Here is a 55,601-nt window from a genome sequence, read left to right as displayed (position 1 = left end):
CCCGGGAGCTGTCACTCCAGGCGAAGGTCGACATCCGCTTCCCCATCGGCACCGTCCCGCCCCGCGGCTGGACCCCGCCGACCCCGGAGGAGGGCGACGAGCACGGCGGCGAGTGGCAGCAGGGCGACAGCTTCCGGCTGCGTACGACCCTGGGCCGCGCGCTCTTCAACGAGCTGCTGCCCGAGGACTACCCGTTCGTCGACTACTCGGTGGGCAAGAAGCAGCTCTCCGAGATCGTCAACGACCTGGCCGAGCGCTACCCCAAGGTCATCGTGGCGGCGACGCTCGACAACCTGAAGGCGGCCGGCTTCCACTGGGCGACCCGGTCCGGCGTCACCGTCGCCGTCTCGGACATCGTCGTCCCGGAGGCCAAGAAGGCCATCGTCAAGGGCTACGAGGCCCAGGACGAGAAGGTCCAGAAGCAGTACGAGCGCGGTCTGATCACCAAGGACGAGCGCACGCAGGAGCTCATCGCGATCTGGACCAAGGCGACCAACGAGGTCGCCGAGGCGATGAACGCGAACTTCCCCAAGACGAACCCCATCTTCATGATGGTTGACTCGGGCGCCCGAGGAAACATGATGCAGATGCGTCAGATCGCCGGTATGCGTGGTCTGGTGTCCAACGCGAAGAACGAGACCATCCCGCGACCCATCAAGGCGTCGTTCCGTGAGGGTCTCACCGTGCTGGAGTACTTCATCTCCACGCACGGCGCCCGTAAGGGTCTCGCGGACACCGCCCTGCGTACCGCCGACTCGGGTTACCTGACCCGTCGTCTGGTGGACGTCTCGCAGGACGTGATCATCCGCGAGGAGGACTGCGGCACCGAGCGCGGCCTCAAGCTGGACATCGCGACCAAGGGCGCCGACGGCGTGCTCCGCAAGACCGACGACGTCGAGACCAGCGTGTACGCGCGCATGCTCGCCGAGGACGTGGTCGTCGACGGCAAGGTCATCGCGCCCGCCAACGTCGACCTCGGCGATGTGCTCATCGAGCAGCTCGTCGCGCACGGCGTGCAGACGGTCAAGACCCGCTCGGTCCTCACCTGCGAGTCCGCGGTCGGCACCTGTGCCTTCTGCTACGGCCGCTCGCTGGCGACCGGCAAGCTGGTGGACATCGGCGAGGCGGTCGGCATCATCGCCGCCCAGTCGATCGGTGAGCCCGGCACCCAGCTCACGATGCGTACCTTCCACACCGGTGGTGTGGCCGGTGACGACATCACCCAGGGTCTGCCGCGTGTCGTCGAGCTCTTCGAGGCCCGTACGCCCAAGGGCGTCGCCCCGATCTCGGAGGCGGCCGGCCGGGTCCGGGTCGAGGAGACCGAGAAGACCAAGAAGATCGTCGTCACCCCCGACGACGGCAGCGACGAGACGGCCTACCCGATCTCGAAGCGCGCCCGTCTGCTGGTGGGCGAGGGCGACCACGTCGAGGTGGGCCAGAAGCTCACCGTCGGTGCCACCAACCCGCACGACGTGCTGCGCATCCTCGGCCAGCGCGCCGTCCAGGTGCACCTGGTCGGCGAGGTCCAGAAGGTCTACAACTCGCAGGGCGTGTCGATCCACGACAAGCACATCGAGATCATCATCCGGCAGATGCTGCGCCGCGTGACGATCATCGAGTCCGGCGACGCGGAGCTGCTGCCGGGCGAGCTCGTGGAGCGCACCCGCTTCGAGGGCGAGAACCGTCGCGTCGTGACGGAAGGCGGCCACCCGGCCTCCGGCCGTCCGCAGCTCATGGGCATCACCAAGGCCTCGCTGGCGACGGAGTCCTGGCTGTCGGCGGCGTCCTTCCAGGAGACGACCCGAGTCCTGACGGACGCGGCGATCAACGCCAAGTCCGACAGCCTCATCGGCCTCAAGGAGAACGTCATCATCGGTAAGCTCATCCCGGCCGGTACGGGCCTGTCCCGCTACCGCAACATCCGGGTGGAGCCCACCGAGGAGGCCAAGGCCGCCATGTACTCGGCCGTCGGTTACGACGACATCGACTACTCGCCCTTCGGGACGGGGTCGGGCCAGGCCGTGCCGCTGGAGGACTACGACTACGGGCCGTACAACCAGTAAGCGGTTGAGTTGAACCGAAGGGCGGCCACCCCGGTTGGGGGGCCGCCCTTCGGCGTGCCCGGGGCACCTCAGCCGCGCGGCTGGAGGTACGGCTGAAGGTGGTGCAGCCGGGTGTGGTAGTCCGGGTGCGAGGCGAGCAGCCGGGACAGGGACTCCTGCCGGGGCGGCCCCGCGGCACCGGTGGGCTGGGCGGTCGGCGTCGCCTGCGCGGCGGCGGTCTCCGCCTGGTGCAACTGGCCCAGCACCTCCACCAGCATCGGCGCGAAGCCGAGGGCGGCGGCCTGCTGGTCCGCCCGCAGCTCCGCGCGGCGGCCGACGGCGGCCAGCGCGTACGGCATGACGAGGATCAGCAGTGGGAGCCCGTAGAGCGTTTGGACGGTGGCCATGGCGAGTCCGCCGAAGGCGATGAGCAGAATGCCGACGCCGAAGCAGGCCAGGCAGCCGGAGGCCCGGCGGACGGCCGAGGCGGCACCGCGCAGCAGCCGCCAGGCGACGCGGCCGGGCAGCGCGTACCAGTAGCCGAGCAGCGAGGACCAGGAGTGGCCGCCGATGTGGTGGCCCAGTTCGTGCGCGAGTACGGCCGCGAGCTGGCCGTTGGGCAGCCGCTGCACGGCGAAGCGGGTGACCCCGACGATATGGCCGGCGGCGGCGACCGCGTTGAGGTGGTCGCTGTCCTCGATCCACAGCTCGTAATTGCGGCTCACGACGCCGGCGCGGGTGCTGACCTCGTGCCATACGGGCTCCAGCCGCGCCCGTTCGTCGGGGGTGGGGTAGCGCAGCCGCAGGAAGTGCCGGGCGATCACGCTCTCGGTGGGGCGGTGGAACACCAGCGCGCCGCTGACCAGCCAGAGGATCACGAGGATCAGCCCGATGCCGCCGAGGAAGAGGGCGAGGAGGGTGACGACCAGCAGGCTGCACAGGAAGTTCGGCACGTACAGGAGCAGCCGGCTCAGAGCGGTGGCGTCCGCGCCGCGCTGGTGATCGGCGAGCACGACGCGGCGCTGCTGGAAGGGCAGCTCGTGGGGGTGGGGCGGGGGCTGCGACGGAGGCTCGGACTGGGGAGGGGGAGGCGGTGGTTGCTGTGGCGGCGGCTGGTGTGTGCCGGGGGCGGGGGGTGCCTGGGGCGGTACGTGGGGTGGCGGGGTGGGGTGCTGGGGGTACTGGGGCGGCGGAGACTGCGGGTACTCCGGCGGGGCCTGTGGGTAGTGCGGGGGCTCCTGCGGGTAGTGCGGGGCCTGTGGGTAGTGCGGGGGCTCCTGCGGGTACTGCGGAGTCTGCGGGTAGTGGGGCGGCTCCTGCGGGTACTGCGGATATTGCGGTGGGTCCTGGGGGTACTGCGGTGGTGGTGGCGCGCCTGGGTACTGCGGTTCTTCCGGAGGTGTCATGGGGAGTTCCTTCGATCGGCCCGGCCCGGTGCGGGGGGCGCGGACGAGAGCGGTAGGTGCGTGCGGAGTCAGCCGATGAGCAGCGCGGCGGGCAGCAGCAGCGTGCCGCCGCAGAAGGCGACGAGCCCGGCTCGAATCCACTGGTGCTTGCGGGTGGCGATGCGGCTGTTCTCGGTGAGCGCGACCACCAGCCCCGTGAGCGGGTCGCGTTCGGTGTCGGCGAGTGCGTCGGCCAGTCGGCCCAGGGCCGCGGCGCGCTGGATGTCGCCGAAGTAGCTGAGCCGCCGGCCGGGCTGCCACTGGCTGGCGCGGTAGCGCGGGAGCACCGCCATCAGCAGGGCGAAGAGCGATGCGGTGAGCGCCGCGATCCCGGCCCACCACACGAACGCGCCGGCCGCCGACAGGGCGTCCGGGCGCCAGGACCGGCCGGCCAGCAGTGCGCTGAACACCCCGGCCGTCATGCCCAGCGCCGCGATGAGGACGGACGCCTTGCTGTCGGCGCGCTCGATCTCGGCGTGCAGCCCGTCGAGCAGCCGAGCGCCGGCCTCCCGTCCTTCCGCTGGCTCCGGGTCGGGGACGGGCGCGGGAACGGGTGCGGTGGCCATGGCGTACGGGCTCCTCTCGGGCAGCGGCTCAGTGGTCGGGGTGCGGTTTCGAGAGCGGGATGCCGTCGGTCGGCGTTCGCTGCTGTGCGTCCTGCTGGGCGCCGGCCTGCGGCGGCACGGGCGGAACAGGCGGAACGGGCGGTACGGGCGGAGGGGTGGCCCCGGCCGTCGTAGGCGCGTACGGGCCCGGAGGCGCGTACGGCTTCGGGGGCTCGTACGGCCCCGGCTGCTGCTGCCCCGGCTGCTCAGGCTGTCCTGCCCCCAGCGCCTCCTGCGCGCCCGGCGCGGGCGCCGGCGGCGAGGCCTGCACGCCCGGGAGCCGCTGGTTGAGGATGTCGTTGACGACCTTGAGCGCGAGCTTCTTCGGCTCCTCCATCTGGTACTCCTCCAGTCCGTTGCCCTTCATCACCTCCGTCGCCAAGTGCATCTGGTTGCGGATCATCTCCAACTGGTCCGCGCGCATGCTCTCCATCACCAGCCGGGAGTCCTCGGGGTGCTGCGCCAGGTGCAAGGCCCACGCGGCGACCCCGCCCTGCTCCAGGTGGTACTGGTAGAAAGCGATCTTCTGGGCGTTCAGCTCCTGCTCCTGCTGCGCGCGCAGCACCTCGAACTCGTGCTGCTGCCGCTGCTCCCGCATGCGCAGCGCGTGGCCCGGGTCCAGGGTCTCGTCGGCATACCGGATGGTGCGCAGTTCCCGCTGGTGCGCGATGGCGTCGTCGTCGAGGCGCAGCCGCACGGCGCAGCCCACCCGCAGCCCGGCGTCGGCCCCGAACGGTCCCCCGGAGTCGACCGCGTCCTGCACGGCCCGTTCCGCCTCGGCGCTCCGCTCGACGGGGTGGCGGCGGCTGACCGAGCGCAGCAACTGCTGGAGCCGGCGGGTGAGGAGGGCGGGCACGTCGCGCTCGCCGCTCGCGACGAACCGCACCGGGTCCTCGACCTGCCAGCTGAGATCGACGTCCGCGCCGAACTCGAAGGCGTCGATGTCGCTGGGCAGCGCCAGCTCCAGATGGACGGCGTGGACGCCCATGTCCACCTCGTACATGGCGGTGTAGCGGCGGCTCATGACCTCCGAGCGCGATGGCCGGTGCGGCGGGAGGTATGCCTCGTACGAGCCGTCGGGGGTGGCGAAGACCAGAGCGTGGTCGATGCGGCTGATGCGCTTGCGGGTCGAGTACTCGAAGCGGGAGAGCTGCCGGACGGTGATGACGGGATCGGTCAACTGCGTGTGCCGGTCGGCGGGTTGCTGCCATTCCGGTGGGCGGTGGAAATCCGCCATGGTTCATCTCCTTGCGGGTGGGGCGGTCTTCAGTGAGCTGTGGTGAGCGCGGCGAGCAGCCGGGCCGCGACGGGCGGGGGCGGGCCGCCGTCGGCGCCGGGCAGGGTGCGCAGCAGATGGCCGAGACGCTGCTGGTCGGCTGAGGTGACGGCGAGGGCGGGGAGCAGGGCGGCGAGAGCCCGTTCCGCGTCGGGGTCGGTGTCCGCGCCGCGCACCCAGCCGCGGAGCGTTTCGAGGGCGGCCGCGGTGTGCGTACGGTCGGTGAGGGCGGCGCGCCACAGGGCGGTCAGGTGCCGGTCGTCCTCGGTGTGCTCGCCGGTGGCCCGCTCGTACCAGGCCAGGAGCAGGGGGCGGCCGTCGTCGTCCTCGGTGCGGCCGGCGGCGCGCAGAAACGAACGGAGCGCGAATCCGCGGGCCGGGCCGGCGTCCGTGAGGTCTCCCGCCAGTTCGGCGAGGACCGTGCCGTCGGCGCCGGAGCCGCTGGCGTCGGGGAGGAGCAGCAGTTCGGCGGCGTCGGCGAGGTGGTCGGTCTCGTACTCCTCGATGTCCGGGCGGCGCGCGGCCGTGCGCAGGGCGTCCAGCGCCTCGGCCGGGAACTCCGGTCCGAGCAGCGCGTACCCGCGGATGGCGGTCCAGCGGCGCCGGTCGTCGTGGCCGGTGCACCAGGAGTGGAGGATGCGCGGGATGGCGGGGGTGCCCAGGTAGTGGGCGAGGGTGAGGGCGTTGGCGGCGGTGAGGCGGTCGCGGTAGCGCGTCGCACCGGCCCAGCCCTGGATGACCAGCGCCATGGTGGACGGCAGGTCGGACGCGGCGAGGGTGGCCGCGAGCGCCGCCGCGCGGGTGCGGACCAAGGGGCGGCCGTCTGCGGCCAGTCGGCGGATCCAGCGCACGACGGCGGGGCGGGCGGAAGGGTGGCCGGTCCACACCTCGCGGAGCAGCAGCAGCGCCGTGCGCGGGTCCTGGAAGGCGGCCATGCGCTGCGGTACGGGCCCCCATTCGGTGGCCTCGTCCTTCCGGTAGACGCGGCCACGGGCGAGCTGGAGGCGGTCGGCGGCGGAGGTGCCGAAGACGGGGATCTCGGGCCCCGCGTCCGGTTGCTGAGTCTCCTGGAGGAAGACGTAGAGCAGATCGCCCAGTTCGGCCGTCAGGGCGTAGGGGGCCTCGTCGAAGACCGCGAGGGAGATGAGGAACGCCTTGTCGAGCAAGCGCAGTTCGGGGTCGCCGAGCCACTCCTGCACTTGGCTCTCCACGGCCGATTGGCTGTAAGCGGCCAGCTCGTCGAGGCCGGTTCCCTCACGGCCGTACCGGGCGGCCTCGGCGGCGAACCCGGCGACCTCGCGTAGCTGGTGCCGGTGGCCGAGGAAGTCCTGTACGGGCGCCAGCTCCAGCAGCTTCTCGGCCTCCGCGGCGCCGACCAGGCCGTGCAGATGGGCGCGGAGCACGTCGGCCGGGGGCGGCGGCTCCCAGGGGACGGGGCCGACGCCGTCGACGAAGGCGCCCGGCGCGACGGTGATCACGAGATGGCCGCCCGCGCCGAGCTTCTCGACAGCCGCCAGCAGATGGTTGCGGCGCAGCGGCCGGGTGCGGCTGGTGACCAGGTCGCACAGGACGTACCCGGGCGCGCCGGTCAATTGGTCGCGCAGGTCGGTGGGGGAGGTGTCGGGGTCGAGGGCGCGGACGGCGCCGGCGCCGAGGCGGTGCAGCAGCATCAGGGCGGCGGCGCGGCGGCCGGTGAAGTGGCCGCCGGACAGGACGAGGACGCGCTCGTCGCGCAGCCGCTCCAGCGCGGCGGCGAAACCGGGGCCCTCGGCGTAGAGGGCGTCGAGCTGCTCCAGCTCGGCGCGGGGGATCTCGCCGGAGGCGTGCGCGGGGCCGGCCGGGGCCATGTGGAAGATCTCGGTCTTGCCGCCCATGACGACGTCGCCGGTGACGCGGCCGCCGCTGACGCCGTGCTGGTCGCCGCCGACCAGGCCGCCGCCGAAGGAGGCGGCGGAGCCGAGGATGATGCCGGGGCTGTGGTCGAACAGTTCGCGACGGGCGGCCCATGCCTCCTGGGGCTCGTCCGCCTCCTCCACGGGCTCCTGCTCGTCCGCGCCGGGCGCCGGCGGCGGTCCGGCGGGGTCCGGCGCCGCGCCTGGCCGGGGGTGTGCGGCTTCGGGCTCGTACGGGCTCACGGGCTCTCACGCCGTTCTGTGGTCTTGCCGCCCATGACGACGTCGCCGGTGACCTGGCCGCCGCTGACGCCGTGCTGGTCGCCGCCGACCAGGCCGCCGCCGAAGGAGGGGGAGCCGCCGTTGAAGGCGAAGGTCGCACCGCTGCCGGGGCCGGGCGTTCCCGCCGCGGCCGCTCCCGTCATGGCGGCTTCCGTCGCGGCCGCTCGCGGAGGCTCCTGCTGCGGCCGCGCGTGCTCCGGCGGTACGGGCCCGCACAGCCAGCCCGTGAGCGATCCCTCCTTGGTCCGTACGGAGATCTCGTGGAACTCTTCGGGCCTCAGTCCGGGGTGCCCGTGGCGGACAACGCCCTGGTAGACGGAGTCGGACACGCACAGCACGCTCTGCTCGGACCGCTCGCGCAGCGCTGCCCGCAGCGGGTCCGCGTCCAGCAGCCGGAACGCCTGGTTGAGGTCGTGGCCGACGGCCCCGCCGAGCGTGCCGGGCTGCGGGTGCAGAGCGACCTCCCCGGAGGCCACGACGATCCGCAGCCGGACCTGGGCGCTGGCGGCGGCGAGCCGGTTGTTGGCGTGCAGCAGGGTGGGGGTCTGCGTCAGCAGCGCCCGCAGCAGCCGCGGCTTGGCGATCTCGGGGCTGATCAGCGCCATGACGCAGTCGCCGCGGTCCTCGCGGTGCTGCGCGGTCGGCTCGACGCCCGCGGCGGTCAGGGTGTCCTCGACGACGGTGTGCAGCATGCGGCGCATGAAGGTCTGCTCGACGTCGTCCCGCTGGCCGAATTTCTCGATGTCGAAGAGCAGGATGGTGCGGTTGACGGGTTCGGTCATGGTTCCCTCTCGCTGTCCGGTGCGGGGCCTCTGTCGCGGCCGGTGGTCAGCACAGTGCCGGGCGGCGCTCCGGCGCGGGAGGGCGGATGACGCGGACGGACTGTGACCGTGTGCACAGAGCGGTGGCCCAGGCGTGCGCGGGGCCGGGCGGCGGTGTTCAGAGCGCGCGCCCCGTCCGCCGCAGCAGCTCGGGCCGGACGATGACGAGGGTGCGGCGGCGGGTGATGACGGCCTGCCGCTCCCGGTACTCCTTGAGCAGCCGGGCGACCGCCTCGCGTGAGGCGCCGAGGGAGCCCGCGATCTCCTGCTGGCTGAGCGGGACGGTCAGCTCGATGCCCTCGGAGGTCCGTCTGCCGTGCGTACGGGCCAGGTCCAGCAGGAGGACGGCGAGGCGCTCGCGCACGGTGAGCGCGGCGAACTCCAGGCGGCGGCGGTCGCCGTGGTGGAGCCGGTCGAAGGTGAGGCGCAGCAACTGCAGAGCGGCGCGCGGGGTGTCTTCCAGGTAGGCGGTGAACCGCTCCCGGTCGAGGGCGACGGCCTCGACGTCCTCCAGGGCGGTCACGGTGGCCGAGCGGGGCCGTTCGCTGATGGCGGCGGTCTCGCCGAGGATGTCACCGGGGCCGCGCAGGGCGAGCAGCGCCTCGTAGCCGTTGGCGGCGGAGGCGGTGACCTTGGTCCAGCCGCGCAGGAGGAGCAGGACGTGCGTGGAGGGCTCGCCTTGGTGGATGACGACGGCGCGGGAGGCGTAGCGCAGCGGGCGGCCGAGCGCGATGAGAGCGGCGCGGTCGTCGTGTTCGAGACGGGCCAGATAGGGCACCCGGTCGTCGAGGGCGCCGTCGCCGCCCCACGTGTCACCCATGGCTCCGTGCCCCCGCAACGTTCACCGATGTCCCTCCGCAACGCGTCAACGTAGTGCAGGAAAACGACTGGGGAAGGGGAAACGGCCGACTTCACAACCGTGTGCGACGCTGGAAGCAAGCCGATGGCCCGGCGTGTCCCGGCGGGCGGCATTTGTTTTGACCGGAGTGGATGCGGTAGGTACGCTCAGACCTTGTGCCTGGGGTGTGCCCGGGTCCTTGTGCGTGCGTTCGTCCGTACGGGACATCGAGGGCAAGCCGCCGATCCATGAAGCACTTTCCGTCGTTCTCGCGACGTGAGGCGCGGCGTGGGGTGTGCGACACACCCGACCGCGTGGGTCGGAGGAGCGCCGCAGGTTAGTTTTATCGAGATCGGCACACAGAAACCGGAGAAACGGTGCCTACGATCCAGCAGCTGGTCCGCAAGGGCCGGCAGGACAAGGTCGAGAAGAACAAGACGCCCGCGCTCGAGGGCTCGTCCCAGCGCCGCGGCGTCTGCACGCGTGTCTTCACGACCACCCCGAAGAAGCCGAACTCGGCCCTGCGCAAGGTCGCCCGTGTGCGCCTGACCAGCGGTATCGAGGTTACGGCCTACATTCCGGGTGAGGGACACAACCTGCAGGAGCACTCGATCGTGCTCGTGCGCGGTGGCCGTGTGAAGGACCTGCCGGGTGTTCGTTACAAGATCATCCGCGGTTCGCTTGACACCCAGGGCGTCAAGAACCGCAAGCAGGCTCGCAGCAAGTACGGCGCCAAGAAGGAGAAGTAAGAATGCCTCGTAAGGGCCCCGCCCCGAAGCGCCCGGTCATCATTGACCCGGTCTACAGCTCTCCTCTGGTGACCTCCCTCATCAACAAGGTCCTGCTGAACGGCAAGCGCTCCACCGCCGAGCGCATCGTCTACGGCGCCATGGAGGGACTGCGCGAGAAGACCGGCAACGACCCGGTCATCACGCTCAAGCGCGCGCTCGAAAACATCAAGCCCGCCCTGGAGGTCAAGTCCCGCCGTGTCGGTGGCGCGACCTACCAGGTGCCGGTCGAGGTCCGTCCGGGCCGCGCCTCCACCCTCGCGCTGCGCTGGCTCGTCGGGTACTCCCGCGCCCGCCGCGAGAAGACCATGACCGAACGCCTCATGAACGAGCTGCTGGACGCCTCGAACGGCCTCGGCGCCTCCGTCAAGAAGCGTGAGGACACTCACAAGATGGCCGAGTCCAACAAGGCCTTCGCGCACTACCGCTGGTAGTCGCTACCCACATCGAACCGAGAGAAGACTGAGCCATATGGCCACCACTTCGCTTGACCTGGCCAAGGTCCGCAATATCGGGATCATGGCCCACATCGACGCGGGCAAGACGACCACCACCGAGCGGATTCTGTTCTACACCGGTGTCTCTTACAAGATCGGTGAGGTCCACGACGGCGCTGCCACGATGGACTGGATGGAGCAGGAGCAGGAGCGCGGCATCACGATCACGTCTGCCGCGACGACCTGCCACTGGCCGCTGAACGACGTCGACCACACCATCAACATCATCGACACCCCGGGCCACGTCGACTTCACCGTCGAGGTGGAGCGTTCGCTGCGCGTGCTCGACGGTGCCGTGACGGTGTTCGACGGCGTCGCCGGTGTTGAGCCGCAGTCCGAGACGGTGTGGCGGCAGGCCGACCGCTACGGCGTGCCGCGCATCTGCTTCGTCAACAAGCTCGACCGCACCGGCGCCGAGTTCCACCGCTGCGTCGACATGATCGTCGACCGCCTCGGTGCGGTGCCGCTGGTCATGCAGCTCCCGATCGGCACCGAGGCCGACTTCAAGGGCGTCGTCGACCTCGTCGCCATGAAGGCGCTGGTCTGGAACGCCGAGGCCGCCAAGGGCGAGATGTACGACACCGTCGACATCCCGGAGACGCACGCCGAGGCCGCCGAGGAGTGGCGCGGCAAGCTGCTCGAAGCCGTCGCCGAGAACGACGAGGCCATGATGGAGCTGTACCTGGAGGGCCAGGAGCCCACCCAGGACCAGCTCATCGAGGCGATCCGCCGCATCACCATCGCCTCCACGGGCGCCGAGGGCACCGTCACGGTCACCCCGGTGTTCTGCGGTACGGCGTTCAAGAACAAGGGCGTGCAGCCGCTGCTGGACGCCGTCGTGCGCTACCTGCCGTCGCCGCTGGACGTCGACGCGGTCGAGGGCCACTCCGTCAAGGACGAGGACGAGGTCATCAAGCGTCGTCCGTCCGAGGACGAGCCGTTCGCCGGCCTGGCCTTCAAGATCGCGAGCGACCCGCACCTCGGCAAGCTCACCTTCGTCCGGGTGTACTCGGGCCGCATGGAGACCGGCGCCCAGGTGCTGAACTCCGTGAAGGGCAAGAAGGAGCGCATCGGCAAGATCTACCGGATGCACGCGAACAAGCGTGAGGAGATCGAGGGCGTGGGCGCCGGCGACATCGTCGCCGTCATGGGTCTCAAGCAGACCACCACGGGCGAGACCCTCTGCGACGCGGGCCAGCCGGTGATCCTGGAGTCCATGAACTTCCCCGCTCCGGTGATCGAGGTCGCCATCGAGCCGAAGTCCAAGGGCGACCAGGAGAAGCTGGGTGTCGCCATCCAGCGCCTCGCCGAGGAGGACCCGTCCTTCCAGGTCGTCACCGACGAGGAGACCGGCCAGACCATCATCAAGGGGATGGGCGAGCTCCACCTCGACGTGCTGGTCGACCGGATGCGCCGCGAGTTCCGGGTCGAGGCGAACGTCGGCAAGCCGCAGGTCGCGTACCGCGAGACGCTGCGCAAGGCCGTCGAGCGCATCGACTACACGCACAAGAAGCAGACTGGTGGTTCCGGCCAGTTCGCCAAGGTGCAGATGGCGATCGAGCCCCTTGAGGGCGACGGGTACGAGTTCGAGAACAAGGTCACCGGTGGCCGCATCCCGCGGGAGTACATCCCGTCCGTGGACCAGGGCTGCCAGGAGGCCATGCAGTTCGGTGTTCTCGCCGGCTACCCGCTGACCGGCGTCAAGGTGACACTGCTCGACGGTGCCTTCCACGACGTCGACTCCTCCGAGATGGCGTTCAAGATCGCCGGTTCCATGGCGTTCAAGGAGGGTGCCCGCAAGGCGTCGCCGGCTCTGCTGGAGCCGATGATGGCCGTCGAGGTCACCACCCCCGAGGACTACATGGGCGATGTCATCGGCGACATCAACTCCCGCCGTGGGCAGATCCAGTCCATGGAGGACCGCAGCGGCGCCAAGCTCGTCAAGGGTCTGGTTCCGCTGTCGGAGATGTTCGGCTACGTCGGAGACCTCCGCAGCAAGACCTCGGGTCGCGCAAGCTACTCGATGCAGTTCGACTCCTACGCCGAGGTTCCGCGGAACGTCGCCGAGGAGATCATCGCCAAGGCCAAGGGCGAGTGACTCCGTCCACGCGGACGAGTCGCACACCTTAGGCTAGAAACCGAATGCCGGGGCATTCCTCAGCAGACCAGAGGGAATGCGGCGGAAGCCCCGGCGGACGGCACCCCAGCAAAGATCACCTGGCGCCGATGAAGTAAGGCGTACCAGAACCACTCCACAGGAGGACCCCAGTGGCGAAGGCGAAGTTCGAGCGGACTAAGCCGCACGTCAACATCGGCACCATCGGTCACATTGACCACGGTAAGACGACGCTGACCGCGGCGATTACCAAGGTGCTGCACGACGCGTACCCGGACCTGAACGAGGCCTCGGCCTTCGACCAGATCGACAAGGCTCCTGAGGAGCGCCAGCGCGGTATCACGATCTCCATCGCGCACGTCGAGTACCAGACGGAGAACCGTCACTACGCGCACGTCGACTGCCCCGGTCACGCGGACTACATCAAGAACATGATCACGGGTGCCGCGCAGATGGACGGCGCCATCCTCGTGGTCGCCGCCACCGACGGCCCGATGCCGCAGACCAAGGAGCACGTGCTCCTGGCCCGCCAGGTCGGCGTTCCGTACATCGTCGTCGCCCTGAACAAGGCCGACATGGTGGACGACGAGGAGATCCTGGAGCTCGTCGAGCTCGAGGTCCGTGAGCTCCTCTCCGAGTACGAGTTCCCGGGCGACGAGCTCCCGGTCGTCAAGGTCTCCGCGCTGAAGGCGCTGGAGGGCGACAAGGAGTGGGGCCAGTCGGTCCTCAACCTCATGCAGGCCGTCGACGACTCCATCCCCTCCCCGGAGCGCGACACCGACAAGCCGTTCCTGATGCCGATCGAGGACGTCTTCACCATCACCGGTCGCGGTACGGTCGTCACCGGCCGCATCGAGCGTGGTGTCCTCAAGGTCAACGAGACCGTCGACATCATCGGCATCAAGCAGGACAAGACCACGACCACGGTCACCGGCATCGAGATGTTCCGGAAGCTGCTGGACGAGGGTCAGGCCGGTGAGAACGTCGGTCTGCTGCTCCGCGGCATCAAGCGCGAGGACGTCGAGCGCGGCCAGGTCATCATCAAGCCCGGCTCGGTCACCCCGCACACGGAGTTCGAGGCGCAGGCGTACATCCTGTCGAAGGACGAGGGTGGCCGCCACACCCCGTTCTTCAACAACTACCGCCCGCAGTTCTACTTCCGTACCACGGACGTGACCGGCGTCGTGACCCTCCCCGAGGGCACCGAGATGGTCATGCCGGGCGACAACACCGCCATGTCGGTCCAGCTCATCCAGCCGGTCGCCATGGAGGAGGGCCTGAAGTTCGCCATCCGTGAGGGTGGCCGGACCGTGGGTGCCGGCCAGGTCACCAAGATCGTCAAGTGACGATCCGGTCGGTCTGACGCTCCTCGGAGCCGTACGCCAGAGGCCCTGTCCACTTCGGTGGGCAGGGTCTCTGGCTTTTGTGCGTCCGCACATCTCCTGACGGGGGCGCGCGGGTGGGCGCGAGGGGCGTACGTACGCTCGTACGCCCCTCGCACGGCGAAGGCCCGTACGCGCCGGGGGGAGGGCGTACGGGCCTTGAGCCTTTACGGGGCCGGAGCCGGCCTGCTAGGGCGCGGCGTCGGGCTCACGTGTGCGAGGCCGGCTTCGGGCGCCAGATCCACGGCACCGCGTCCGGGCCCATGCCCACCACGCACAGCTTCTGATCGGCGTCCGCGAGCAGCGAGACCGTGCCCACCGCCACGAACTTGTCGGGCGCGCGCAGCGGCGTGGCGCTGGGGGAGGTGCTGTCCTGGAGCTGCACCCCGCCGTTGGTGGCGCGGCCCAGCATCATGACGGAGTCCTTGCTGCCGCGCACGGGCAGCGTGTGGGTGCCGATGGGCCCGTAGCCGTCGAAGTGCTGGAGCGTGCTGCTCTTCATCGACCTCGCGGCGACGTCGGCGGCCGTCTGCTGGGCGTCGCCCCCCAGCTCCGGCGGCGTGAAGGTGTGCACGACGGGCTGTACGGCGGCCGGCGTGCGGTAGACGACGGTGATCGAGCCGTCCGGGGCGAGGGTGGCGCCGGCCTGCCCGCCGGGCTGCGGCAGGCCGTCCAGCGGCTGGAAGTACACCTCCTTGCCGGGGGCGTCCTGCGTCCAGTGGTGGACGGAGTCGCGGCCGGGAGCGAAGACGTGGACGCGCTGCTGTTTGTCCAGCATCACGGTGATGCCTTCCTGGATCTCGCTGCCGTCGATGTCCTTCCAGCCGCTCCAGTGGCCGTTCGGCTCGCGGACGCGGGTGGCGAGGCCCTTGTCGGCCGTACGGACGTACAGGTACACCCGGCCGTCGGGGGTGGCGATCGCGGCGGGGCAGCCGACTCGTCTGCCGCGCCACTCCTTGCGCACGGGGTTGCCGAGGCTGGTCCAGGGCTTGAACGGGCCGTCGGGGGAGCGCTGCTCCAGCATGACGATCTCGCGGGTGTTCGGGCGGCCCTGGCCCTCCAGGGCGGAGAAGCGCAGCGCGAAGATGAGCCGGCGGCCCTTGGAGTCCTTGACGGAGGACAGGGTGGGGGCGAGCGGGCCGCCGCCGAGGTTCTGCGGGGAGGCCCAGCGGCCGCTGCCGGGGCTGGTCTCGATCCAGCGGACGGCCTGGGTGCCCAGCACGCCGTACGCCTCCAGGCGGCCTGCCTTGTCGGTGGAGGTGGCGGGCAGGGCGCCGGGGTAGCGGTAGTGGGTGGAGCGGATCCACGCCTTGCGGTTGCGCATCGAGCGGTCGCCGCCCTGGCCGTAGTCGCCGCAGCCGCCGGGGTTGCCGCACTCCCAGTGCGGGTCGCCGCCGTAGGCGTTGACGAGCTTGCGCTTCTGGTCGACGACGTCGAGTGGCAGATTGTGCGGCCAGCGCTGGTTGTAGTAGCCGCGGAAGGAGGTCGTGGTGAACGGCGGGGCCTTGCGGTCGCGCTTGGTGGCGTCGGCCACCCACTGCGACATCGCCTTCCAGGTGAAGAGCGCCGTCGGGGTGTGGTCCCGGTGGTCGGAGCACGAGCCGTAGTCGTTGTCCTTGGGGTGCGTGGCGTCGTGCACCTGGAACTCGGGGTCCGGGTCCATCGTGTGGATCACGGTGGGCTTGAACCGGTCCATGATGCCGGCCAGCACGTCGACGAGGGTGTCGTGGGTGTACTTGCTGACCGTCTGGCACGGGGAGTCGGCCGCGATCATCGAGCGCATCTCCAGGCCCGGCTTCTCCCACAGGAACGGTATTCGGACGTCGCCGGGGGAGAGCATCGCGATGTTGAGGAAGATCAACTGGGCGTGCAGGTTGCCGTGCGACAACACGTTGGCCTCGGCCTTGACGCCGCCCGGCAGGTCGATGACCGACTTCTGCCAGGGCGTGAACTTGTCCACGCCGAGCATGGTCGCGTACGCCTGGCGCAGCCCCTGGTGGCGCGAGGAGGAGTAGGCGGCCTTGTCCGGCTTGGTCTTCGGCATCCCCTTGATCCAGTTCTGGCCGACCGCCTCGCCGGCCGTCACGTACACGGAGACGACCGGGACGCCGGAGCGCACGATGTGCTCGGCGTCCGGGTTCATGAAGTAGAGGTCGTCGTCGGGGTGTGCCATGACCTGAAGCAGCAGCGACTTCTTGTCGCCGGTGAACGGCTCCGTCGCGTTCGGGTTGACGGCACGCACGGGCGAGGCGGAGGCCGATGACTTTCCGTCACCGCCGCCGCTGCATCCCGCCGCCGCCACTGCTGTGGCCGCGGCGAGGCCGGCCAGCGCGGACCGACGCGATATGCCCGAGCGTTCTGAGATGTTCAACTCCGTGACTCCGTCCCTTTGTGCAGCACGCAAGCCCCGGCTGCCCCGTGCGTGATAGGGGACGGTGAGAGATTCGCGTAGGTTGCCCAAGACCGGGACAAAGCCGGTTACGAAATGGACAAGCACATATTCTCCCGTACGCCGCCGGGGCGGATTGACATGACCGCCGGTCGGCGTAGTGAGGGGGGCGCGTGCGGGCGTTCGGGGGCGCTTCCGGCGCTTCCCGCACGGCTAGCGCCGGGGGCGGTCGGGAGGCTGTTCCTGCATCCGGTACGGGGCCGGCAGGTCCAGCTCGGCCCAGACCTTCTTGCACGGGGCCGGGCCCGGTTCCGTACCCCAGCGGTCGGCGTACGCCTGGACCAGAAGCAGGCCGCGGCCCGTCTCCTCGTCGTCGGGGGCCGCCGCGGGGGGCGCGGCCGACGGTGGGCGGTCGCCTCGGGCATCGGTCACTTCGATACGGAGAGTGCTCGCGCTCACCGTCATGCCGAGCCGGAAGTCCCGGCCCGGCACGCGGCCGTGCGACACGGCGTTCGCGGCCAGCTCCGCGACGACCTGCTCCCCCGCCTCGAACGGCAGCCCCCACGAACGGAGCTGCTCCGTCGCGAGCAACCGGGCCAACCGGGCGCCCCGGCGGGTGGGGGACAACTGGACACGGAATCGACGGGTGGGGGAGGCCGGGTGGAAGGCGCTGCGCTGAGCGACAGATTCGTGATTCACATCACTTAGCGTGTCCGCAGATGCACGCGCTGAAAAGTGATGGCACCGGTACGTACCGGCACCGGTTACAGCTCCGGCGCGAAACCTGTACGGGTCTCGCGCCGGAGGGAATTTCACCGCCCACCACGGGCGGGCGTGCGCCTCAGGCCTCCAGGAAGATCTCGTCAGCGGAGTCGGCGGTGCCCACGCGGGTGAGCCACGGGGTGAGCGTTTCGATGTCGCGGCAGGTGGCGACGTGCTCGCGCGTTGTGTCGGAGACCTCGATGCCGCGCTGGTCCAGGACGGTCAGGACTGACTTGGCCGTTCCTTCGAAGAACCCCTCCACGAAGCTCTCGACATAGCCCTGCACGTAGCGCTCGTCATAGCCCCTATCCCTTAGCTGCTGGGCCGTTTTCGAGCGGAGGAGCGAAAGCTCGGCCGCCGCCGGGGTCAGCGGTTCGAAGAGATCCGAAGTCGTCCGGGCGGTGAAGGACTGGTCGAACCAGGCATTGAGCGTGTCGATGTCGGCGCAGGTCATGATGTGTTCCCGGGCCTCTACGGACAGTTTGAAGCCGCGCTTGACGAGCAGCCGCACGAGCATCTCGGCTCTGCCTTCGGACCGCAGCCGCTGGGAGGTCTCCGAGCGGAAGAAGGAGAGAGGGGCCGCCATCAGGCCTCGTCCTCTTCGAAGAGTTCCGTGACTGAGGCGCCCGAATCGATGCGGGCCATCCAGGTGATGAGGGTTTCGGTGTCGTGGCAGGCGGTGATGCGTTCGCGCGCTTCCTCGGGGACCTCGATGCCGCGCTTGTCGAGAAGGGCCAAGACCACCTGGGCCGCTCCCTCGGCCCGCAGCCTCTGTGACGTTTCGGAGCGGAAGAAAGAGAGGTCGGCCGCCATGAGGTCCCTCCAGATCTGAGCTGCCGGGGCGTTGCCCAGGCCGAGTTCGGTGAGTTCGGTGAAGACGCGGGCGGTGTACTGGTCGACGGTCTTCAGGGCTGAGGCGAGGGCTTTCAGTATGGCATCGGCATTCGGCTCGCGACCGTGAGTGATGGCCGACAGTGTTGCCAGTGGGACGTCGCGGGCGGCGACGGAGACGTCGGTGATGACGGGGACGTTGTGGGGGCCCAGGACGAGTGGGCGGAGGGTGAGCGCGGGCCACTGGGCGGGGCCGATGGTGAAGGGGCCGGAGGCCCAGGCGGCGGTGGTCCGGTCCTGGCATACGACCAGGAGCACGGGCGGTGTGCCGTATTTGGCCCATAGGTGCGCCAGGTAGTACGCCCAGCTCGCCGGCTTGGTGGGGTCCTTCTTTCCCTGGGCCTCCACGAGCAGGAGGAAGCCGTCGTCCTCCGCCGTGTCGAACCGCAGCAGGGTGTCCACCCGGCGTTCCAGCGGCTTGGTCTCCGTGAGATCCGTGGGCAGGAGCGACACCGCTACGGGGTCGCTGAACGGGATGCCGAGCGCCCGGAAGGTACGGGCGAAGATTCCCGGGTCCTCCTGGAAGATCCGGTGCATCGCCTCGTGGGATGAGCTGACCATGAGGTGGACGCTATGGGCCGTTCAGGTGAGTTATGCGTTTACCGGCGGTTGTTCACTCTATGTGATGACGCCGATGGCTCTGGGTGACTTTTGGGGTGGCGGGGGCGCGCCGGGGGGAGTGCGCGCTTGCGGTGCGCCGGAGTGGGGTACGCTGCTCCGCTTCGATTGGCCAGCCTTGTGCCCCGTATGGCAGACTGTCGGGGTTGCTCGGTTGAGTGCCGATGCTGCGCGCCTCCCGCCGGGAGGACTGGAAGCGAGTCCCGCAGTACTCGTCACCTCGCCGCTCCGTCTTCGGAGCAGCGTGGTGGAAGTACGGGAATCTTCCGGGAAGCGTCAGCGCGGCCCCGGCCAGGCACTCGGTGGGTGCTTTCCCCCCACGACCCCCTTCGCAGGGAATTCCTCGTCTGGAGGAATTCAATCGGAAGGGGTGCGACACGCCCGACCGCGTGGGTCGGAGGGAAGGCGCGTACGAACCGAGTCCCAGAGCGTTACGAGAGACAGGACTACGAAGTAGCCATGGCGGGACAGAAGATCCGCATCCGGCTCAAGGCCTACGACCACGAGGTCATCGACTCCTCGGCGAAGAAGATCGTCGAGACGGTGACCCGCACTGGTGCGTCGGTCGCGGGCCCGGTGCCGCTGCCCACAGAGAAGAACGTGTACTGCGTCATCAAGTCGCCGCACAAGTACAAGGACGCGCGCGAGCACTTCGAGATGCGTACGCACAAGCGCCTCATCGACATCCTCGACCCCACGCCGAAGACGGTCGACTCGCTCATGCGGCTCGACCTGCCGGCGGGCGTCGACATCGAGATCAAGCTCTGAGGTGACGCGCGAGATGGCTAAGCAGATTAAGGGCGTCCTGGGCGAGAAGCTCGGCATGACCCAGGTCTGGGACGAGAACAACCGGGTCGTCCCGGTGACGGTCGTCAAGGCCGGGCCCTGCGTCGTGACCCAGGTCCGCAAGAACGATGTCGATGGCTACGAGTCGGTCCAGATCGCCTTCGGCGAGATCGACCCGCGCAAGGTGAACAAGCCCCTCAAGGGCCACTTCGCCAAGGCCGACGTGACCCCGCGCCGCCACCTGGTGGAGCTGCGGACCTCCGACGCCGCCGAGTACACGCTCGGCCAGGAGATCACCGCCGCCGTGTTCGAGTCGGGCGTCAAGGTCGACGTCACCGGCAAGAGCAAGGGCAAGGGCTTCGCCGGTGTCATGAAGCGTCACAACTTCAAGGGCCTGGGCGCCGGCCACGGCACCCAGCGCAAGCACCGCTCGCCCGGCTCCATCGGTGGCTGCGCCACCCCGGGCCGCGTGTTCAAGGGCCTGCGCATGGCGGGCCGCATGGGCAACGAGCGGGTCACCACCCAGAACCTGACCGTTCACGCCGTTGACGCGGAGAAGGGCCTGCTCCTGATCAAGGGAGCGGTTCCTGGTCCGAATGGCGGCCTCGTCCTGGTCCGTACCGCGGCCAAGGGGGCCTGAGGTAACCGATGAGCACCATTGACATCCTTTCGCCGGCGGGCGACAAGGCCGGGACCGTCGAGCTCCCCGAGGGGATCTTCGGCGCGCAGGTCAGCATTCCGCTGATCCACCAGGTCGTCGTCGCCCAGCTCGCGGCTGCCCGTCAGGGCACGCACAAGACCAAGACCCGTGGCGAGGTCCGCGGCGGTGGCAAGAAGCCGTACCGCCAGAAGGGCACCGGCCGCGCCCGCCAGGGCTCGACCCGCGCCCCGCAGTTCGCCGGTGGTGGCGTTGTGCACGGTCCCGTGCCGCGCGACTACTCGCAGCGGACGCCCAAGAAGATGAAGGCCGCCGCCCTGCGCGGGGCCCTCTCCGACCGGGCGCGCCACTCCCGTGTCCACGTCGTCACCGGCGTGGTCGAGGGCGAGGTCTCCACGAAGGCCGCGAAGACCCTGTTCGGCAAGATCAGCGAGCGCAAGAACCTGCTCCTGGTCGCCGACCGGTCCGACGAGGCCGCGTGGCTCTCCGCCCGCAACCTGCCCCAGGTGCACATCCTGGAGCCGGGCCAGCTGAACACGTACGACGTGCTCGTCTCCGACGACGTGGTCTTCACGCAGGCCGCCTTCGAGTCCTTCGTGGCCGGTCCGGCCGCGGCTGCCAAGGCTGTCGCCTCCGAGGCCGAGCTCGAAGGGAGCGAAGCCTGATGAGTGAGACCGCAGCGGTCATCACCAGCAAGACCTTCACGGACCCCCGTGACATCCTGGTCAAGCCGGTGGTCTCCGAGAAGAGCTACGCGCTGCTGGACGAGAACAAGTACACGTTCATCGTCGACCCGCGTGCCAACAAGACCCAGATCAAGCAGGCCGTCGAGGCGGTCTTCTCGGTCAAGGTCTCCGGGGTCAACACGATCAACCGGCCGGGCAAGCGCAAGCGCACCCGCACCGGTTTCGGCAAGCGCAAGGACACCAAGCGCGCCATCGTGACCCTCGTTGAGGGCGACCGTATCGACATCTTCGGCGGCCCGGTCTCCTAAATAGGAGTCCGAGTCGTCCGAAATCGGACGAGGACTGAGAAATGGGTATCCGCAAGTACAAGCCGACGACCCCGGGCCGTCGTGGCTCCAGCGTCGCCGACTTTGTCGAGATCACGCGGTCCACGCCGGAGAAGTCGCTGGTCCGCCCCCTGCACAGCAAGGGCGGCCGTAACAACGCCGGTCGTGTGACCGTTCGCCACCAGGGCGGTGGCCACAAGCGCGCCTACCGCGTGATCGACTTCCGTCGTCACGACAAGGACGGCGTGCCGGCCAAGGTCGCGCACATCGAGTACGACCCCAACCGCACCGCGCGCATCGCGCTGCTCCACTACCTGGACGGCGAGAAGCGCTACATCCTCGCCCCGGCCAAGCTCTCGCAGGGCGACCGGGTCGAGAACGGCCCCGGCGCCGACATCAAGCCGGGCAACAACCTCCCGCTGCGCAACATCCCGGTGGGTACGGTCATCCACGCCATCGAGATGCGCCCCGGCGGCGGCGCGAAGATCGCCCGTTCCGCGGGCTCTTCGGTCCAGCTCCTGGCGAAGGAGGGCGCCTACGCCCACCTGCGCATGCCCTCCGGCGAGGTCCGACTGGTCGACATCCGCTGCCGCGCCACCGTCGGCGAGGTCGGCAACGCCGAGCAGTCGAACATCAACTGGGGCAAGGCCGGCCGTATGCGCTGGAAGGGCGTTCGCCCGACCGTCCGCGGTGTCGCCATGAACCCCGTTGACCACCCGCACGGTGGTGGTGAGGGCAAGACCTCCGGTGGTCGCCACCCGGTCTCGCCGTGGGGTCAGAAGGAGGGTCGTACTCGCTCGCCGAAGAAGGCCAGCAACAAGTACATCGTCCGCCGCCGCAAGACGAACAAGAAGCGCTAGGAGCGGGTTTAGATGCCGCGTAGTCTCAAGAAGGGGCCCTTCGTCGACGACCACCTGATCAAGAAGGTGGACGCTCAGAACGAGGCCGGTACCCACAACGTCATCAAGACCTGGTCCCGTCGCTCCATGATCGTGCCGGCCATGCTCGGCCACACGCTCGCGGTGCACAACGGCAAGACCCATGTTCCGGTGTTCGTCACCGAGTCCATGGTCGGCCACAAGCTCGGCGAGTTTGCGCCGACCCGCACCTTCCGCGGCCACGTCAAGGACGACCGCAAGTCGAAGCGCCGCTAAGGCGGGGTGCGAAGACTATGACTGACACCGAAGGGACAACCATGGAAGCCAGGGCCCAGGCGCGGTACATCCGCGTCACGCCCATGAAGGCCCGCCGCGTGGTGGACCTTATCCGTGGCATGGACGCCACGGAGGCTCAGGCGGTCCTGCGTTTCGCCCCGCAGGCCGCGAGCGTGCCGGTGGGCAAGGTGCTGGACAGCGCCATTGCCAACGCCGCGCACAACTACGACCACACCGACGCCGGCAGCCTCGTCATCTCCGAGGCGTACGTCGACGAGGGCCCGACCCTGAAGCGGTTCCGTCCGCGCGCCCAGGGCCGCGCCTACCGGATCCGCAAGCGGACCAGCCACATCACCGTGGTCGTCAGCAGCAAGGAAGGAACCCGGTAATGGGCCAGAAGGTTAACCCGCACGGGTTCCGACTCGGCATTACCACCGACTTCAAGTCGCGTTGGTACGCCGACAAGCTCTACAAGGACTACGTCAAGGAAGACGTCGCCATTCGTCGCATGATGACGAAGGGCATGGAGCGCGCCGGTATCTCCAAGGTCGAGATCGAGCGCACTCGCGACCGCGTCCGCGTCGACATCCACACCGCCCGGCCGGGCATCGTCATCGGCCGTCGCGGCGCGGAGGCCGACCGCATCCGCGGCGAGCTGGAGAAGCTGACCGGCAAGCAGGTTCAGCTGAACATCCTTGAGGTCAAGAACCCCGAGGTGGACGCCCAGCTCGTGGCGCAGGCCGTCGCCGAGCAGCTCTCCTCCCGCGTCTCCTTCCGTCGGGCCATGCGCAAGAGCATGCAGTCGACGATGAAGGCCGGTGCCAAGGGCATCAAGATCCAGTGCGGCGGCCGTCTCGGCGGCGCCGAGATGTCCCGCTCGGAGTTCTACCGCGAGGGCCGCGTGCCCCTGCACACGCTCCGCGCCAACGTGGACTACGGCTTCTTCGAGGCCAAGACGACCTTCGGCCGCATCGGCGTGAAGGTCTGGATCTACAAGGGCGACGTCAAGAACATCGCCGAGGTCCGCGCCGAGAACGCGGCCGCGCGTGCGGGCAACCGCCCGTCCCGCGGTGGCGCGGGCGGCAGCGACCGTCCGGCCCGTGGTGGCCGCGGCGGCGAGCGTGGCGGCCGCGGCCGCAAGCCGCAGCAGCAGTCGGCGCCGGCGGCCGAGGCCCCCAAGGCCGAGGCCGCTGCCGCTCCGGCCGCTGAGAGCACCGGAACGGAGGCCTGACCGACATGCTGATCCCTCGCAGGGTCAAGCACCGCAAGCAGCACCACCCGAAGCGTTCGGGCATGGCCAAGGGCGGCACCGAGATCGCGTTCGGTGAGTATGGCATCCAGGCGGTGACCCCGGCCTACGTGACGAACCGTCAGATCGAGGCCGCCCGTATCGCCATGACCCGCCACATCAAGCGTGGCGGCAAGGTCTGGATCAACATCTACCCGGACCGGCCGCTCACGAAGAAGCCCGCCGAGACCCGCATGGGTTCCGGTAAGGGTTCGCCGGAGTGGTGGATCGCGAACGTCAAGCCCGGTCGGGTGATGTTCGAGCTGTCCTACCCGAACGAGAAGGTCGCTAAGGAGGCGCTGACCCGCGCCGCCCACAAGCTTCCGATGAAGTGCCGCATCGTGCGGCGCGAGGCAGGTGAGTCGTGATGGCGGCCGGTACCAAGGCGACCGAGCTGCGTGAGCTGAACGACGAGGATCTCGTCGCGAAGCTGCGTGAGGCCAAGGAGGAGCTGTTCAACCTCCGCTTCCAGGCGGCGACCGGACAGCTCGAAAACCACGGCCGGCTGAAGGCCGTCCGCAAGGACATCGCCCGGATCTACACCCTGATGCGCGAGCGCGAGCTCGGCATCGAGACGGTGGAGAGCGCCTGATGAGCGAGAAGAATGTGACTGAGACGAACGAGCGCGGCTTCCGCAAGACCCGTGAGGGCCTCGTGGTGAGCGACAAGATGGACAAGACCGTCGTCGTCGCTGTCGAGGACCGCGTCAAGCACGCGCTGTACGGCAAGGTCATGCGCCGTACGAACAAGCTCAAGGCGCACGACGAGCAGAACGCCGCCGGCGTCGGCGACCGCGTCCTCCTCATGGAGACCCGGCCGCTGTCCGCCACGAAGCGCTGGCGCATCGTCGAGATCCTCGAAAAGGCCAAGTAATTCTTGGGGGGCTTCCCCCAAGTGAGTTCCGCCAGGCTCGGGGAGGTCCGTGACCCGCTCACGGACCTCCCCGGGAACCGGCAGACGATCAGGAGATAGACGTGATCCAGCAGGAGTCGCGACTTCGGGTCGCCGACAACACTGGTGCCAAGGAAATCCTTTGCATCCGTGTTCTCGGTGGCTCGGGTCGTCGCTACGCGGGCATCGGTGACGTCATCGTCGCCACCGTCAAGGATGCGATCCCCGGTGGCAACGTGAAGAAGGGTGACGTCGTCAAGGCGGTCATCGTGCGCACCGTCAAGGAGCGCCGCCGCCCCGATGGCTCGTACATCCGCTTCGACGAGAACGCCGCTGTCGTTCTGAAGAACGACGGTGACCCTCGCGGCACCCGCATCTTCGGCCCGGTCGGCCGTGAGCTGCGCGAGAAGAAGTTCATGAAGATCATCTCGCTCGCGCCGGAGGTGCTGTAACCATGAAGGTCAAGAAGGGCGACCTGGTTCAGGTCATCACCGGTAAGGACAAGGGCAAGCAGGGCAAGGTCATCGTGGCCTACCCCGCCGACGACCGCGTCCTCGTCGAGGGTGTCAACCGGGTCAAGAAGCACACCAAGGCCGGCCAGACGGCTCGTGGTTCGAAGACCGGCGGCATTGTCACGACCGAGGCCCCCATTCACGTGAGCAATGTTCAGCTCGTCGTGGAGAAGGACGGCAAGAAGGTCGTCACCCGCGTCGGATACCGCTTCGACGACGAGGGCAACAAGATCCGCGTTGCCAAGCGGACGGGTGAGGACATCTGATGACTGCCACCACCAACGCGCCGCGTCTCAAGACGCGCTACCGCGAAGAGATCGTGGGCAAGCTGCGTGAGCAGTTCTCGTACGAGAACGTCATGCAGGTCCCCGGTCTGACCAAGATCGTGGTCAACATGGGTGTGGGCGACGCCGCCCGCGACTCCAAGCTGATCGACGGCGCTATTCGCGACCTCACCACGATCACCGGCCAGAAGCCGGCCGTGACGAAGGCCCGCAAGTCGATCGCGCAGTTCAAGCTGCGCGAGGGGCAGCCCATCGGCTGCCACGTCACCCTCCGCGGTGACCGCATGTGGGAGTTCCTGGACCGTACGCTGTCGCTCGCGCTGCCGCGCATCCGCGACTTCCGTGGCCTGTCCCCGAAGCAGTTCGACGGCCGCGGCAACTACACCTTCGGTCTCACGGAGCAGGTCATGTTCCACGAGATCGACCAGGACAAGATCGACCGGGTCCGGGGCATGGACATCACCGTGGTCACCACGGCGACCAACGACGACGAGGGCCGGGCCCTGCTTCGTCACCTCGGCTTCCCGTTCAAGGAGAACTGACCGTGGCGAAGAAGGCTCTGATCGCTAAGGCCGCCCGCAAGCCGAAGTTCGCTGTGCGCGCGTACAACCGCTGCCAGCGCTGCGGCCGGCCGCACTCCGTCTACCGCAAGTTCGGCCTGTGCCGCGTGTGCCTCCGTGAGATGGCTCACCGCGGCGAGCTGCCGGGCGTGACCAAGAGCTCCTGGTAAATCCCCACTTGGGATACCAGGGCTCTCGGTAAGCATCCTGGTCGGCGGGCCCCTTCCCGATACTCGCGTAGGGTTGAAGGGTTGGGCGCCCGCCGCCCATGACCGCACGCGGGCCCTGCCCGCTTAACGTCGCTTACTACGCCGTAGGTCCCCGCACCGCACCCGTCCCGGCCTTGCCCGGGGAGAGGGATGGCGCACACAGGAAACCGCGGCGAGAGAGGCCGAAGGCCAATTCATGACCATGACTGATCCGATCGCAGACATGCTGACCCGTCTGCGGAACGCGAACTCGGCGTACCACGACGAGGTCGCCATGCCGCACAGCAAGATCAAGTCGCACATCGCGGAGATCCTCCAGCAGGAGGGCTACATCACCGGCTGGAAGGTCGAGGACGCCGAGGTCGGCAAGAGCCTCACCCTCCAGCTGAAATTCGGCCCGAACCGCGAGCGCTCGATCGCCGGCATCAAGCGCATCTCCAAGCCGGGCCTGCGGGTCTACGCAAAGTCCACCAACCTGCCGAAGGTGCTCGGCGGCCTGGGCGTGGCGATCATCTCCACGTCCCACGGTCTCCTCACCGGTCAGCAGGCCAGCAAGAAGGGCGTGGGTGGGGAAGTCCTCGCCTACGTCTGGTAATCGGGAACGGAGGAATAGCCAATGTCGCGAATTGGACGGCTGCCCATCCAGGTTCCCGCTGGTGTGGACGTCACCATCGATGGCCGTACGGTTCAGGTGAAGGGCCCCAAGGGTTCGCTCTCCCACACCGTCGCCGCGCCCATCGAGGTCGCCAAGGGTGAGGACGGCGCACTGACCGTCACCCGCCCGAACGACGAGCGTCAGAACAAGGCCCTGCACGGCCTGTCCCGCACGCTGGTGGCGAACATGATCACCGGCGTGACCACGGGCTACAGCAAGGCTCTTGAGATCAGCGGTGTCGGCTACCGCGTCCAGGCGAAGGGCTCCAACCTGGAGTTCTCGCTGGGCTACAGCCACCCCATCCTCGTCGAGGCGCCCGAGGGCATCTCCTTCAAGGTCGAGTCCCCGACCAAGCTGAGCGTCGAGGGCATCGACAAGCAGAAGGTCGGCGAGGTCGCCGCCAACATCCGCAAGCTTCGCAAGCCCGACCCCTACAAGGCCAAGGGCGTGAAGTACGCGGGTGAGGTCATCCGCCGCAAGGTCGGAAAGGCTGGTAAGTAAGCCATGGCATACGGTGTGAAGATCGCGAAGGGCAACGCCCGCAAGGGTGCCGCCCTCAAGCGGCGCCACATCCGCGTACGCAAGCGGATCTCCGGCACGCCGGAGCGCCCGCGCCTCGTCGTGACGCGTTCCAACCGTCACATGGTGGCGCAGGTCATCGACGACATCGCGGGCCACACGCTCGCGTCGGCGTCGACCCTGGACGCCTCCATCCGTGGCGGCGAGGCCGACAAGAGCGCCCAGGCCCAGCAGGTCGGCGCCCTGGTCGCCGAGCGTGCCAAGGCCGCCGGCGTCGAGGCCGTCGTGTTCGACCGCGGTGGCAACCAGTACGCCGGGCGCATTGCCGCTCTGGCGGACGCCGCCCGCGAAGCCGGGCTGAAGTTCTAAGCCCCGGTTCCGGAGCTAGCGGACGTAACAGAGAGAGGTAATTCCAATGGCTGGACCCCAGCGCCGCGGGAGCGGTGCCGGTGGCGGCGAGCGGCGGGACCGGAAGGGTCGCGACGGTGGCGCTGCCGCCGAGAAGACCGCATACGTTGAGCGCGTTGTCGCGATCAACCGTGTCGCCAAGGTTGTCAAGGGTGGTCGCCGCTTCAGCTTCACCGCGCTGGTCGTGGTGGGCGACGGTGACGGCACCGTAGGTGTCGGATACGGCAAGGCCAAGGAAGTTCCCGCGGCCATCGCCAAGGGCGTTGAAGAGGCCAAGAAGAACTTCTTCAAGGTTCCGCGTATCCAGGGCACCATTCCGCACCCCATCCAGGGCGAGAAGGCCGCGGGCGTCGTCCTGCTCAAGCCTGCTTCCCCCGGTACCGGTGTGATCGCCGGTGGCCCGGTGCGCGCCGTGCTGGAGTGCGCGGGCATCCACGACGTGCTGAGCAAGTCGCTCGGCTCGTCCAACCCGATCAACATCGTGCACGCCACGGTGGAGGCGCTCCGCGGACTTCAGCGTCCCGAGGAGATCGCCGCCCGTCGTGGCCTGCCGCTGGAGGACGTCGCTCCCGCCGCTCTGCTGCGGGCGCGTGCTGGGGTGGGTGCGTAATGGCTCGCCTCAAGGTCACGCAGACCAAGTCCTACATCGGCAGCAAGCAGAACCACCGCGACACCCTGCGTTCGCTCGGGCTCAAGCGCCTGAACGACGTGGTTGTCAAGGAGGACCGCCCCGAGATCCGCGGCATGGTGCAGACCGTGCGGCACCTCGTGACGGTCGAGGAGGTCGACTGACATGGGTGACAACCCGCTGAAGGTCCACAACCTCCGTCCTGCCCCGGGCGCCAAGACCGCCAAGACCCGTGTGGGTCGTGGTGAGGCGTCCAAGGGTAAGACCGCGGGTCGTGGTACCAAGGGCACGAAGGCCCGCTACCAGGTTCCGGAGCGCTTCGAGGGCGGGCAGATGCCCCTCCACATGCGCCTCCCGAAGCTGAAGGGCTTCAAGAACCCCGCCCACAAGCAGTTCCAGGTCGTGAACCTGGAGAAGCTGGCCGCGCTCTACCCGCAGGGTGGCGAGGTCACGGTGGCCGACCTGGTCGCCAAGGGCGCGGTGCGCAAGAACGAGCTCGTCAAGGTGCTGGGCGCCGGCGAGGTCTCCGTGGCGCTGCAGGTGACGGTCGACGCCGTCTCCGGCTCCGCCAAGGAGAAGATCGCCGCCGCCGGCGGCACCGTCACCGAGCTCATCTGAGCTCGTTGATCCCACCGACCGGGGATGTCCCAAACGGGGCATCCCCGGTTGGTCGTTCCAAGGGGGGCATGGTCGCCGGTAAGGTGGCGTGCACTGTTGGCTTCCGTGCGGGCTGTTCGCGCGGATTTTGACTGATACGTATCCCCGTCGATCCTCAAGACCGTCACCTCTCGCGCAGTTGCGTGAGGGGCGCAGGAGGCACCGTGCTCACCGCGTTCGCCCGGGCGTTCAAGACGCCCGACCTGCGCAAGAAGCTGCTGTTCACGCTGGGCATCATGGTGATCTTCCGGCTCGGGGCGCACGTCCCGATCCCCGGCATCAATTACCAGAACGTTCAGCTCTGCATGGACCAGTCCAAGAACGCGCAGGGACTGTTCGGCCTCGTGAACATGTTCAGCGGTGGCGCGCTGCTGCAGATCACCATCTTCGCGCTAGGGATCATGCCGTACATCACGGCGAGCATCATCCTCCAACTGCTGACCGTCGTGATCCCGCGCCTCGAAGCCCTCAAGAAGGAGGGCCAGTCGGGGCAGGGCAAGATCACCCAGTACACCCGCTATCTGACCGTGGCCCTCGCGGTGCTGCAGGGCGCCGGCCTGGTCACCACCGCTCGTACGGGCGCGCTCTTCGGCAACTGCACCGTCGGCAACCAGATCGTCCCGAACCACTCGATCTTCACCACGATCACGATGGTCATCACGATGACCGCGGGCACCGCGTGCGTCATGTGGCTCGGCGAGCTGATCACCGACCGCGGCATCGGCAACGGCATGTCCATCCTGATGTTCACCTCCATCGCCGCCGGTTTCCCGAGCGGGCTGTGGGGCATCAAGATGCAGGGCAAGCTGCTCGGCGGCTGGCTGGAGTTCGGCCTCGTGATCCTCTGCGGCCTGGCGATGGTCGCGCTGGTGGTCTTCGTGGAACAGGCGCAGCGTCGCATCCCTGTTCAGTACGCGAAGCGCATGATCGGCCGCCGCTCGTACGGCGGCACCTCGACGTACATCCCGCTCAAGGTGAACCAGGCCGGTGTCATCCCGGTCATCTTCGCCTCGTCGCTGCTCTACATCCCCGCACTGATCGTCCAGTTCACCGGCTCCAAGGCCGGCTGGGCCGTGTGGATCCAGCAGAACCTGGTCAAGGGCGACCACCCCGTCTACATCGTCACGTACTTCCTGCTGATCGTCTTCTTCGCCTTCTTCTACGTCGCCATCTCCTTCAACCCCGAAGAAGTCGCCGACAACATGAAGAAGTATGGTGGCTTCATCCCGGGCATCCGGGCTGGTCGTCCCACTGCGGAGTACCTGAGCTACGTGCTGAACCGCATCACGTGGCCCGGCTCTCTCTACCTTGGTCTGATCGCTCTGGTGCCCACCGTCGCTCTGGTGACGCTCAATGCGAACCAGAACTTCCCGTTCGGCGGGACCAGCATCCTGATCATCGTGGGTGTCGGCCTGGAGACCGTGAAGCAGATCGAGAGCCAGCTTCAGCAGCGCAACTACGAAGGGTTCCTCCGCTGATGCGAATCGTCCTCGTCGGGCCTCCTGGAGCCGGAAAGGGTACGCAGGCCGCGTACCTGGCCAAGAACCTCGCGATCCCGCACATCTCCACCGGTGACCTCTTCCGCGCCAACATGAGCCAGGGCACTCCGCTGGGCCAGCAGGCCAAGGAGTACATGAACGCCGGGCGCCTGGTGCCGGACTCCGTCACCATCGGGATGGCCGAGGACCGGATGCGGCAGGAGGACGCCGCGGGCGGCTTCCTGCTCGACGGGTTCCCGCGCAACCTCGCGCAGGCCGAGGCGCTCGACGCGTTCCTCAAGGCCGACGGGATGGCGCTGGACGCCGTCCTGGACCTGGAGGTCCCCGAGGACGAGGTGGTCAAGCGGATCGCCGGGCGGCGCACCTGCCGTACGGACAGCAGCCACACCTTCCACGTCATCTACAGCCCCCCGAAGCAGGAGGGCGTCTGCGACAAGTGCGGCGGCGAGCTGTACCAGCGCGAGGACGACAGCGAGGACACGGTCCGCAAGCGCCTTGAGGTCTACCACAGCGAGACCGAGCCGATCATCGACCACTACAAGGCGCAGGGTCTTGTGGTGACGATTTCCGCGCTCGGGAAGGTGGCGGAGGTCACTGGGCGGGCCATGGAGGCGATTGCGGCGCAGGCCGCTTAGCTGCGCCCTGGGGTTTGCTTTTCTTCGGGGCTCCGCCCCGGGCCCCGGTCCTCAAGCTCCCCCAGCTAACGCTGGGAGGTGCCCCCTGACGGGCTGGATTGTGGCTCGGCCACTGGTGTCCTCAAACGCCAGACGGGCTTGGTTTGGTGCCGGTTGTGGTTGTGGGCTGGGTTGTGTACGGCCGCGGTGCCCCTTGGGGTGGCGCGGCCGTAGTGTTGTGTTGGACGTGGAAGCTAGAGGAAGGCGTTGGCCGGGATGGTGGAGATCAAGACCCCGGAGCAGATCGCGAAGATGCGCGAGGCGGGGCTGGTCGTCGCGGCGGTGCACGCGGCCACGCGGGCGGCGGCCGTGCCGGGGGCCACCACCAAGGACCTGGACGACGCCTCCCGCAAGGTGCTCGCCGAGCACGGCGCGAAGTCGAACTTCCTGGGGTACGGCGGGTTCCCCGCCACCATCTGCACGTCGGTGAACGACGTCGTGGTGCATGGCATCCCCGACGCCGACACGGTGCTCAAGGACGGCGACATCATCTCCATCGACGCGGGCGCGATCGTGGACGGCTGGCACGGTGACGCCGCCTTCACCGCGTTCGTCGGCGAGGGCCACGCGCCCGAGCTGCGTGAGCTGAGCCGGGTCACGGAGGAGTCGATGTGGGCCGGGATCGCCGCGGTCCGCAAGGGCAACCGGCTGGTCGACGTCTCGCGGGCCATCGAGGGCTACATCCGCCGCCAGCCGCGGCCGGCCTCCGGCAAGTACGGGATCATCGAGGACTACGGCGGGCACGGCATCGGCTCCGAGATGCACATGGACCCGCATCTGCTGAACTACGTCTCGCGCAAGCGGGGCCGGGGCCCGAAGCTGGTGCCGGGGTTCTGCCTGGCGATCGAGCCGATGGTCAGCCTGGGCACGGCGCGTACGCACGTACTGGCCGACGAGTGGACCGTCAAGACGGACGACGGCACCTGGTCCTCGCACTGGGAGCACTCGGTGGCGCTGACCGAGGAGGGGCCGCTGGTCCTCACGGCGGTCGACGGCGGCAAGGCCAAGCTGGCCGAGTACGGCGTCGAGACCGCGCCGGACCCGCTGGCTTAAGGATCTCCGCGACTGGGCAATAGACCTGGATTCGTCTTTCCGGGTGCCCTGACGTAGACTGTCACGTCGGCTCTCGCCTGCCTTCGCGCACGCCGCGAGCCGACCAAGGTAGCCGATTCGAAAGGCGAAGCGTGGCCAAGAAGCAAGGTGCCATCGAGATCGAGGGCACCGTGATCGAGTCTCTGCCGAACGCGATGTTCAAGGTGGAGCTCCAGAACGGTCACAAGGTCCTCGCGCACATCAGCGGCAAGATGCGGATGCACTACATCCGCATCCTCCCGGATGACCGGGTCGTGGTGGAGCTCTCTCCGTACGACCTGACGCGTGGCCGGATCGTCTACCGATACAAGTAGATCTTGCTCGCGCCCCGTCTCACGGCGGGGCGCTGGCACTGACCCGGAGAACCTCACATCCCATGAAGGTCAAGCCGAGCGTCAAGAAGATCTGCGACAAGTGCAAGGTGATCCGCCGTCACGGCCGGGTCATGGTCATCTGCGACAACCTGCGCCACAAGCAGCGCCAGGGCTGACGCACGACCACCTGCACTCCGCAGAAACTTCGCGCGACGCATAGCGATACGTACATACGCAGACACCCGACTCCTCGCAGCACGGCCGCGAGGGGACGACACCCCCGGCGGAGGCCGGGGACCCGGCTCGTAACTCTTACGGAGTCTTACGGGAACGGTGCTGCGGAAGACCTCCGAACCTCACAGGAGCCACATCAATGGCACGCCTCGCAGGCGTTGACCTCCCGCGCGACAAGCGCGTGGAGGTCGCCCTCACCTACGTCTTCGGCATTGGTCGCACCCGTGCCAAGGAGACCCTGGACAACACCGGTGTGAACCCCGACACCCGCGTTCGCGACCTGGCCGAAGAGGACCTGGTCAAGATCCGCGAGTACGTGGACGCCAACCTCAAGACCGAGGGTGACCTCCGTCGCGAGATCCAGGCCGACATCCGCCGCAAGGTCGAGATCGGCTGCTACCAGGGTCTGCGTCACCGTCGTGGCCTGCCCGTCCACGGCCAGCGCACCAGCACCAACGCCCGCACCCGCAAGGGCCCGCGTCGCGCGATCGCCGGCAAGAAGAAGCCGGGCAAGAAGTAGTCCTCAGCGGACGCTCACCAGCGGTCTTCGCTGTAGGACCGACCACCTCCACGGGAGTAATACATGCCTCCGAAGGGCCGACAGGGCGCAGCCAAGAAGGTGCGCCGCAAGGAAAAGAAGAACGTCGCTCACGGGCACGCCCACATCAAGAGCACGTTCAACAACACGATCGTCTCGATCACCGACCCCACGGGCAACGTGATCTCCTGGGCCTCCGCCGGCCACGTCGGCTTCAAGGGCTCGCGCAAGTCCACTCCGTTCGCCGCGCAGATGGCCGCCGAGTCGGCCGCCCGTCGCGCGCAGGAGCACGGCATGCGCAAGGTCGACGTGTTCGTCAAGGGTCCGGGCTCCGGCCGTGAGACCGCGATCCGCTCGCTCCAGGCCACCGGCCTTGAGGTGGGTTCGATCCAGGACGTCACCCCGACCCCGCACAACGGCTGCCGCCCGCCGAAGCGCCGCCGCGTCTGACCAGCCGAAGTAGGAGATAACACAATATGGCGCGTTATACCGGGGCCGACTGCAAGCGTTGCCGTCGGGAAAAGCAGAAGCTCTTCCTCAAGGGGAGCAAGTGCGAGAGCGCGAAGTGCCCGATCGAGATCCGTCCTTACCCCCCGGGTGAGCACGGTCGCGGGCGCACCAAGGACAGCGAGTACCTGCTCCAGCTTCGGGAGAAGCAGAAGTGCAGCCGTATCTACGGTGTCCTTGAGAAGCAGTTCGTGAACTACTACAAGGAAGCGAACCAGAAGACCGGCAAGACCGGTGAGAACCTTCTGCGCATCCTTGAGACCCGCCTCGACAACGTGATCTACCGGGCCGGCTTCGCCAAGTCCCGCGACCACGCTCGTCAGCTCGTCCGTCACGGACACATCGTCCTCAACGGCCGCAAGACCGACATCCCGTCGGCCCGCGTGGCCGTGAACGACATCATCGAGGTCCGCGAGTCCTCGCGCGAGATGACTCCCTTCGTGGTCGCCCGCGCCGAGGCCGGCGAGAAGACCGTGCCCGCGTGGCTGGAGTCGAACGCGTCGAACCTGCGGATCCTGGTGCACTCCCTGCCCGAGCGTCCCGTCATCGACACTCAGGTGCAGGAACAACTGATCGTCGAGCTCTACTCCAAGTAGGCAGGGCTCACGGTCACGGGCGGTGCGGCCCCGATTTCTGGTCATCGGGGTCGTACCGCCCGTACCCTTGTATTGCAGCGGGCGTCAAATAGCGGGCGTCCACGAATGAAGGAACACACACATGCTTATCGCTCAGCGTCCGTCGCTGACCGAAGAGGTCGTCGACGAATACCGCTCGCGGTTCGTGATCGAGCCGCTGGAGCCTGGTTTCGGGTACACCCTGGGGAACTCGCTTCGGCGGACTCTGCTGTCCTCCATCCCCGGTGCCGCCGTCACCAGCATTCGGATCGATGGTGTGCTGCATGAGTTCACCACCGTGCCGGGCGTCAAGGAAGACGTCACCGACCTCATCCTCAACATCAAGCAGCTCGTCGTCTCCTCCGAGCACGACGAGCCCGTCGTGATGTACCTGCGCAAGCAGGGCCCCGGCCTCGTCACCGCCGCCGACATCGCCCCGCCGGCCGGCGTCGAGGTGCACAACCCCGACCTGGTCCTCGCCACGCTCAACAGCAAGGGCAAGCTGGAGATGGAGCTGACCGTCGAGCGCGGTCGCGGCTACGTCTCCGCCGTCCAGAACAAGCAGGTGGGCCAGGAGATCGGCCGCATCCCGGTCGACTCCATCTACTCCCCGGTGCTCAAGGTCACGTACAAGGTCGAGGCGACCCGTGTCGAGCAGCGCACCGACTTCGACAAGCTGATCGTCGACGTCGAGACCAAGCAGGCCATGCGGCCGCGCGACGCCATGGCGTCCGCCGGTAAGACCCTCGTCGAGCTGTTCGGGCTCGCCCGCGAGCTCAACATCGACGCCGAGGGCATCGACATGGGCCCGTCCCCGACGGACGCCGCGCTCGCCGCGGATCTGGCGCTGCCGATCGAGGAGCTGGAGCTCACGGTCCGCTCGTACAACTGCCTCAAGCGCGAGGGCATCCACTCGGTGGGCGAGCTCGTCGCCCGCTCCGAGGCGGACCTCCTCGACATCCGCAACTTCGGTGCCAAGTCCATCGACGAGGTCAAGGCGAAGCTCGCCGGCATGGGCCTGGCGCTCAAGGACTCGCCCCCCGGGTTCGACCCGACCGCCGCCGCCGATGCGTTCGGCGCCGACGACGACGCGGATGCCGGGTTTGTGGAGACCGAGCAGTACTGAGGCTCCTCCTCAGCTACGGCTGAGGCTTTGTCCTCAAGTGCCGGACGGGCTTGGTTTGGCCTGGGCCGTTCGGCGAACGCACGCTTCCGGCGGGCAAACGCTCGTACGGACACTGACACCGGTACCTGATACGGCCGGTGCAGAAATGAAGGAGAAAGACCATGCCGAAGCCCGCCAAGGGTGCCCGTCTGGGCGGCAGCGCCGCGCACGAGCGTCACCTGCTCGCGAACCTCGCGAAGTCGCTGTTCGAGCACGGCCGCATCACCACCACCGAGGCCAAGGCGCGCCGGCTCCGTCCGGTCGCCGAGCGTCTGGTGACCAAGGCGAAGAAGGGCGACATCCACAACCGTCGCCAGGTTCTTCAGACGATCACCGACAAGAGCGTCGTCCACACGCTCTTCACGGAGATCGCGCCGCGCTACGAGAACCGCCCCGGCGGGTACACGCGCATCACCAAGATCGGCAACCGTCGTGGCGACAATGCACCGATGGCCGTCATCGAGCTCGTCGAGGCGCTGACCGTGCAGCAGAGTGCTGTGGGGGAGGCCGAGGCCGCCACTAAGCGGTCCGCCAAGGACGCCGCGGGCGCCGAAGGCGCCAAGGCTGCTGAGGCTGCCGAGGGCGAGAAGGCTGCTGAGGCTCCGGTTGAGGAGTCCAAGGACGCCTGACGTTCGCTCGTTTTGCGTGGTACGGAACGGGCCCGCACTCTCTTGGAAAAGGGGGGTGCGGGTCCGTTTCGCTTTTTCGGGTCGGTGGAGTCGGTGGAGAGGGATTTTTGGTGAGTGACGAGGTCTCTGACGGTTTTGTGCGGGTTCGGCTTGATCTTTCCTATGACGGGAAGGACTTCTCAGGGTGGGCTCGGCAGCGTGAACAGCGCACCGTGCAGGGGGAGTTGGAGAGTGCTCTGCGGACCGTGCTGCGGCTCTCCGAGCCTGCGGAGCTGACGGTCGCGGGGCGTACGGACTCCGGGGTGCACGCGCGGGGGCAGGTCGCGCACGTGGATCTGCCGGCGGAGGTCTGGGCCGAGCATTCGGAGAAGCTGTTGCGGCGGCTTGCGGGGCGGCTGCCGCATGATGTGCGGGTGTGGCGGGTGGGGGAGGCGCCGGCCGCGTTCAACGCTCGGTTCTCCGCCATTTGGCGGCGGTACGCGTATCGGGTCACCGATCATGTGGGGGGCGTTGATCCGCTGCTGCGGGGGCATGTGCTGTGGCATGACTGGCCGCTCGATGTCGAGGCCATGAATGAGGCGTCCGTCGCGTTGCTTGGCGAGCATGACTTCGCGGCCTACTGCAAGCGGCGGGAGGGGGCCACCACTATTCGTACGCTTCAGCGGTTTCGGTGGGAGCGGGGGGTGGATGGGGTTATTACCGCTAGTGTCCGCGCTGATGCTTTTTGTCACAACATGGTGCGGTCGCTGGTGGGGGCTCTGTTGTTCGTCGGGGACGGGCATCGGGGGGTTGAGTGGCCGGGGAAGGTGCTGGCGGCCGGGGTGCGGGACTCTGCGGTGCATGTGGTGCGGCCGCATGGGCTGACGCTGGAGGAGGTCGGGTATCCGGCGGACGGGGAGCTTGCCGCTCGTAATCTTGCCGCCCGTAACAAGCGGACCTTGCCGGGGGCCGGCTGCTGCTGAGTGGGTGGTGCGGGGCCGGGCTCTCCGGGGCGGGGGTCCGGGACCGTATATTTACGGGCCGCTCACCCTGACCTGTGAAGGGGCCCGGAACTTCGGCCCACAAATACACGTCAGCGTCCCGGCCCCCCGCCCCTGCGAGCCCGGCCCCTCCCGTTTGTTCGGCCTCGGACCCCGGTGGGTGGGTGGGGGGCGGGTGGGGGCTGCTCGGCCCCTGCCGTTCGCTCGGCCGCTGGCCCGGTGGGTGGGGGCTGCTCGGTCGCTTCCGTTCGCTTGACGGTCGGCTCCGGTGGGTGGGGCTTGCCCGGTCGTTCCCGTTCGCTTAACGGCTGGACCCGGTGGGTGCCTCTTTCTGTCGGCTCGGGGCCTTGCGTTCGTACTGGGGGGATTAGTGCGCTTGGTGGATCGTCACTTCTTGGGTGGGGTGTTTATGGCCAAGTTGCTGGCCATCGTGAAGTACGGGCGGACGCCTGCCGTCGTGGGGTAGATGTCGGTCTTGTTGCGGTCGACGATGTCGCCGATGATGCGGCCGATGCGGACGAGGGGGGTGCCGGGGGCCAGGCGGAGGGAGAGGTCCCAGACGGGGTTGTCGGCTTCGGCGCGGGCCTTGTGGACCTGGTCGTAGGGGACCGTGAAGGAGAACTGGTTCTCGCCGGTGGCCGTGGCCTCGATGGTGAAGGGTTGGGCCGTGGTCTCGCCGCGCGGGGCGGCGGTGACGTGGGGCTTGGCGTCGGGGGCGAAGGTGGTGCCGTGGAGGGTGCCCTCGACGGTGAAGGAGGCCGGCTCGGTGCGCAGGGTGCGGGCTTCGGCGTGGGCGGTGCGGCGCCAGGCGCGCAGGGAGAGGTTGCCGTCGACCGTGGGGTAGGGGATGGCCCAGGTGAAGGGGGTGCCGGGGTGGGGTTCCCGGCCGAGGAGGCCGCGGCCCTCGGCGAAGGTGGAGGCCACGCGGCGGCGGGCGTTGTCGTCGGCGCGTACCACGTGGAGGTCCCAGCGGCCCTCGGCCAGGGACAGCTCGTGGGGGGTGAGGACGGCGGTGTACGGGGCGGTGGCGTCGGCCGGGGCGGTCAGTGGGATGGAGACCTTGTCGTCCTCGCCGCGGCGGGTGAGCGTCAGGGTGAGCTTTTCGCCGGTCAGGCCCTTGCGGGCGAGGAGGACGACGATGTTGCCGGCGGCGTCGACGCGGGTGGAGGCGGTGGGGCGGAGCGGCTTGCGGACTATGTCCTTGATGGCGCTCTTCACGGGGACCGCGTTGCTGGTGGAGCTGCGGCGGAAGGGGCGTACGAGCTTGCCGGCGGTGCGGCGGAGCATGAGGGAGATCGGGACCGGCGCGGGCTTGGGCTGTTCGTCGCCGCGGAGTTCTTCTATGAGCCGCTCGTAGCGGGCGGCGATGTGCTCGGGCGCGTACCGCTGGGCGGAGACGGCGGCGGCGCGGCCCATGGAGCGGCGCAGGTCGTCGTCCTCGATCAGCTTGAGGAGGCCCTTGGCGATGCCCTCGGGGTCGCCGACGGGGACGAGGAGGCCGTCCTTGCCGTCGTCGATGATCTCGCCGGGGCCGTGCGGGCAGTCGGTGGCGACGACCGGGACGCCGCAGTGCATGGCCTCGACGATGGTCATGCCGAAGGACTCTTCGCGCGAGGTGACGGCGGCGATGGAGCCCTTGGCCCATTCGGTCTCGATGGGGGACTGGGCGCCCATGAGGGTGATGTGCTCGTTCATGCCCAGGTTGTCGATGCGGGTGCGCAGGGCGGCGTGCTCGGGGCCGCGGCCGTAGATGCGCAGTTTCCAGTCGGGGCGCTGGGCGGCGACCTTGGCCCAGGCGTCGACGAGGACGTGGTACTGCTTCACCGGGATCAGCCGGCCGGCGGCGACGACGAGCTTGGCGCTGCCGTCGGAGGGCTCGATGTCGGAGGCGGGCACGCCGTTGGGCAGGGCGATGAGCTTGGTCTTGACGCCGGGGAACTGGGCGCGGTGGGTGGCGGCGTCGGCCTCGGAGACGGTGGTGTGCGCGTCCAGGCGGGGGATGGCGGCGTCCTGGGCGGCGCGGATGTTGGCCTCGTGGGTGCCGTAGATCCGGTGTTCCTGGCCGATGCGCAGGTAGCGGCTCTGGCCGTACTCGGCGAGGTAGATGACCAGGCCGGGGCGGGTGGCGACGACGACGTCGGCGTCGGTGCGGGCCAGGTGGTCGGCGAGGGTGCGGTCGGTGAGGGCGTTGAACTGGGCGCCCTTCGCCTCGACCGGCGGGATCAGCGCGGTGGGCTGGTCGAGCAGCGGGTCCTCGGCGATGTTGCCGCTCACGTCGGGCCGCTTGTCCAGCAGGGAGACCAGGCGGACCTTGGGGTGCAGGGTCAGCCGGGGCGCGGCCTGGGTGCGGTAGACGGAGACGATCTCCACGTCATGGCGGGCCGCCAGGGCCGCGGCGACGTTGAACGTCGAGCGGATGGTGCCGCCGATGCCGTAGGCGTTCTGGATGAGGAAAGAGATCTTCATAGCGGTGGATGCGCGGCGCGGTCTTTTCGCGGGCGCTTTCCCTCCCCCTGGGCTGGATATCCGTATCGTCCCATGATGACCGGAGTGCTGCGATTACACGTATGCCGATCCCCAGGGTAAAGACCTGTCATGGACTCTTCGGTTGCCTGTGCGGCTCAATATGTGTCATGGGTCACGTCTTTGACCTCCATCGTGAGGTCGTTGGAGGGGTCGAAGACGGGCTTGACCGCCACCGTGCCGCGGAGCGGATGGCGCATTTCGCGGGCGGGGGCGACATCGGTGCGCTTGCGGTCCACGTTGTCGCCCGCCAGCCGGCCGAGGGCGAGCCGCACGGCGCCGCCGGGGCCCGCGCCGGGCAGCCGCAGCCGCAGCTCCCAGGTGTCGTGCGAGGTGCCGCGCCGGGTGAGGAGCCGCTCGTAGGGGAGCGTGCAGAGGAAGCGCCGTTCATCCAGAACGGTGACGGCCACGGCGACGTCGTACGCGTCGTCCTCCGGCGAGAGAGCGACGAGCGCCGCCGTGCCGTCCTCGGGCAGCGGGCCGGTGCGGCCGTGCAGGGTGCCGGCGAGGGTGACGGAGTCCGGGCCGGTGGTGATGCGGTTCAGCTCGGCGTGGTGCGAGCGGCGCCAGGTGCGCAGGGTCAGCGAGCCGGCCGCGGTGGTGTACGGCACCCAGGCGGTGACGTCGCCGTCCGCGTCGGTGACGAGGGGGAGGGTGAGCAGCCGCGCCTGCTCGACGAGGCTCGCGGCGACCCGTGCCCGCTTGCCGTCGTCGGCGCGCTCCACGTGGAAGTCCCAGCGGCCCTCGTCGAGCCGCGTCGTCGCCCGGTCGAGGGTCGCGGTCAGCGGGCCCTTGCCGGAGGCGGGCGCCGCCAGCGGGACGCTCACGCGCTCGCCCTCGGCCTTGCCGTCGGTGCCGCGCAGCCGGCCGACGAGGGCGAGGCGCTCGCCGGTCGCCCCGCCGCGCGGGATGCGTACGGACAGCCCGCCGTCCGGGGTCACGCGGGCGGACGCCTTGGGGCGCAGGGGGCGGAGGGGGGTCTTGGGGGCCTCGGGCGCGGCCGGGGGCTCGGGCTTGCGGCGCAAGGGGCGCACCAGGCGGGCCGCGGCGCGGCGCAGGCCCAGGTGCGCGGAGGCGGGCGCGGGCGGCGCCGGCGCCGCGGGGGGTTCCGGGACCAGCGCGGGGCGCAGCTCCCGTACCAGCTCCTCGAACCGTACGGCGATGTGCTGCGGCGCGTACCGCTGGACCGAGGCGCGGGCGGCGGCGCCCAGCGTGCGGCGCAGCGTCGGGGAGTCGATGAGTTTGCGGACGGCGGCGATCAGGGCGGCCTCGTCGCCTACCGGGATCAGCACGCCGTCGGCGCCGTCCTCGATGATCTCCCGCGGGCCGATCGGACAGTCGGTGGAGATGACCGGGACGCCGCAGTGCATGGCCTCGACGATGGTCAGGCCGAACGATTCGGCATCGGAGGCCGAGACGGCGATGGCGGCCTTCGCCCACTCCGTCTCGATGGGGGAGCGGGGGCCCATCAGATACGCGCGGTCGCTCAGCCCCAGCTCGTCGATGAGCTCGCGCAGCCGGGCCCGGTCGGGGCCGCGGCCGTAGATGCGCAGGGACCAGTCGGGGTACTCGTCGGCGAGCTGGGAGAAGGCCCGTACGAGCAGGTCGAAGCGTTTCGCCGCGTCGAGCCGGCCGGCCGCGACGATCACCTTGGAGTCGCCGTCGGAGGGCTCGGTCTTCGGCGGGGGCACGACGTTCGGCAGACAGCGCAGGACGGTGGTGCCCAGCTTCGACTCCGGCAGGTGCTCGCGGTGGGTCGCCGCGTCCTGCTCGGTGACGGTCAGGAAGGCGTCCATCTTGGGGATCACCGCGTCGTGGGCCGCGCGGACCGCCGGGACGTGCGAGGAGTACGTCATGTGCTCCTGGCCGATCCGCAGGAAGGGGCGGTCGGCGTCGGCCTCGGCCAGGTAGACCAGCAGGCCGGGGCGGGTGGCGATCACGACGTCGGCGTCGGTGGCGGCGAGGTACTGCGCGACGCGCAGGTCGGCGAGGCGGGTGAAGACCCGCAGCGATCCCTCGGGCTCGGGCAGCCGGGCGCTGGGCTGGTGCTGGAGCTCGTCGTCGGCGTCGCAGCCGGGTACGTCCTTGCGGAGGTCGATCAGCGGGGTGATCCGGACCTTGGGGCTGACGGGCAGGTGGGGGGTGTTCACGCCGCGGTAGACCGAGACGACCTCGACCTCGTGCCGGGCGACGAGGGCGCCGGCGAGGTTGAAGGTGGCGCGGATGGTGCCGCCGATGCCGTAGGCGTTGTGGATGAGGAAAGCGATCTTCATGGCGTACGGACGCTGGCCGCCCGATGGACGACGTGCGGGCCCCTCCCTGACCGGAATCGGAACTACCGCTCGTGGCGGCGTGCGGTGGGGCGCTCGCTCCTTCGAGTTAAGCGAACTCTAGTTGTATGAGTAAAGGACTTGTCAAGCAGAGTCGTGGCGGTTGGTGTGAATTGCCCTTATATCCGAAGCGATGTGCCTCGGCAACCCGCCGCGGCGGCCCTTTGACGCCCCCGCGTAAGGGACGGGAGCATGGTCGTTAAAAGTCAGAGGGGAAAAGCCGAAGGTTCGTTCCCTTTTGCCGTTCCCTTTCCCACGGGGTTCGCGACAGGATGTCCGCGTACCGGATGACGAGGGGGCAATGGCGTTGAAGGCATACAGGCCGATGGCCGCCGCGGCGGGCGCCGCCGCGGCGGCGCTGCTGGCGGCCGGATGCAGCGGAGGTTCCGGCGGCGACGAGCCCGAGCCGCTGAGCGAGCAGCGCCTGGCTCAGGCGTCCCTCGGGGCGCGCGAAGTGGACGGCTACCAGATCGAGCGGGCCTCGGCGAAGAGCGCCGCCGGCGCCGGGAGCGCCGAGTCGGACCGGTCCGAGTGCCAGCCGGTGGCGGCGCTGCTGGGCTCCTCCCCGAAGCCGAAACCGGTGCGGTCGGTGGTCAACACCTTCGCCCGCACCGGGGACGGCAAGGCCTACGAGGGGCTGATGGGCATGGTCCGGGTCGCCGCGTACAAGGACGGCGGCGCGAAGGGCACCCTCGCCGACCTGCGCAAGTCCGCGGAGAGCTGCGAGGACGGCTTCGGCATGAAGACGGGGGAGGGGGAGGAGCAGAAGTTCAGCGCCGTACAGCGGCTCGCGGCGCCCAAGCTGGGCGACGAGTCGGCCGCGTACCGGCTGGTCAACACCTCCGAGAAGGCCCCGAGCCTGGTCGCCGTGGTGCGCACGGGCTCCACCCTGTCGATGTTCTTCGTGACCAGCCTGACCGACCCGCAGCGCGTCGAGATGCCGCAGGATCTGTTGAAGGCCCAGGTCGAGAAGGTCCAGAAGGCGGAGAAGGGCCGCGCCACCGCCCCCAGCAGCGGCGATGTCGAACACGGCGACGCCGGGGAGGCCGGGGACTCGCAGGACAGCTAGGGCGCTTTCCCGGGCCTTTGCGGGCGCTTTCGCGGCGGGCGGTGTGCGTCAGCGGCCGCCCGCCGCTGCCGCCGCCGACGCCTGCACCTCGCCGCGGGCCATGATCCGCTTGAAGACGTACGAGGCCACATCCCGACCCGCCTCCAGCGCCTCGGTGTCCGAGGTCGTCACGGACGTGCCGTTGGTGTATCCGGAGACCGTGAAGTAGGCGTAGCGGCCCGCCGAGTTGGTGGTCAGCCGGCACGCCTTGCCCCGGCAGAACGTCGGCGCCTCGCCGCCCGCGAGCGAGGCCACATTGCCCCGCGCCTGCTCCTTGGCCTTGTCCGCCGCCGCCTTGGTGTCGAACACCGCGACGCCCGCGGTGACCGCCACCCCGCCCTTCACGTACGTGACGCGGATGACCTCGCGGCAGCCGTTGTTCGTGAGGACGGACCCCAGCGCGCCCTGGGTCGCGGCGGCGCAGTTCTTGGTGGAGTCCGTGGCGGCCTTCGCGTACGTACTGCTGCCGCGCGCGATCTTCGTGCCGGGGAACAGGGTGTCCGCGGAGAGCGGCGCGGTGTCCTTCTTGGCGCTGGCGATGAAGTCGCGCGGGTCCGGCGGGGGCGGCGGCGCGACATCGGAGAACGTCGGCTCGGGCGAGCCGGACGCGCTCGGCAGGTCCTGCGGGGCGGGCAGGCCGTTCGCGGGCTTGTCCCGGTGGGAGGTGGCGACCGCCGTCGCCACGATCGCCGCGATGGCGGCCGTCGCGAGGACGCCGCCGCCCAGCAGGAACCACTTGCGCCGCCGGCCGCGCGCCGCCGTGTCGTCGGCCAGCGCCGCCCAGTCCGGGGTCCGGCCCTGGTCCTGGCCTTGGTTCTGGGCTTGGCCCGGGAGGCCGCCGGGCTGGTTCGGCTGCCCCGGGTAGGGCGGCTGGCCTTGGTGCGGGGGCTGGCCTTGGTACGGCTGTTGCGCTTGGTATGGCTGCTGGCCCTGGTACGGCGGCTGCGCCTGGTACGGCGGCTCGCCGGGCGGCCGGCCCGGCTGCCGCGGCGGCTGAGATCCCCCCGGGGCCTCGTACGGCCCTCCCTGCCCAAAGCTCATGGCGCGCATCCTATGGGAGCGCGCACCCCAGGGGAGAGGGCCGGACCGCGCACCGTACGGGCGGGAAGGACGCGCGCCGGGCCGGCCGCGGACCCGGCGCGGAAAAGCGGTTGGTCGCGCCCCGGGGGAGCGGCGAGAATTCGGGACCATGGGACACGTGGAAGCCGGGCATCTGGAGTACTACCTCCCGGACGGGCGGGTGCTGCTCGGTGATGTCTCGTTCCGGGTCGGCGAGGGCGCCGCGGTCGCGCTGGTCGGGGCCAACGGCGCGGGCAAGACGACGCTGCTGCGGCTGATCGCCGGGGAGCTCCAGCCGCACGGCGGCACCGTGACCGTCAGCGGCGGGCTCGGCGTGATGCCCCAGTTCGTCGGCTCCGTACGGGACGAGCGGACCGTACGCGACCTGCTGGTCTCCGTCGCCCAGCCGCGCGTCCGCGAGGCCGCGGGGGCCGTCGACCGCGCCGAGTACGCGATCATGACCAGCGACGACGAGGCCGCCCAGATGGGGTACGCGCAGGCGCTCGCCGACTGGGCCGAGGCGCGCGGCTACGAGGCCGAGACGGTGTGGGACATGTGCACCATGGCCGCGCTGGGCGTCCCGTACGAGAAGGCGCAGTGGCGGCAGGTGCGCACGCTCAGCGGCGGCGAGCAGAAGCGGCTGGTGCTGGAGTCCCTGCTGCGCGGCACGGACGAGGTGCTGCTGCTCGACGAGCCCGACAACTACCTCGACGTGCCCGGCAAGCGGTGGCTGGAGGAGCGGCTGCGCGAGACGAAGAAGACCGTGCTCTTCGTCTCCCACGACCGGGAGCTGCTGGCCCGCTCCGCCGAGAAGATCATCAGCGTCGAGCCGGGCCCGGCGGGCAGCGACGTGTGGGTGCACGGCGGCGGCTTCGGCTCGTACCACGAGGCCCGCAAGGAGCGGTTCGCGCGCTTCGAGGAGCTGCGGCGGCGCTGGGACGAGAAGCACGCCCAGCTCAAGGAGCTGGTGTTCGCCCTCAAGCAGAAGGCCGCCTACAACGACGGCATGGCCTCGCGCTACCAGGCCGCGCAGACCCGGCTGCGCAAGTTCGAGGAGGCCGGTCCGCCGCCGGAGCCGCCGCGCGAGCAGGACATCACGATGCGGCTCAAGGGCGGCCGTACGGGCGTACGGGCCGTGACCTGCCGGCGGCTGGAGCTGACCGGCCTGATGAAACCGTTCGACCTGGAGGTCTTCTACGGGGAGCGGGTCGCGGTGCTGGGGTCGAACGGCTCCGGGAAGTCGCACTTCCTGCGGCTGCTCGCCGGGGACGACGTCGCCCACACCGGGGAGTGGAAGCTCGGCGCGCGCGTCGTCGCCGGGCACTTCGCGCAGACGCACGCCCACCCCGAGCTGGAGGGGCGCACGCTGCTGGACATCCTGTGGACCGAGCACGCCAGGGACAAGGGGCGGGCGATGTCCGCGCTGCGCCGCTACGAGCTGGAGAAACAGGCCGAGCAGCGGTTCGACCGGCTCTCCGGCGGTCAGCAGGCCCGCTTCCAGATCCTGCTCCTGGAGCTGTCCGGCACGACGGCCCTGCTGCTGGACGAGCCCACGGACAACCTGGACCTGGAGAGCGCCGAGGCGCTGCAGGAGGGGCTGGAGGCGTACGAGGGCACGGTGCTGGCGGTCACCCACGACCGCTGGTTCGCCCGCTCCTTCGACCGCTACCTGGTCTTCGGCGCGGACGGGCTGGTACGGGAGGCTCCGGAGCCGGTCTGGGACGAGTCCAGGGTCGCGCGCCGGCGCTGACGGTCCGCCGGGGGCGGTACGTCGTCCGCGGGCCCGTCGTGGCCGGTCGCGCAGTTCCCCGCGCCCCTTATGGGGGCGCGGTATCGCGCCGGACTTCCGTGAGTCCGCTCCAGGGCTGTCTCCGACCGGCCCCGAGGCCGTACGCTGGGGTGTCGGACGCCCGGAAGTGTGGTTTTGACCCGCGTGGGGGCCGCCCGGTATTCTGCTAGTTCGTTATGCGTATTGGCTTGGTCGTTCTCACGCGAGGGGCCCTTACGCCGGTCCACCGGGCCGATGACCAGCGGTCGGCTCTCGGGTTGCGTCCCCGAGGCGCCGCATAGGCTGTCGTGATCGTCCGGGTGGTCCAGTACAGGACCCGTCTCCCCGGTCCTCGCGGACTCGGGAGACCCCATCACTGAAGAAGCGAAGGCTACGACCGTGCGTACGTTCAGCCCCAAGCCCGGCGATGTCCAGCGCCAGTGGCACATCATTGACGCGCAGGACGTTGTCCTGGGCCGTCTGGCCAGCCAGGCCGCGTCCCTCCTCAGGGGCAAGCACAAGCCGGTGTACGCGCCGCACGTTGACACTGGTGACTTCGTCATCATCATCAACGCCGACAAGGTGCACCTGTCCGGCAACAAGCGGACCCAGAAGATGGCCTACCGCCACTCCGGTTTCCCGGGTGGTCTGCGCTCCGTCCGCTACGACGAGCTGCTGGAGAAGAACCCCGAGAAGGCCGTCGAGAAGGCCATCAAGGGCATGATCCCCAAGAACACCCTCGGCCGTCAGATGCTGTCGAAGCTGAAGGTCTACGCGGGCTCCGAGCACCCGCACGCGGCCCAGCAGCCGGTCCCGTTCGAGATCACCCAGGTTCAGCAGGGCTAGTCCCGGCCACCGCCGACCAGCAGAAAGTATCTGAGGAGAATCGTGGCTGAGACCACCCCCGAGACGCCCGTCGAGGAGATCACCGAGGACTTCGAGGGCAACGCGACCTTCGAGTCCGAGGAGACCGAGTACACGAGCGAGTCGCTCGCGTCCCGCTTCGGCGACCCGCAGCCCGCCGCCGGCCTGGGCCGTCGCAAGAACGCCATCGCCCGCGTCCGCATCGTGCCGGGCAGCGGCCAGTGGAAGATCAACGGCCGCACCCTTGAGGGCTACTTCCCCAACAAGGTGCACCAGCAGGAAGTCAACGAGCCCTTCAAGGTGCTCGAACTCGACAACCGCTACGACGTCATCGCCCGCATCTCCGGCGGCGGCGTCTCCGGCCAGGCCGGCGCCCTGCGCCTGGGCGTGGCCCGCGCGCTGAACGAGGCGGACGTGGACAACAACCGCGCCACGCTGAAGAAGGCCGGCTTCCTGAGCCGCGACGACCGCGCGGTCGAGCGCAAGAAGGCCGGTCTGAAGAAGGCCCGTAAGGCCCCGCAGTACAGCAAGCGCTGATCACGCGGCTCACGCTGCACCCGCCTGCGCCCCGGCGGCACTCTCCGTGCCGCCGGGGCGTTCGGCTATCGGCGCCCGGCGGCGTATACCTGTTCTTCGGGGCCCGGTCACGGGCCCGTCATCTACGCGCGCCACGCGCACGCCCATTTCCCGGGGGGCCGGCCCCCCGCACCCCACGCAATCTCGGAGGACACCAGTGGGACGACTCTTCGGTACGGACGGTGTGCGCGGTGTCGCCAACGCCGATCTGACGGCGGAGCTCGCGCTCGGCCTGTCGGTCGCCGCGGCGCACGTACTCGCCGAAGCGGGCACGTTCGAGGGCCATCGCCCGGTGGCGGTGGTCGGGCGCGATCCGCGAGCGTCCGGGGAGTTCCTGGAGGCCGCCGTGGTGGCGGGGCTGGCGAGCGCGGGCGTGGACGTGCTGCGGGTCGGCGTGCTCCCGACGCCCGCCGTCGCCTACCTGACCGGCTCGCTCGGCGCGGACCTGGGCGTCATGCTCTCCGCCAGCCACAACGCGATGCCCGACAACGGCATCAAGTTCTTCGCCCGCGGCGGCCACAAGCTCGCCGACGAGCTGGAGGACCGCATCGAGTCCACGTACCGCGCGCACGCCTCCGGCGAGCCCTGGCAGCGGCCCACCGGCGCCGGCGTCGGCCGGGTCCGCGCGTACGACGAGGGCTTCGACAACTACGTCGCGCACCTCATCGGCGTGCTCCCCAACCGCCTCGACGGCCTCAAGGTCGTCATCGACGGCGCGCACGGCGCGGCCGCCCGGGTCTCCCCGGAGGCGTTCGCGCGGGCCGGCGCCGAGGTCGTCACCATCGGCACCGACCCCGACGGCCTCAACATCAACCACGAGTGCGGCTCCACGCACCTCGCCAAGCTGCGCGCGGCCGTCGTCGAGCACGGCGCGGACCTGGGCGTCGCGCACGACGGCGACGCGGACCGCTGCCTGGCCGTGGACGGCTCGGGCGCGGAGGTCGACGGCGACCAGATCCTCGCCGTCCTCGCCCTCGCCATGCGCGAGGCGGGCACGCTGCGCGAGAACACCGTGGTCGGCACCGTGATGTCCAACCTCGGCTTCAAGCTGGCCATGGAGCGCGAGGGCGTCCAGCTCGTCCAGACGGCCGTCGGCGACCGGTACGTCCTGGAGGAGATGAAGCGGCACGGCTACGCGCTCGGCGGCGAGCAGTCCGGGCACGTCATCGTCCTCGACCACGCCACGACCGGCGACGGCACGCTGACCGGGCTGATGCTGGCCGCGCGGGTCGCCGCCACCGGCCGTACGCTCGCCGACCTCGCGGGCGTCATGGAGCGGCTGCCGCAGGTGCTCATCAACGTGCGCGACGTCGACAAGTCGCGGGTCGCCACCTCGCCGGAGCTGGCCGGCGCGGTCGGCGAGGCGGAGCGCGAGCTGGGCGCCACGGGGCGGGTGCTGCTGCGCCCCTCCGGCACGGAGCCGCTGGTGCGGGTGATGGTCGAGGCCGCGGACATCGAGCAGGCGCGGTCCGTCGCGAGCCGGCTGGCGGACGTGGTGAAGTCGGCGCTGGGGTAGGGCCTTTCGCCGCCCTGGCGGCCTTTTGCCGCGGTCGTACGCGCCTCAGTCTGCCGCGGTGGCTCTTTGGTGCGGTCGTACGAGCCTCAGTCGGCCGCTGTGGCGCGCTCGCGCTGCTTCGCCCAGAAGAACTTCTGGGCGAGGAGCGTGAGCGTGCCGGCCAGGATGATCCCCGCCAGGTTCAGCAGGAGCTGCTGCACCGAGCCCCGCATCTGGGAGAAGTCGCCGTAGCCGAGCGCCACCGCGGCGTTGGCGGCGGCCGGGACGGTCGTCACCGAGATCGCGACGCCCACCAGCGCCCCGGACTTCGCGGAGGTCAGCGAGAGCACCCCGGCGACCCCCGCCAGGAACGCGACCACGAACGAGAACAGGTCCGGCTGCCAGATGAAGGCGGTGTTCGGGCGCTCCCCCTCCACCTGGTGCTGGTGGAAGAGGCCCACCGCGTCCATGAAGAGGCTGAAGCCCGTCGTCAGTAGCAGCGCCGCCGCGAACCCGACGACCAGCGCGATCAGCGACCGCCACGCGAGCCGCGGGGCCCGCTGCACCAGCGCCGTGCAGATGCCGGCCAGCGGCCCGAACTCGGGGCCGACCGCCATCGCGCCGACGATGAGGATCGCGTTGTCGAGCACCACACCGCAGGCCGCGATCATCGTCGCCACCGTCAGGAACACCAGATAGGTGACCGACAGGGTGGACTCCTCGTGCGTGGCCTCCTCCAGGTGCTCCCACACCACGGCGTCCGCGGCCTCGCCCGGCGCCTCCCGCTCGGCCCGGTCCGCCCGCCGGGACAGCGTCAGCTCGATCTCCTCGACCGCGATCGAGCCGCAGTCGGGGATGCCGATGGCGCGCAGCTCCTGGAGCAGCCCGTCCGCCGCCTCGCGCGCCACGTCGCACAGCACGACATCGCCCTCCGGGACGCGGGCCGCGCCGGCCAGCACGGCCAGGTGCGCGGTGCCGACGGTACGTTCCACCAGCCGCACCACCTCGGTGGTGCGGTGGGCCGGGATCATCATCCTGATGTGCAGCACTGCCGGGCTCCCTGGGCTGTTCGGGGTCAGAGCTTGCGCAGCGACAGCCGCCGCACCTTGTGGTCCGGGCCCTTGCGCAGGACGAGGCTCGCGCGGCCCCGGGTGGGGGCCACATTCTCCAGCAGGTTGGGTTTGTTGATGGTCCGCCAGTTCCGGCGCGCGTAGTCCAGCGCCTCCTCCTCGCTGACCTGCGTGTACCTGCGGAAGTACGAGGAGGGGTCCTGGAAGGCGGTGGCCCGCAGCTTGCGGAAGCGGGCGTAGTACCACTCCTCGATGTCCTCGGGCCGCGCGTCCACGTACACGCTGAAGTCGAAGAAGTCCGCGAGGCCGACGCGGGTGCGGCCGTCCTTGCCGGGCAGCGCCGGCTGGAGGACGTTCAGGCCCTCGATGATGAGGATGTCGGGGCGGTGCACGGTCAGCCGCTCGCCCGGCACGATGTCGTAGATCAGGTGCGAGTAGACCGGCGCGGTCACCTCGTCCATGCCCGCCTTCACATCCGCCACGAAGCGGGTCAGGGCGCGCCGGTCGTACGACTCCGGGAACCCCTTCCGCGACATCAGGCCCCGCCGGTGCAGCTCGGCGTTGGGCAGCAGGAAGCCGTCGGTGGTCACCAGCTCCACGCGGGGGTGCTCGGGCCAGCGCGCCAGCAGCTCCCGCAGGAGCCGCGCGGTGGTGGACTTGCCGACCGCGACGCTGCCCGCCACCCCTATGACGAAGGGCGTGCCGGGCTGCGCGCCGTGGCCGTCGCCGGCCTCGCCGAGGAAGGTGTTGAGGGTGCCGCGCAGTTGGCTGGTCGCCCCGACGTAGAGGTTGAGCAGCCGGGAGAGCGGCAGATAGACGTCCCGTACCTCGTCGAGGTCGATGACGTCACCGAGCCCGCGGAGCCGCTCGACCTCCTCGGCGGTCAGCGGCAGCGGGGTGTTCTCGCGCAGGGCGCTCCACTGGGCGCGGGTGAGGTCCACGTACGGGGTGGCGTGGTGGTGGCGGAAGTGCGAGTGACTCTGTGAGGGCGGCACGGGCCCATTGTGCGCGGGGGGTGCGGGGGGCTTTCGGGTGGGTGCGTGTGGGCGTACGGGCGTATGGGCGCGCGGGCGTGTGCGCGCGCGGGCGTGTGCGCGTACGGGCGGGGGTGGGTGAGCGGATGGGTGAGCGGGTGGGTGTTTGCCGGTAGGGCTTTCGGGGGCGCCGTGGAAATTCATTCGGTAGACATTCGGTCCGCTTGTGTACATGTCGTGTACGTGCTCTGTACGTCCTGCCGGTGCACCGTTACGTTCCAGGCTCCTGACCTGTATGAGCTGGGGATCGTGTGTCTGTTCTGGATCTTGTGCTGCGCCGTGGGACCCCGTCCGCCGAGGGGCGTTCGGCCGAAGGGCGTGACGAGTTCGCGCGCCGCGTCTGCGGGGAGCTGAGCGCGGAGCTGCCCGACGAGGATCTGGGCGAGGACCTCTCCGACGCGCTCGAACGCTACGAACTGGGCTCCAAGCCGCGCTGCGAGGAGGTCGAATACCTCGACCTCGTGCAGGAGGCGATCGACCGGGTGGCGCGCGGGCGCTGATCCGGGGGGCCGCCGCGGGGGCGCGCGGGCCGTACGCTGCCTGCATGTGCGGAATCGTGGGATATGTGGGAGGGCAGCCCGCCCTCGACGTCGTCATCTCCGGGCTGAAGCGGCTCGAATACCGGGGCTACGACTCGGCCGGGGTCACCGTCCTCGCGGACGGCCAGCTCGCGGCGGCGAAGAAGTCCGGCAAGCTCGCCAACCTCGAAAAGGAGCTGGCCGCCCGCCCGCTGCCGTCCGGCACCACCGGCATCGGCCACACCCGCTGGGCCACGCACGGCGCCCCGACGGACGCCAACGCCCACCCCCACCTGGACAATTCGGGGCGCGTCGGCGTCGTGCACAACGGCATCATCGAGAACTTCGCCGCCCTTCGCGCGGAGCTGGCGGAGCGCGGGCACGCCCTCGCCTCCGAGACGGACACCGAGGTGGTGGCCCACCTGCTGGCCGAGGAGTTCTCCTCCTGCGGCGACCTCGCCGAGTCCATGCGGCGCGTCTGCCGGCGGCTGGAGGGCGCGTTCACCCTGGTCGCCGTGCACGCCGACGAGCCCGACGTGGTCGTCGGCGCGCGCCGCAACTCCCCGCTCGTCGTGGGCATCGGCGCCGGCGAGTCCTTCCTCGCCTCCGACGTCGCCGCCTTCATCGCGCACACCCGCGAGGCCGTCGAACTCGGCCAGGACCAGGTCGTCGAGTTGCGCCGCGAGCACGTCACCGTCACCGACTTCGACGGCGTGCCCGCGGACGTACGGGCGTACCACGTGGACTGGGACGCCTCCGCCGCCGAGAAGGGCGGCTACGACTACTTCATGCTCAAGGAGATCGCCGAGCAGCCGAAGGCCGTCGCCGACACCCTGCTGGGGCGCATCGACGCGGGCGGCTCGCTCACCCTGGACGAGGTGCGCATGCCGGCGTCCGTACTGCGCGAGGCCGACAAGGTCGTGATCGTCGCCTGCGGGACCGCCTTCCACGCCGGCATGATCGCCAAGTACGCCATCGAGCACTGGACGCGCATGCCGTGCGAGGTGGAACTCGCCAGCGAGTTCCGCTACCGCGACCCGATCCTGGACCCGCGGACCCTGGTCATCGCCATCTCCCAGTCCGGGGAGACCATGGACACCCTGATGGCGCTGCGGCACGCGCGCGAACAGGGCGCCAAGGTCCTCGCCATCTGCAACACCAACGGCTCGACGATCCCGCGCGAGTCCGACGCCGTGCTCTACACGCACGCCGGGCCCGAAGTGGCCGTCGCCTCCACCAAGGCGTTCCTGACGCAGCTCGTCGCCTGCTACCTCGTCGCGCTCTACCTCGGGCAGGTACGCGGCACCAAATGGGGCGACGAGATCGGCTCCGTCATCCGCGAGCTGTCCGCTATCGCCACCCAGGTCGACGACGTCCTCGGCACCATGGAGCCCGTACGGGAACTGGCCCGGTCCGTCGCCGCCGCCGGCAAGAACACCGTGCTCTTCCTCGGTCGGCACGTGGGCTACCCCGTGGCGCTCGAAGGCGCCCTCAAACTCAAGGAACTGGCGTACATGCACGCCGAGGGGTTCGCGGCCGGCGAGCTCAAGCACGGGCCGATCGCGCTGATCGAGGACGACCTGCCCGTCGTCGTCGTGGTGCCGTCGCCCCGCGGGCGCTCCGTCCTCCACGACAAGATCGTCTCCAACATCCAGGAGATCCGGGCGCGCGGCGCCCGTACGATCGTCATCGCCGAACGGGGCGACGCCGCCGTCGCCCCCTACGCCGACCACCTCATCGAGATCCCTCCCACCCCCACGCTGCTCCAGCCGCTGGTCGCCACCGTGCCGCTGCAGGTCTTCGCCTGCGAGCTGGCCACCGCGCGCGGCAACGAGGTCGACCAGCCGCGCAACCTCGCGAAGTCGGTGACCGTCGAATGATCATCGGGGTCGGGATCGATGTCGCGGAGATCGACCGCTTCGACGCCGCGCTGCGCCGCACGCCGGGGCTCGCGGCGCGGCTCTTCCTCGACCGCGAGCTGCTGCTGCCGAGCGGGGAGCGGCGGGGGCCCGCCTCCCTCGCGGCGCGGTTCGCGGCGAAGGAGGCCCTGGCCAAGGCGCTGGGCGCGCCGGCCGGACTGCTGTGGACCGACGCCGAGGTGGTGACGGAGGAGAGCGGGCGGCCGGTGCTGTCGGTGCGGGGGACGGTGGCGGCTCGGGCTGCGGAGTTGGGGGTGCGGGGGTGGCATGTGTCGCTCAGCCACGATGCCGGGGTCGCTTCCGCTGTGGTGATCGCTGAGGGGTGACGGGGCGCTGCGCTGGGCTTGCGCGTTGTCTGTGCGTTGCGTTGCGCTGGTGGGTGGGGGGTCCGCGTGCGGGTGGGGAGCCGGGCCCTACGGGTGGGGTGGCGACGTGTGTGGGTGGGTGCGGGGTCGGGGCCTACGGGGTGGGGTCCTCCACCGCATATTTACGGGCCGCGAACCCGGAACCGTCATCTCACCCGGCACTCCGGCCCACAAATACACGTCAGCGTTCCGGACCCCACCCCTACGGCCCCAACCCCTCCCCTCTCGTCCCCGTCCAACGGTGAGTGGGTGGGCCCCTTTTGCTCGCTGCTCGCCCCGGGTGGGCGGGGGTGGGTGGGGGTGGGGGCGGCCCCGGCCTCTACCCTCTCGTCTCCGTCTAACGGTGGGTGGGTGGGCCCCGGCCCCTCCCCTCTCGCCCCCGTCTAACGGTGGGTGGGCACCCCGGCCCCTTCCCTCTCGTCGCCCTCGAACGGTGAGTGGGTGGGTCCCTCTTGCTCGCTGCTCGCCCCGGGTGGGCGGGTGGCCCTGCCCCCTCTCGTCCCCGTCCAACGGCCGGTGGGTGGTGGGGCCCTTTGCTTCCCGCCCAAGATCGGGAGGGGTGGGGGTGGGGTCGCCCCCTCTCACCCCCCTCGAACGGCCGCCGGTGGGCAGCCCCGGGAGCTTTGCTCCCGTTCATCCCCCGGGCGGGGGCGGGGTGGGCGGGACGGCCCAGGCCGCTCCCCGCTCGTCGCTCTCAAACGATGGGTGGGCGGACACCCCTTGCTCCAGTAGGCGGTAGGGCCCTTTGCTCCCCGCCCAACCTCGGGCGGGGCGGGGGTGGGTGGGGCAGCCCCGGCCTCTCCCCTCTCGTACTCAGCGAACGGCCGCCGGTGGGCTCCCCCGGGAGCTTTGCTCCCGCTCATCCCCGGTGGGTGCGAGGTAGGTGGGTGGGTGGGAGATTCCAGACCCCCCTCTCGTCCCCCTCCAACGGCCAGTGGGCGACCTCGGAGGGTGCTCCCTGCTCATCCCCGGGCGGGGGCGGGTGGCGGGGAGAGCCCCAGTCCGGGCGGCGGGGGCCCCTTCCACCTCGCCCGGACCCGGGTGGGAGCGGGAGGGTTGGCAGTCCGGTCCCTTCCCGCTCGTCCCCATCCAACGGCCGGTGAACGGTGGGGCCCCTCGGCTCCCCATCCGGCCCCGGGCGGGAGTGAGGGGCGGCCCAGCCTCCCGAGCCAGAGCCGAGGAGGGGTGGGCCGGGCCCCACGGAGTCATAGGGCAGCACGCGGGGGTGTCCCCACCCACCAAGACACGGGGCGGAGCACCCCTGCCCACCCAGATGAGGGCGAGAGGTCACCCGCCCAAACACAGGGGCGAGGTTCCCGCCGCCTCCCCCACCCACCCGACAGCGCAAGCAAAGCCCCACCCACCCCGCCGCCGCCCGGGGGGGTGAACGGGAGCAAAGCTCCATGGGGTGCCCACCGGCGGCCGTTCGAGGAGGGAGAGGGGGCGACCCCACCCCCCACCCTCCCCACCCACCCGAGGCGAGCGGGGCGCAAGGGGCCCACCTACTCGCCGTCCGGTGGGGACGAGAGGGGGCGGGGCCACCCCACCCCCGCCCCTCCCGAGGTTGGGCGGGAAGCAGAGGGCCCCACCACCCACCGGCCGTTGGACGGGGACGAGAGGAGGCGTTTCACCCTCCCCGCCCACCCGGGGCGGGCAGCGAGCAAGAGGGGCCCACCCACTCACCGTTCGAGGGGGACGAGAGGGAAGAGGCCGGGGCCGCCCCCGCCCCCACCCTCCCCCCACCCACCCGGGGCGAGCAAGGATCAAGGGGGCCCACCCACTCACCGTTCGAGGGCGACGAGAGGGAAGGGGCCGGGGGTGCCCACCCACTCACCGTTGGACGGGGACGAGAGGGGAGGGG

The 55,601-nt window shown here is 69.8% G+C and carries 60 protein-coding genes (1 of these 60 running past the window's edge); 45 read left to right on the top strand and 15 right to left on the bottom strand.

Translation table 11 applies throughout. The annotated features are described in order from the left end of the window. Positions 1-2,063: the 3' portion of a DNA-directed RNA polymerase subunit beta' gene (locus IF55_RS13840; RefSeq protein ID WP_030883140.1), read on the top strand. The gene continues 1,846 nt to the left of window position 1, outside the view; only the last 2,063 of its 3,909 coding nucleotides appear in the window; its start codon lies beyond the left edge, outside the window; it ends in the stop codon at positions 2,061-2,063. A 68-nt stretch (positions 2,064-2,131) separates the two neighbouring features. Here IF55_RS13840 and IF55_RS13835 read toward each other — a convergent pair whose 3' ends face one another. The 6 genes from IF55_RS13835 to IF55_RS13810 all read right to left on the bottom strand — a co-directional run bounded on the left by IF55_RS13835 (position 2,132) and on the right by IF55_RS13810 (position 9,183). Next, the gene (locus IF55_RS13835) at positions 2,132-3,055 is read right to left on the bottom strand and encodes a M48 family metalloprotease (RefSeq protein ID WP_245661192.1); all 924 of its coding nucleotides are present in this window, start codon (positions 3,053-3,055) and stop codon (positions 2,132-2,134) included. A 461-nt stretch (positions 3,056-3,516) separates the two neighbouring features. Continuing rightward, positions 3,517-4,053 carry a Pycsar system effector family protein gene (locus IF55_RS13830; protein ID WP_030890799.1) on the bottom strand — a complete coding sequence of 179 codons (537 nt, stop codon included), beginning with the start codon at positions 4,051-4,053 and terminating at the stop codon, positions 3,517-3,519. A gap of 28 nt (positions 4,054-4,081) precedes the next feature. Then, positions 4,082-5,329, bottom strand: coding sequence for a hypothetical protein (locus IF55_RS13825; protein WP_063763965.1), 1,248 nt, complete (start codon positions 5,327-5,329; stop codon positions 4,082-4,084). Positions 5,330-5,358: 29 nt separating this feature from the next. Continuing rightward, positions 5,359-7,503: a hypothetical protein gene (locus IF55_RS13820; RefSeq protein WP_030890794.1), complete on the bottom strand. Its 2,145-nt coding sequence runs from the start codon at positions 7,501-7,503 to the stop codon at positions 5,359-5,361. Next, positions 7,500-8,324, bottom strand: a complete 825-nt coding sequence (locus IF55_RS13815) for a nucleotidyl cyclase domain-containing protein (RefSeq protein ID WP_030890792.1) — start codon at positions 8,322-8,324, stop codon at positions 7,500-7,502. Before IF55_RS13815 ends, IF55_RS13820 begins: the two co-directional genes overlap by 4 nt. A gap of 157 nt (positions 8,325-8,481) precedes the next feature. Then, positions 8,482-9,183 (bottom strand): Crp/Fnr family transcriptional regulator, encoded by a 702-nt coding sequence (locus IF55_RS13810; RefSeq protein ID WP_030890790.1) that lies wholly within the window; start codon positions 9,181-9,183, stop codon positions 8,482-8,484. A 395-nt stretch (positions 9,184-9,578) separates the two neighbouring features. On the opposite strand from IF55_RS13810, the gene rpsL reads away from it, so the two are divergent. The 4 genes from rpsL (at position 9,579) to tuf (ending at position 13,948) form a co-directional block, all read left to right on the top strand. Beyond that, positions 9,579-9,950, top strand: a complete 372-nt coding sequence (gene rpsL / locus IF55_RS13805; RefSeq protein WP_030890788.1) for a 30S ribosomal protein S12 — start codon at positions 9,579-9,581, stop codon at positions 9,948-9,950. A gap of 2 nt (positions 9,951-9,952) precedes the next feature. Next, entirely contained in the window at positions 9,953-10,423 is a 471-nt protein-coding gene (gene rpsG, locus IF55_RS13800; protein ID WP_030890786.1) for a 30S ribosomal protein S7, read from the top strand. 37 nt (positions 10,424-10,460) lie between these two features. After that, positions 10,461-12,584 carry an elongation factor G gene (gene fusA, locus IF55_RS13795; protein WP_030890784.1) on the top strand — a complete coding sequence of 708 codons (2,124 nt, stop codon included), beginning with the start codon at positions 10,461-10,463 and terminating at the stop codon, positions 12,582-12,584. 170 nt (positions 12,585-12,754) lie between these two features. Next, on the top strand, positions 12,755-13,948 hold the full coding sequence (gene tuf / locus IF55_RS13790; RefSeq protein WP_030890781.1) for an elongation factor Tu: 1,194 nt from the start codon (positions 12,755-12,757) through the stop codon (positions 13,946-13,948). A 244-nt stretch (positions 13,949-14,192) separates the two neighbouring features. Here tuf and IF55_RS13785 read toward each other — a convergent pair whose 3' ends face one another. The 4 genes from IF55_RS13785 to IF55_RS13770 form a co-directional block, all read right to left on the bottom strand. After that, positions 14,193-16,355, bottom strand: coding sequence for a PIG-L family deacetylase (locus tag IF55_RS13785; RefSeq protein WP_245661191.1), 2,163 nt, complete (start codon positions 16,353-16,355; stop codon positions 14,193-14,195). Between the two features lie 231 nt (positions 16,356-16,586). Next, entirely contained in the window at positions 16,587-17,072 is a 486-nt protein-coding gene (locus IF55_RS13780) for an ATP-binding protein (RefSeq protein ID WP_048831952.1), read from the bottom strand. A 142-nt stretch (positions 17,073-17,214) separates the two neighbouring features. Beyond that, a complete protein-coding gene (locus IF55_RS40040) occupies positions 17,215-17,721 on the bottom strand; it encodes a hypothetical protein (RefSeq protein WP_048831951.1) in 507 nt (168 codons plus the stop codon). Next, positions 17,721-18,587 carry a hypothetical protein gene (locus IF55_RS13770; RefSeq protein WP_030890770.1) on the bottom strand — a complete coding sequence of 289 codons (867 nt, stop codon included), beginning with the start codon at positions 18,585-18,587 and terminating at the stop codon, positions 17,721-17,723. Before IF55_RS13770 ends, IF55_RS40040 begins: the two co-directional genes overlap by 1 nt. A gap of 516 nt (positions 18,588-19,103) precedes the next feature. Between IF55_RS13770 and rpsJ the strand changes: the two genes are divergently transcribed. From rpsJ to truA, 32 genes are all read left to right on the top strand, one after another. Next, a complete protein-coding gene (gene rpsJ, locus IF55_RS13765) occupies positions 19,104-19,412 on the top strand; it encodes a 30S ribosomal protein S10 (RefSeq protein WP_014054162.1) in 309 nt (102 codons plus the stop codon). A 13-nt stretch (positions 19,413-19,425) separates the two neighbouring features. Then, the gene (gene rplC, locus IF55_RS13760) at positions 19,426-20,070 is read left to right on the top strand and encodes a 50S ribosomal protein L3 (protein WP_030890763.1); all 645 of its coding nucleotides are present in this window, start codon (positions 19,426-19,428) and stop codon (positions 20,068-20,070) included. A gap of 8 nt (positions 20,071-20,078) precedes the next feature. Then, positions 20,079-20,753, top strand: coding sequence for a 50S ribosomal protein L4 (gene rplD / locus IF55_RS13755; RefSeq protein ID WP_030890761.1), 675 nt, complete (start codon positions 20,079-20,081; stop codon positions 20,751-20,753). Beyond that, entirely contained in the window at positions 20,753-21,082 is a 330-nt protein-coding gene (gene rplW / locus IF55_RS13750; protein WP_030890757.1) for a 50S ribosomal protein L23, read from the top strand. The genes rplD and rplW overlap by 1 nt, the downstream gene beginning before the upstream one ends. A 41-nt stretch (positions 21,083-21,123) precedes the next feature. Continuing rightward, positions 21,124-21,960, top strand: coding sequence for a 50S ribosomal protein L2 (gene rplB / locus IF55_RS13745; RefSeq protein ID WP_030890754.1), 837 nt, complete (start codon positions 21,124-21,126; stop codon positions 21,958-21,960). Positions 21,961-21,972: 12 nt separating this feature from the next. After that, a complete protein-coding gene (gene rpsS / locus IF55_RS13740; RefSeq protein WP_030890751.1) occupies positions 21,973-22,254 on the top strand; it encodes a 30S ribosomal protein S19 in 282 nt (93 codons plus the stop codon). Between the two features lie 41 nt (positions 22,255-22,295). Continuing rightward, a complete protein-coding gene (rplV, locus tag IF55_RS13735) occupies positions 22,296-22,643 on the top strand; it encodes a 50S ribosomal protein L22 (RefSeq protein WP_006604878.1) in 348 nt (115 codons plus the stop codon). Then, complete coding sequence (rpsC, locus tag IF55_RS13730) at positions 22,643-23,485, top strand: 30S ribosomal protein S3 (protein WP_030890746.1); 843 nt, start codon at positions 22,643-22,645, stop codon at positions 23,483-23,485. Before rplV ends, rpsC begins: the two co-directional genes overlap by 1 nt. A 5-nt stretch (positions 23,486-23,490) precedes the next feature. Then, entirely contained in the window at positions 23,491-23,910 is a 420-nt protein-coding gene (gene rplP / locus IF55_RS13725) for a 50S ribosomal protein L16 (protein ID WP_030890744.1), read from the top strand. Then, a complete protein-coding gene (gene rpmC / locus IF55_RS13720) occupies positions 23,910-24,134 on the top strand; it encodes a 50S ribosomal protein L29 (RefSeq protein WP_030890741.1) in 225 nt (74 codons plus the stop codon). The genes rplP and rpmC overlap by 1 nt, the downstream gene beginning before the upstream one ends. Continuing rightward, positions 24,134-24,415, top strand: a complete 282-nt coding sequence (gene rpsQ, locus IF55_RS13715; protein ID WP_030890735.1) for a 30S ribosomal protein S17 — start codon at positions 24,134-24,136, stop codon at positions 24,413-24,415. The genes rpmC and rpsQ overlap by 1 nt, the downstream gene beginning before the upstream one ends. A gap of 101 nt (positions 24,416-24,516) precedes the next feature. Continuing rightward, entirely contained in the window at positions 24,517-24,885 is a 369-nt protein-coding gene (gene rplN / locus IF55_RS13710; protein WP_030890733.1) for a 50S ribosomal protein L14, read from the top strand. A gap of 2 nt (positions 24,886-24,887) precedes the next feature. Further along, a complete protein-coding gene (gene rplX / locus IF55_RS13705) occupies positions 24,888-25,211 on the top strand; it encodes a 50S ribosomal protein L24 (RefSeq protein ID WP_030890730.1) in 324 nt (107 codons plus the stop codon). Then, positions 25,211-25,771: a 50S ribosomal protein L5 gene (rplE, locus tag IF55_RS13700; protein ID WP_030890727.1), complete on the top strand. Its 561-nt coding sequence runs from the start codon at positions 25,211-25,213 to the stop codon at positions 25,769-25,771. The genes rplX and rplE overlap by 1 nt, the downstream gene beginning before the upstream one ends. A 2-nt stretch (positions 25,772-25,773) precedes the next feature. Beyond that, positions 25,774-25,959 (top strand): type Z 30S ribosomal protein S14, encoded by a 186-nt coding sequence (locus IF55_RS13695; RefSeq protein WP_030890724.1) that lies wholly within the window; start codon positions 25,774-25,776, stop codon positions 25,957-25,959. Between the two features lie 235 nt (positions 25,960-26,194). Further along, complete coding sequence (gene rpsH, locus IF55_RS13690) at positions 26,195-26,593, top strand: 30S ribosomal protein S8 (protein ID WP_030890722.1); 399 nt, start codon at positions 26,195-26,197, stop codon at positions 26,591-26,593. Between the two features lie 21 nt (positions 26,594-26,614). After that, positions 26,615-27,154, top strand: coding sequence for a 50S ribosomal protein L6 (rplF, locus tag IF55_RS13685; protein ID WP_030890720.1), 540 nt, complete (start codon positions 26,615-26,617; stop codon positions 27,152-27,154). Positions 27,155-27,157: 3 nt separating this feature from the next. Beyond that, the gene (rplR, locus tag IF55_RS13680; protein WP_030890718.1) at positions 27,158-27,541 is read left to right on the top strand and encodes a 50S ribosomal protein L18; all 384 of its coding nucleotides are present in this window, start codon (positions 27,158-27,160) and stop codon (positions 27,539-27,541) included. A gap of 46 nt (positions 27,542-27,587) precedes the next feature. Beyond that, the gene (gene rpsE, locus IF55_RS13675) at positions 27,588-28,190 is read left to right on the top strand and encodes a 30S ribosomal protein S5 (protein ID WP_030890717.1); all 603 of its coding nucleotides are present in this window, start codon (positions 27,588-27,590) and stop codon (positions 28,188-28,190) included. Further along, positions 28,190-28,372, top strand: coding sequence for a 50S ribosomal protein L30 (gene rpmD / locus IF55_RS13670; protein ID WP_030890715.1), 183 nt, complete (start codon positions 28,190-28,192; stop codon positions 28,370-28,372). The genes rpsE and rpmD overlap by 1 nt, the downstream gene beginning before the upstream one ends. 1 nt (position 28,373) lies before the next feature. Next, the gene (gene rplO, locus IF55_RS13665) at positions 28,374-28,826 is read left to right on the top strand and encodes a 50S ribosomal protein L15 (RefSeq protein WP_030890710.1); all 453 of its coding nucleotides are present in this window, start codon (positions 28,374-28,376) and stop codon (positions 28,824-28,826) included. Between the two features lie 203 nt (positions 28,827-29,029). Further along, the gene (secY, locus tag IF55_RS13660) at positions 29,030-30,343 is read left to right on the top strand and encodes a preprotein translocase subunit SecY (RefSeq protein ID WP_030890707.1); all 1,314 of its coding nucleotides are present in this window, start codon (positions 29,030-29,032) and stop codon (positions 30,341-30,343) included. Next, complete coding sequence (locus tag IF55_RS13655) at positions 30,343-30,999, top strand: adenylate kinase (protein ID WP_030890703.1); 657 nt, start codon at positions 30,343-30,345, stop codon at positions 30,997-30,999. The genes secY and IF55_RS13655 overlap by 1 nt, the downstream gene beginning before the upstream one ends. 255 nt (positions 31,000-31,254) lie before the next feature. Continuing rightward, positions 31,255-32,091, top strand: a complete 837-nt coding sequence (gene map / locus IF55_RS13650) for a type I methionyl aminopeptidase (RefSeq protein WP_030890698.1) — start codon at positions 31,255-31,257, stop codon at positions 32,089-32,091. A 131-nt stretch (positions 32,092-32,222) separates the two neighbouring features. Further along, positions 32,223-32,444: a translation initiation factor IF-1 gene (gene infA / locus IF55_RS13645; protein WP_003956442.1), complete on the top strand. Its 222-nt coding sequence runs from the start codon at positions 32,223-32,225 to the stop codon at positions 32,442-32,444. A gap of 62 nt (positions 32,445-32,506) precedes the next feature. Continuing rightward, positions 32,507-32,620, top strand: a complete 114-nt coding sequence (gene rpmJ / locus IF55_RS13640) for a 50S ribosomal protein L36 (protein ID WP_003956441.1) — start codon at positions 32,507-32,509, stop codon at positions 32,618-32,620. Between the two features lie 197 nt (positions 32,621-32,817). Next, entirely contained in the window at positions 32,818-33,198 is a 381-nt protein-coding gene (gene rpsM / locus IF55_RS13635) for a 30S ribosomal protein S13 (RefSeq protein ID WP_030890694.1), read from the top strand. Positions 33,199-33,261: 63 nt separating this feature from the next. After that, positions 33,262-33,666, top strand: coding sequence for a 30S ribosomal protein S11 (gene rpsK, locus IF55_RS13630; protein WP_003948617.1), 405 nt, complete (start codon positions 33,262-33,264; stop codon positions 33,664-33,666). 26 nt (positions 33,667-33,692) lie between these two features. Next, positions 33,693-34,319, top strand: a complete 627-nt coding sequence (gene rpsD / locus IF55_RS13625; RefSeq protein WP_030890692.1) for a 30S ribosomal protein S4 — start codon at positions 33,693-33,695, stop codon at positions 34,317-34,319. A gap of 121 nt (positions 34,320-34,440) precedes the next feature. Next, on the top strand, positions 34,441-35,463 hold the full coding sequence (locus tag IF55_RS13620) for a DNA-directed RNA polymerase subunit alpha (RefSeq protein ID WP_030890689.1): 1,023 nt from the start codon (positions 34,441-34,443) through the stop codon (positions 35,461-35,463). A gap of 161 nt (positions 35,464-35,624) precedes the next feature. Next, positions 35,625-36,131 (top strand): 50S ribosomal protein L17, encoded by a 507-nt coding sequence (rplQ, locus tag IF55_RS13615; protein WP_030890687.1) that lies wholly within the window; start codon positions 35,625-35,627, stop codon positions 36,129-36,131. 110 nt (positions 36,132-36,241) lie between these two features. Further along, entirely contained in the window at positions 36,242-37,093 is an 852-nt protein-coding gene (gene truA, locus IF55_RS13610) for a tRNA pseudouridine(38-40) synthase TruA (RefSeq protein WP_030890684.1), read from the top strand. 405 nt (positions 37,094-37,498) lie between these two features. Here truA and IF55_RS41185 read toward each other — a convergent pair whose 3' ends face one another. Continuing rightward, positions 37,499-39,577: a glycosyltransferase gene (locus IF55_RS41185; RefSeq protein ID WP_030890682.1), complete on the bottom strand. Its 2,079-nt coding sequence runs from the start codon at positions 39,575-39,577 to the stop codon at positions 37,499-37,501. A 155-nt stretch (positions 39,578-39,732) separates the two neighbouring features. Continuing rightward, on the bottom strand, positions 39,733-41,907 hold the full coding sequence (locus tag IF55_RS13600; RefSeq protein ID WP_030890679.1) for a glycosyltransferase family 4 protein: 2,175 nt from the start codon (positions 41,905-41,907) through the stop codon (positions 39,733-39,735). Between the two features lie 358 nt (positions 41,908-42,265). Between IF55_RS13600 and IF55_RS13595 the strand changes: the two genes are divergently transcribed. Beyond that, the gene (locus IF55_RS13595; protein WP_157854565.1) at positions 42,266-43,033 is read left to right on the top strand and encodes a hypothetical protein; all 768 of its coding nucleotides are present in this window, start codon (positions 42,266-42,268) and stop codon (positions 43,031-43,033) included. 48 nt (positions 43,034-43,081) lie between these two features. On the opposite strand, the gene IF55_RS13590 is transcribed toward IF55_RS13595, so the two are convergent. Further along, positions 43,082-44,113: a hypothetical protein gene (locus IF55_RS13590; RefSeq protein ID WP_245661190.1), complete on the bottom strand. Its 1,032-nt coding sequence runs from the start codon at positions 44,111-44,113 to the stop codon at positions 43,082-43,084. Between the two features lie 148 nt (positions 44,114-44,261). Here IF55_RS13590 and IF55_RS13585 point away from each other — a divergent pair, with 148 nt between their 5' ends. The 4 genes from IF55_RS13585 to glmM all read left to right on the top strand — a co-directional run bounded on the left by IF55_RS13585 (position 44,262) and on the right by glmM (position 48,855). After that, positions 44,262-45,881 (top strand): ABC-F family ATP-binding cassette domain-containing protein, encoded by a 1,620-nt coding sequence (locus IF55_RS13585; protein ID WP_030890672.1) that lies wholly within the window; start codon positions 44,262-44,264, stop codon positions 45,879-45,881. A 417-nt stretch (positions 45,882-46,298) separates the two neighbouring features. Next, on the top strand, positions 46,299-46,745 hold the full coding sequence (gene rplM, locus IF55_RS13580) for a 50S ribosomal protein L13 (protein ID WP_030890669.1): 447 nt from the start codon (positions 46,299-46,301) through the stop codon (positions 46,743-46,745). A 42-nt stretch (positions 46,746-46,787) separates the two neighbouring features. After that, entirely contained in the window at positions 46,788-47,300 is a 513-nt protein-coding gene (gene rpsI / locus IF55_RS13575; RefSeq protein WP_030890665.1) for a 30S ribosomal protein S9, read from the top strand. A gap of 196 nt (positions 47,301-47,496) precedes the next feature. Continuing rightward, positions 47,497-48,855, top strand: a complete 1,359-nt coding sequence (gene glmM / locus IF55_RS13570) for a phosphoglucosamine mutase (protein WP_030890662.1) — start codon at positions 47,497-47,499, stop codon at positions 48,853-48,855. 86 nt (positions 48,856-48,941) lie between these two features. On the opposite strand, the gene IF55_RS13565 is transcribed toward glmM, so the two are convergent. Together IF55_RS13565 and coaA are read right to left on the bottom strand one after the other, a co-directional pair. Further along, entirely contained in the window at positions 48,942-49,883 is a 942-nt protein-coding gene (locus tag IF55_RS13565) for a DUF389 domain-containing protein (protein ID WP_030890659.1), read from the bottom strand. A gap of 26 nt (positions 49,884-49,909) precedes the next feature. Next, entirely contained in the window at positions 49,910-50,899 is a 990-nt protein-coding gene (coaA, locus tag IF55_RS13560) for a type I pantothenate kinase (RefSeq protein ID WP_030890656.1), read from the bottom strand. Positions 50,900-51,198: 299 nt separating this feature from the next. Here coaA and IF55_RS13555 point away from each other — a divergent pair, with 299 nt between their 5' ends. Genes IF55_RS13555 through IF55_RS13545 form a run of 3 tightly spaced genes read left to right on the top strand, consistent with a single transcriptional unit; the run spans position 51,199 to position 53,701 of the window. Next, a complete protein-coding gene (locus IF55_RS13555; RefSeq protein ID WP_245661196.1) occupies positions 51,199-51,438 on the top strand; it encodes a hypothetical protein in 240 nt (79 codons plus the stop codon). Between the two features lie 44 nt (positions 51,439-51,482). Next, a complete protein-coding gene (gene glmS / locus IF55_RS13550) occupies positions 51,483-53,336 on the top strand; it encodes a glutamine--fructose-6-phosphate transaminase (isomerizing) (RefSeq protein WP_030890649.1) in 1,854 nt (617 codons plus the stop codon). After that, positions 53,333-53,701, top strand: coding sequence for a holo-ACP synthase (locus IF55_RS13545; RefSeq protein WP_030890646.1), 369 nt, complete (start codon positions 53,333-53,335; stop codon positions 53,699-53,701). Before glmS ends, IF55_RS13545 begins: the two co-directional genes overlap by 4 nt. The last annotated feature ends 1,900 nt before the right edge of the window (positions 53,702-55,601 follow it).

Source organism: Streptomyces varsoviensis, from assembly GCF_000718635.1.
GTDB lineage: Bacteria > Actinomycetota > Actinomycetes > Streptomycetales > Streptomycetaceae > Streptomyces > Streptomyces varsoviensis.
The sequence above is the reverse complement of the archived record's forward strand: the minus strand, read 5'-3'. Positions and strand labels throughout refer to the sequence as shown.

Coding starts and splice junctions, on each gene's coding strand:
- IF55_RS13830 (WP_030890799.1), bottom strand. CDS start 4,053: ATGGCCACCGCACCCGTTCCCGCGCCCGTCCCCGACCCGGAGCCAGCG.
- IF55_RS13825 (WP_063763965.1), bottom strand. CDS start 5,329: ATGGCGGATTTCCACCGCCCACCGGAATGGCAGCAACCCGCCGACCGG.
- rplF (WP_030890720.1), top strand. CDS start 26,615: ATGTCGCGAATTGGACGGCTGCCCATCCAGGTTCCCGCTGGTGTGGAC.
- rplQ (WP_030890687.1), top strand. CDS start 35,625: ATGCCGAAGCCCGCCAAGGGTGCCCGTCTGGGCGGCAGCGCCGCGCAC.
- IF55_RS13600 (WP_030890679.1), bottom strand. CDS start 41,907: ATGAAGATCGCTTTCCTCATCCACAACGCCTACGGCATCGGCGGCACC.
- IF55_RS13585 (WP_030890672.1), top strand. CDS start 44,262: ATGGGACACGTGGAAGCCGGGCATCTGGAGTACTACCTCCCGGACGGG.
- rpsM (WP_030890694.1), top strand. CDS start 32,818: ATGGCACGCCTCGCAGGCGTTGACCTCCCGCGCGACAAGCGCGTGGAG.
- rplX (WP_030890730.1), top strand. CDS start 24,888: ATGAAGGTCAAGAAGGGCGACCTGGTTCAGGTCATCACCGGTAAGGAC.
- rpsC (WP_030890746.1), top strand. CDS start 22,643: ATGGGCCAGAAGGTTAACCCGCACGGGTTCCGACTCGGCATTACCACC.
- rplP (WP_030890744.1), top strand. CDS start 23,491: ATGCTGATCCCTCGCAGGGTCAAGCACCGCAAGCAGCACCACCCGAAG.
- IF55_RS13655 (WP_030890703.1), top strand. CDS start 30,343: ATGCGAATCGTCCTCGTCGGGCCTCCTGGAGCCGGAAAGGGTACGCAG.
- IF55_RS13810 (WP_030890790.1), bottom strand. CDS start 9,183: ATGGGTGACACGTGGGGCGGCGACGGCGCCCTCGACGACCGGGTGCCC.
- IF55_RS13815 (WP_030890792.1), bottom strand. CDS start 8,324: ATGACCGAACCCGTCAACCGCACCATCCTGCTCTTCGACATCGAGAAA.
- rplD (WP_030890761.1), top strand. CDS start 20,079: ATGAGCACCATTGACATCCTTTCGCCGGCGGGCGACAAGGCCGGGACC.
- IF55_RS13590 (WP_245661190.1), bottom strand. CDS start 44,113: ATGAGCTTTGGGCAGGGAGGGCCGTACGAGGCCCCGGGGGGATCTCAG.
- rpsG (WP_030890786.1), top strand. CDS start 9,953: ATGCCTCGTAAGGGCCCCGCCCCGAAGCGCCCGGTCATCATTGACCCG.
- rpsH (WP_030890722.1), top strand. CDS start 26,195: ATGACCATGACTGATCCGATCGCAGACATGCTGACCCGTCTGCGGAAC.
- rpsS (WP_030890751.1), top strand. CDS start 21,973: ATGCCGCGTAGTCTCAAGAAGGGGCCCTTCGTCGACGACCACCTGATC.
- rplC (WP_030890763.1), top strand. CDS start 19,426: ATGGCTAAGCAGATTAAGGGCGTCCTGGGCGAGAAGCTCGGCATGACC.
- fusA (WP_030890784.1), top strand. CDS start 10,461: ATGGCCACCACTTCGCTTGACCTGGCCAAGGTCCGCAATATCGGGATC.
- IF55_RS40040 (WP_048831951.1), bottom strand. CDS start 17,721: ATGGCGGCCCCTCTCTCCTTCTTCCGCTCGGAGACCTCCCAGCGGCTG.
- rpsD (WP_030890692.1), top strand. CDS start 33,693: ATGGCGCGTTATACCGGGGCCGACTGCAAGCGTTGCCGTCGGGAAAAG.
- rplO (WP_030890710.1), top strand. CDS start 28,374: ATGGGTGACAACCCGCTGAAGGTCCACAACCTCCGTCCTGCCCCGGGC.
- rpmD (WP_030890715.1), top strand. CDS start 28,190: ATGGCTCGCCTCAAGGTCACGCAGACCAAGTCCTACATCGGCAGCAAG.
- rpmJ (WP_003956441.1), top strand. CDS start 32,507: ATGAAGGTCAAGCCGAGCGTCAAGAAGATCTGCGACAAGTGCAAGGTG.
- IF55_RS41185 (WP_030890682.1), bottom strand. CDS start 39,577: ATGAAGATCTCTTTCCTCATCCAGAACGCCTACGGCATCGGCGGCACC.
- rplV (WP_006604878.1), top strand. CDS start 22,296: ATGGAAGCCAGGGCCCAGGCGCGGTACATCCGCGTCACGCCCATGAAG.
- rpsE (WP_030890717.1), top strand. CDS start 27,588: ATGGCTGGACCCCAGCGCCGCGGGAGCGGTGCCGGTGGCGGCGAGCGG.
- IF55_RS13545 (WP_030890646.1), top strand. CDS start 53,333: ATGATCATCGGGGTCGGGATCGATGTCGCGGAGATCGACCGCTTCGAC.
- rplB (WP_030890754.1), top strand. CDS start 21,124: ATGGGTATCCGCAAGTACAAGCCGACGACCCCGGGCCGTCGTGGCTCC.
- IF55_RS13620 (WP_030890689.1), top strand. CDS start 34,441: ATGCTTATCGCTCAGCGTCCGTCGCTGACCGAAGAGGTCGTCGACGAA.
- rpsK (WP_003948617.1), top strand. CDS start 33,262: ATGCCTCCGAAGGGCCGACAGGGCGCAGCCAAGAAGGTGCGCCGCAAG.
- map (WP_030890698.1), top strand. CDS start 31,255: ATGGTGGAGATCAAGACCCCGGAGCAGATCGCGAAGATGCGCGAGGCG.
- glmS (WP_030890649.1), top strand. CDS start 51,483: ATGTGCGGAATCGTGGGATATGTGGGAGGGCAGCCCGCCCTCGACGTC.
- IF55_RS13595 (WP_157854565.1), top strand. CDS start 42,266: ATGGCGTTGAAGGCATACAGGCCGATGGCCGCCGCGGCGGGCGCCGCC.
- rplE (WP_030890727.1), top strand. CDS start 25,211: ATGACTGCCACCACCAACGCGCCGCGTCTCAAGACGCGCTACCGCGAA.
- rplR (WP_030890718.1), top strand. CDS start 27,158: ATGGCATACGGTGTGAAGATCGCGAAGGGCAACGCCCGCAAGGGTGCC.
- IF55_RS13770 (WP_030890770.1), bottom strand. CDS start 18,587: ATGGTCAGCTCATCCCACGAGGCGATGCACCGGATCTTCCAGGAGGAC.
- rpsJ (WP_014054162.1), top strand. CDS start 19,104: ATGGCGGGACAGAAGATCCGCATCCGGCTCAAGGCCTACGACCACGAG.
- rplW (WP_030890757.1), top strand. CDS start 20,753: ATGAGTGAGACCGCAGCGGTCATCACCAGCAAGACCTTCACGGACCCC.
- rpsQ (WP_030890735.1), top strand. CDS start 24,134: ATGAGCGAGAAGAATGTGACTGAGACGAACGAGCGCGGCTTCCGCAAG.
- rpmC (WP_030890741.1), top strand. CDS start 23,910: ATGGCGGCCGGTACCAAGGCGACCGAGCTGCGTGAGCTGAACGACGAG.